Raw genomic sequence first — 41,530 nt, forward strand, 5'->3', positions numbered from 1 at the left:
CGAATGCACGAGCTTGACCGCCGTATTTTTTAGAAAGTACAGAAGTAATAGCTGCAGTTAAAGTTGTTTTACCATGGTCAACGTGACCGATTGTACCAACGTTAACGTGGGGTTTTGTACGTTCAAATTTTTCTTTAGACATCTTAATGTTCCTTTATTAAATCACTCCCCTTCTAAATAAAAGGGAAGTGTTACTTTATTTATATAAAAATTATTTCGCTTTACGAGCTTCAATAATTGCTGTAGCAATATTGGTTGGCGCTTCATTGTACTTCAAGAACTCCATAGAGTAAGAAGCACGACCTTGTGTTTGTGAACGAAGATCTGTTGCATAACCAAACATTTCTGAAAGTGGAACTTGTGCTTTAACTGTTTTACCAGTAGCGGTATCTTCCATTCCTTCGATCATACCACGACGACGGTTTAAGTCACCAATTACGTCACCCATATAATCTTCTGGAGTTTCAACTTCTACTTTCATAATCGGTTCTAAAAGCACTGGTTTAGCTTTCATGAAGCCTTCTTTAAATGCCATTGAACCGGCAATTTTAAATGCCATTTCTGATGAGTCGACATCATGGTAAGAACCATCAAAGATAGTAACTTCAACATCAACAATTGGGTAACCAGCAAGAACACCATTTTTCATTTGTTCTTGACAGCCTTTATCAACTGCAGGGATGTATTCTTTAGGAACCACACCACCAACAATTTCATTGTTGAATTTGTAGCCTTCGCCGCCAGCTTCCAATGGTTTGATTTTTAACCACACATGACCATATTGACCACGACCACCAGATTGACGAACAAATTTACCTTCTTGTTCAACTTCATTACGAATGGTTTCACGGTAAGCAACTTGTGGTTTACCAACATTCGCTTCAACTTTGAATTCACGTTTCATACGGTCAACGATGATTTCTAAGTGAAGCTCACCCATACCAGAAATGATTGTTTGACCTGATTCTTCATCTGTGTGAACACGGAATGAAGGGTCTTCTTGTGCTAGTCGACCTAAAGCAAGACCCATTTTTTCTTGGTCAGCTTTGGTTTTTGGTTCAACTGCAACTGAAATTACTGGTTCAGGGAATTCCATTCTTTCAAGAATGATTGGTGCGCTTTCAGCACAAAGAGTATCACCAGTAGTCACATCTTTTAGACCGATTGCTGCAGCAATGTCACCCGCGCGAACTTCTTTAATTTCTTCACGTTTGTTAGCGTGCATCTGAACGATACGACCAAAACGTTCTTTTTTATCTTTAACAGAGTTAAGAACAGTATCACCTGAGTTTACAACACCAGAGTAAACACGGAAGAATGTTAAGTTACCAACAAATGGGTCAGTTGCAATTTTGAATGCTAATGATGAGAATGGTTCATCATCACTTGAATGACGTTCAGCTGCTTCACCATTTGCTAATTCACCTTTAATTGCAGGTACATCAGTTGGTGCAGGTAGATATTCAATAACTGCATCAAGCATGAATTGAACACCTTTATTTTTAAAGGCACTACCACAAGTTACTAAGATGATTTCATTAGCAAGTACGCGTTCACGTAATGCAGCTTTAACTTCTTCTTCAGTTAACTCTTCACCACCAAGGTATTTTTCCATTAACTCTTCACTTGCTTCAGCCGCAGCTTCCATTAAGTAAGCACGCCATTCTTCGACTTGCTCAACCATGTCAGCAGGTACATCTTCATAAGTGAATGTTACGCCTTGATCAGCATCATTCCAGTTAATTGCTTTACGTTTAAGTAAATCAACTACACCAGTAAAGCCTTCTTCTGCACCGATAGGTAAAACTAAAGGAACTGGTACTGCTGCTAAACGAGTTTTGATTTGATCAACAACACGTAAGAAGTTAGCACCCATACGGTCCATTTTGTTTACGAAAGCGATACGTGGAACTTTATATTTGTTTGCTTGACGCCATACTGTTTCTGATTGAGGTTGAACACCACCAACCGCACAGTAAACCATTACTGCACCATCAAGAACACGCATAGAACGTTCTACTTCGATTGTGAAGTCAACGTGTCCCGGGGTGTCGATAATGTTGATACGGTGTGGTTCAAATTGTTGACCCATACCAGACCAGAATGCAGTTGTTGCAGCAGAAGTGATAGTAATACCACGTTCTTGTTCTTGTTCCATCCAGTCCATGGTAGCTGCGCCATCATGAACCTCACCAATTTTGTGACTTACACCAGTGTAAAACAAAATACGTTCAGTTGTTGTTGTTTTACCTGCGTCAATATGTGCACTAATACCAATATTGCGGTAGCGTACTATAGGGGTTGTACGAGCCATATTAATCCTCTACTTAGAATCGTTTGCTTAATAAAATATCATTTAGGTTGGCTGACAGTCGATATTTACTACCAGCCAAATCCTCAGCCATTTAATTGAATGGCTAAAATTACCAACGATAGTGTGCAAACGCTTTATTAGCTTCAGCCATACGATGAACATCTTCGCGTTTTTTCACAGCGGTACCTTTGTTTTCAAAAGCATCCATAAGTTCATTCGCTAGGCGTAAAGCCATTGATTTATCGCCACGTTTACGTGCTGCATCTACAATCCAACGCATTGCAAGTGCATTACGACGAACAGGGCGCACTTCAACAGGAACTTGGTATGTAGAACCACCAACGCGACGAGACTTAACTTCTAGAGTTGGTCTTACGTTATCTAATGCAACTTCGAAAGCTGCTAAGTGGTCTTTTCCACTACGCTCAGCTAATTTATCAAGAGCTGAATATACGATTGATTCTGCGATAGATTTTTTTCCATCTATCATTAAAATATTTACAAATTTCGCCAGCAAATCTGAACCGAATTTCGGATCAGGTAAAATTTTTCTTTGACCAGCAACATGACGACGTGGCATTGGAATACTCCGTTTATATGTTATAAATTTTTCAGGTTTACCCAAAACTCAAGTGAGTTAAATGGAATTATTTAGTTTGGCCTTACTTAACGGAGTTCCATTAAGCTTTAGGTCGTTTCACACCGTATTTAGAACGGCTTTGTTTGCGATCTTTAACACCTGCGCAGTCTAATGCACCGCGAACAGTATGATAACGAACACCAGGTAAGTCTTTAACACGACCACCGCGGATTAAAATCACGCTATGTTCTTGTAAGTTGTGACCTTCACCACCGATATATGAAGTTACTTCAAAACCGTTGGTTAAACGTACACGGCATACTTTACGTAATGCTGAGTTTGGTTTTTTCGGTGTAGTAGTGTAAACACGTGTACAAACACCGCGTTTTTGCGGGCATGCTTCAAGAGCAGGAACGTTACTTTTTACTTCCTTTAGTGCTCTCGGTTTGCGTACCAGCTGATTAATTGTTGCCATTAATAAGCTCCTGATTAATTAAAATAAATTTAAAATTGCTTTTTAGATACGTAATTAATAACTGTAGACCAAAAATTATGTATATAAGTTTTGGGTCGCAAGATTCTAGACCCCAACAGCCATAATGTCAAGTATTACCACAAGTTCTTTGCCTGTTTCAATTAAATTTTATTAGTATTAGGTAAAAATAATAAAAATGTTTTAATTTTATTTTGTTACTCTTTTTGTTGTTTAAATTATTTAATGTAATTTATGCTTATTTTGATATCACTCATGTTTAGTGATTAAGAAGATCGCCAAAAAGCTAATTAGAGTGAGTATTTTTTATAAAATTGATCGATTTCATTTTATGTCAGTTAATATTATGTGATTTTACTCAAATTTTTATACATTAAAAAACAGTAATAATATATTGATTGTGAACATATTTAACGTGTAACAATGATGAATATAAAGAATGAATCTTACAAAGTTGTTTTATTATTTAATGCAAATAATATCTACGATCGACAAATTCTTAAAGGTATTGGCGATTTTTTGAAATTAAATAATATTCACTGGAATATTTATATATCAGAAACTCTGCGTTACGATAAAAAAGCTTCTTTCCATTTAGATTGTGATGGCATTATTGCTAATTTTGATGATCCTGATATTGAAGATTTGCTTACCAAGGTTGATATTCCGATAATTGGTGTGGGTAGCTCGTATCATGATGATTTTAGTTATCCTAAAGTTCCTTATGTGGCGGCTGATAATTATGCCATCATTGAAAGTGCTTTTAATCACTTATGCGATAAAGGAATACATCAATTTGCTTTTTATAGTATACCACCAACTCGATATTGTCGTTGGGCAGGCGTAAGGGAAAAAATCTTTGAAAAAATTTTAACCCAGAAAGGTTATCAAGGCGTTATCTATCAAGGAATGATAACTTCTTTAGATAATTGGCAAGAAAGTTTAGATAAATTGTCCAAATGGTTATTATCATTACCTGTTAATACCGGTATTATCGCGGTAAATGATGCTAGAGCGCATCATATTTTACAAGCTTGTGATATGGTCGGCTTAAAAATACCAGAAGAACTATGTTTGATTGGTATTGATAATGAAGAAGTGATAAATAATTTATCAATGGTTTCTTTATCGACCGTAAAACAAGGCACAGAAGAGATGGGCTTTAACGCAGCGAGTCTATTGCATAAACGCTTAACTAAAGGGAAAGTTTCCACCTCTCCTTTATTGATTGAACCCAAAAAAATTATTGCGAGGCGTTCAACAGATTATCGTTCAATACAAGATCCGTATGTTATTCAAGCAATGCACTATATTCGAAAATATGCCTGTAAAGGCATTAAAGTTGAGCAAGTTATTTCTGATATGCAAATTTCTCGGTCTAATTTAGAAATACGTTTTAAAGAGTCATTAGGTAAAACCATTCATTCAGTGATTCATGAAGAAAAGTTTAATCGAGCTAAATATCTATTAATTGAATCATCATTGTCTATTCAGGCTATTTCTCAGCAATGTGGATATCCATCAGTACAATATTTTTATTTTTTATTTAAAAAGTTTTATGCAATGACTCCTAAAGATTTTAGAAGTAAATTTGCAACCATTAATCATCTATAGGCGTCATATTATTAAGATCATTTTTTATAAAATGAAAGGAAAACAGAATATTTATTCACATTTTCCTAACTTCTAGATGTTTATCTTTTTACTGAACGGATTGAAAGTATTGATATTCCTCCCAACATTGCAAAAACAAAGGACGTAATAAATATTGCTCCAAAACCGAATAGTGATATTACACAAGCTGCAATTATTGGTGCTAAAGCTTGAGTTGCTGTATTACCTAAATTATAAACGCCTAGAAAGAATGCAACCCTATTTTTGTCGGGAATAACTTCTAAATTTAATAAATTATCTAAAGAGTTCCAAACACCCATACCAATTCCAGCTGCGAATGCATAAATCAAAATACCAATATGATTAGGAGCAATAACTAAACTTAACGCGCCAATACCTAAAAATATTGTTGATAACCCAACTGGAATTTTGAGAATTTTCAATTTATCGGAGATTGGTCCAGCAATGAATCCCATCAAAATGCCAAATATAAGCATAACCAAATTAATTAACTGAATTGAGTTTTGAGTTTCAGATGAGTCAGTATGCATAAAGTCAGTCATAATAAATAGCAAATAACCGGTGATTGTAAAATTGCCAATTCCTTGAAAAAGTTTACCTATTAATGCTAGGTAGTAATCACGACCAATTGACCATCTCGGAAATATAGCTAACGAGCTTTTTTGTTTATTATCATCTTGTTTTACCTGATTTTGGTTTTTTTTGTCCAAATTAGAAGGTTCACGAACAATAAAGACTGATATTAATGTACCGATAAAAGTGATTATCCCAAATACAATGAAACCTAATCGGAAACTACCTAAGAACATTGCAGCAATAATTGTAAATCCATTATTACCCAGTGCCATACCCAGGCCACCATAAGCACCTGATGCGGTTCCTTTTTTATCCTCTGCCGCAAAATCAAGCCAAGCAACCATTGGCGCCACAATAAAATTTAAGGCAGTTTGCGCTAATATCCAACAAAATAATAAAAAGGGTATACTGTTGGCGGTTGATGTTAATATCATTGATAACATAAACCCAATTGCTCCAATTATAATCCATGGTGTGCGACTGCCAAATCTAGAATAAGTCCTATCAGATACATAACCTGCCAACATGTTTGATATTGTTGCAGCAACCATACCACAACTTGAAAATAGCGCTAATAATGTAATTTTATTTGTTTCATCAAGTTGTTGAATTAAAGCGGGTAAAAATAGACTGGCTGCTGCAATGTAGGGACCTAACCAAGTGGCAGGTCCAATAATAAGTCCAGGAACTAGTCGAGTTAATGGAATTGTTATTTTCATGATGTCTTCCTTAATATTATTGATTATTTTTCACGTAGTAATAATCAAAATCGGCGTAGGATTGATGTTGGTAGGTATCAACTGAGGCGATAAAATTAAATAATCCTGTAAAACCACCTATTTCTCCAGGTTCTCCATTTACTCCTTCATCAGACAAATAAGTAGCATCTATCTGATTAATGATATTATTCCACTCCTCTTTCTCAATTCGATAAAAGAGTGAAACAAATCCATCTCGATATGATAATTTGAGTTCAACTTGTTCATTAGGTATTACTATTCTATGATTAACAAATTCAATTCGAGTCCCAAGTTTTGCTTGTAAAATAGTAAGGATGGTAGCGTTTAGTTGTTCACTGTGAGTTAAATGTAAGTAGATCCAATTATTAGAATCATAATACACTCCAACTCCAGCCGTTTGTGAATAATGCTCAGGATGAAACTCTACTTTAGTTTGAATATCATAATTAAAAGATGTTGCTCTTGTTGCCATAATTGATGGGTTAAATTGGGAGAATAGTGAATTTTGTCCATATATTCGCAAATGTCCCGGTCGTTCATGGGTATTTACCCAATTAGGTGTTTGCGCTCTATATGGTGTCATAAATTCTAATTGATACTCTTTATCAAAATCATCAATAACATCATGGCTGACTTCGCTACCAATAGGTAATGAATAATCAAACTCCATTTTAGCTAAATTTGTTCCGTCGGCCATTTCTAACCAGCCATCATTGGTCCATCTCATCTTTTGTATGGACGTTTCTCGACCCAAAGGATTTAACAATGTCCCACTAAGCGGTCTAGACATTAAGTGAGCAATGTACCACTCACCATCTTGTGCCTCAAATAATGAACCATGACCGGCTTTTTGCATTATTGAATTTGGATTGTACATTTCAAAATGCCCCGCATCGGGGTCACCTAATGAAAATAAATGATTGGGTGATGACGTGACTATTGGTTCTCTTGACGGATGTGGTTCATAAGGTCCATAAATATTTTTAGAGCGACCTATTTCAATGCCATGAGCATAACCAGTTCCTCCGGCTGCAATTATTAGATAATAATAGTCGAATTTTTTATAAATTTGTGGAGCTTCAGAACATCCTCGAGTAGTAAATCCATTGGTCACTCTTGTCCATGGGCTAATGATTTTACCTGTATTTAAATCTACTTCTGCTATTACTATATTCCCAGGTGCTTGATAACCTTGGCGAGTTTCCCATTCTAAGATCGTTAAATAATGTTTGCCATCATCATCGTGAAATAATGCAGGGTCAAAACCAATGGAAGTAAAATAAATAGGATCTGACCAAGGTCCTTTTATATTATCTGCATGAATTGCATAAGCATCAGCATTAAATTCTCTTCCAGCCATGCTTACCATATGAGAATAAATTAACCAATATTTTTTATTGATCGGATCATAAGATAAATGTGGAGCCCAAATACCTGCAGGTGTATTGGTTCCAGAAAGTTTAATTTCACCATTTTTAAAAATATAATCAACTAGTTTCCAATTTGATAAATCATTAGATTGAAAAATTTGTATTGAAGGGTGCCAATGGAAAGTTGATGTAGCAATATAGTAAGTATCATTGACCCGTATAATTGATGGATCAGGTGACATGCCAGGTATAATTGGATTTTTTATTTTAGGCATTTTTTAAAACTCCTTGCATTATTTTATTGATAAGAGAAAATCTTTATATTTGTGATTGAACTATAATTTATCTGTTAAAACTTTTTTATTATCAAATTTGGTTTTCAGATTACGATATTTTGTTAATGAGAGATTGATCACATTCCTAGTGTTATGAACATAAATAGGTGGTGAGTTAATTTTAACTTATTAAATATTTTGTCAATTTTTCTAAAAATTGAACGCTGTAGTTAGAATTCTGCATGTTTTTTTCATGCCGGGTTGATGGGTTTGAATTATTGGCAATAGTGGTAATAACGTTTGACTAAATATCATTTAACTAGTGAAGATGTTTGGTTAACGGCAGAAAATCATATAAATATGAACTTCTGCTGGTTAAATATTAAGACATTAATGGTTTTAATTGTTGATAGATTTTTCTAAAAATTGAACGCTGTAGTTAGAATTATGCATGTTTTTTCATGTCGGGTTGATGGGGTTGAATTATTGGTAATAGTGGTAATAACGTTTGACTGAATATCATTTAACTGGTGAAGATGTTTGGTTAACAGCAGAAAATCATATAAATATGAACTTCTGCTGATTAAATATTAAGACATTAATGGTTTTAACTGTTGATAAATTTTTCTAAAAATTGAACGTTGTTGTTGGAATTGTGCATATTTTTTCATGTCAGGTTGATGGGTTTGAATCATCGGTAATGGCGGTAACAAGGCCTCTAACTGAGTATTTGGATTACATGCAATTTGTGCCAGCTTCGCTGCACCTAAAGCGGGTCCAACTTCGCTTCCCTCACAATATTCAATAGGGTAGCCTGAAATATCACTGATTAATTGTCGCCAATAGCCACTACGTGCCCCGCCACCAATAATCAAAATTTTATCGGGTGAAATACCTGTTTGATGAACAACATCAATACCATCGGCAAGCGCATAGCTGACACCCAATAATACTGCTTTTGCTAGATCTATCTTGTTATGTTGATAAGTTAGACCAAAAAATACGCCTTTTGCTTCAGGATTATTATGTGGCGTTCTCTCTCCTGATAGATAAGGTAAAAAATACACCGGTGGTTTATCGTTAGCTTGTTGTTCTTCAATTGAAGATAATAATGTCGCCACATCTTTAATTTCTAATAATTGGCAGGCCCAATCAAGGCATGAAGCGCAACTCAACATAACCGACATAAGATGCCACCGATTAGGTAGGGCATGGCAGAAACTATGGATTGCTTGTTCTGGCTTGCTGATAAAACGATCCGTAACGGCAAAATAAACACCTGAGGTTCCAAGTGATAACATGGCTTGACCAGATTGATACAAACCGACCCCCACTGCGCCAGCTGAATTATCTCCGCCACCAGCTATCACCGCAATGGTGTTAATTCCCCAATCATTGGCAATTTCATCTGTAACATAACCAGTGACTTGAGTGCCCTCAAACAGAGTTGGCATATGTTTTCGAGTTAAACCGCAAGCATCTAATAGTAAATCACTCCAATCGCGCTTTTCAACATCTAACCACATTGTACCGGCAGCATCAGCCATATCGGATGCAAATTGATTGGTGATTTTAAAACGTAAATAGTCTTTGGGTAATAGTACTTTGTCAATCTTGGCGAATATTTCTGGTTCATGATTTTGTACCCATTTGATTTTGGGTGCGGTGAAGCCCGCCATCATCAAGTTTCCTGTGATTTGTCTTGACGCCGGTACTTGTTGTTCTAATTGATGACACTCGGCATCACAACGTCCGTCATTCCAAAGTATTGCTGGTCTTAATATTTGTGCTTGTTGATCTAAAAGTACAGCACCATGCATTTGCCCACTTAGACCAATGGCTTTTACAGTTTTTAAATTATGTTGCTGACTAAGTTCACGCATAGCCATATCGGTTGCATGCCACCATTGTAAAGGATCTTGTTCAGACCATAATGGATGAGGGCGTGATACAGTTAGTGGTTTTGTAATAGTGGCAACGATGTGTTGTTGTTCATCCATCAAAATTACTTTGATCCCTGAAGTACCTAAATCAATACCAATGTACATAGTTTTCTCCATTGTGTTGCCATCAGAGCTATCGTTATTACCGAATAATGGTAACTATATAGTAGCTCTGACTTTATTATATTCAACAATATTGCTAGCCAAAAATAAACTTATTAACGAGATTTTCTAATTTCTCTTGTTCTCCACTGTATGGTTTTGGTTGTAAATTGTGGGAAAGACTATATTGAGCAATATCTTGTAGCGTCATATTGCCTTGTAATATCTCTTTACCTAAGTTGTTACTCCAACCTGCATAACGGTCAGTGACTTTTTGATTCAGTGCATTATCTTCAATCATTTTTGCCGCACATTTTAATGACAATGCCATGGTATCCATTGCACCAATATGTCCATAAAATGCATCATATTTATCAACACTTTGACGGCGAATTTTCGCGTCAAAATTCAATCCTCCCGTTGTAAATCCGCCATTTTTAAGAATTTCATACATGACAAGGGTATTTTCTTCCACACTGTTTGGAAATTGATCGGTATCCCAGCCTAGTTGTGGATCGCCACGGTTAGCATCAAGTGATCCAAATATATCTAAAGCAAAGGCAGAGGCTACTTCATGCTGGAATGAATGGCCGGCAAGTGTCGCATGGTTGGCTTCGATGTTCACTTTAATCTCTTTTTCTAAACCAAATTGTTTTAAAAATCCATAAATGGTTGCGACATCATAATCATATTGGTGCTTAGTCGGCTCTTGTGGTTTAGGTTCAATAAGTAGCGTGCCGTTAAAACCAATTTTATGTTTGTTTTCAACTACAAGTTGCATAAATTTACCAACTTGTTCTCGCTCTTTACGTAAATCAGTATTTAATAATGTTTCGTATCCTTCTCGTCCCCCCCATAGTACATAATTTTGTCCACCTAGTTTATGAGTTGCATTCATAGCATGTACAACTTGTGTTGCTGCACAAGCAAAAACTTCTGGGTCTGGATTTGTCGCCGCACCAGCTGCATATTTTGGATTGGTGAAACAATTAGCTGTACCCCAGAGTAAGTTAACGCCTGTTTGCTGTTGCTTTTCTAGCAATATATCGGTCATTATTGATAAATTATTGATATATTCCTGAATCGAATTGCCTTCAGGTGCAACATCCACATCATGAAATGCATAAAAAGGTACATTCATTTTATATAAAAACTCAAAGGCAACATCAGCTTTAGCTTTTGCGTTACTTAATGGATCATCATTAGATTGCCATGGATAGTTAAACGATCCTGAACCAAACATATCCGTTCCAGCCCAACAAAAAGTATGCCAGTAACAGATTGAAAAGCGTAAGTGTTCAGCCATGGTTTTACCTAAAATGATTTGACTTGGATTATAATGCCGAAAGGCGAAAGGATTATCAGTTTGTGCTCCTTCGTAATTAATGCGTTCTATTTTGTCATAGTAATGTTTCATAATGTTCTCCTTAATATTGTTTTTAAATTAGATTTTGATTTATTTATTCCAGAACTTTTCAAGTTCTTCTAAAGATTTTCCTTTTGTTTCAGGAAGCCATTTCCAGATAAAAATAGCAGCCATTATGCTAATTACACCGTATAGCCAATAGGCAAAACCGTTATTAAAATGAGATATAAGATAGGTATTTTTATCCATGATTGGAAAAGTCCAAGATACTAGGTAATTTGTGATCCACTGTGCTGCAACAGCAATGGATAAAGCTTTACTTCGGATAGAGTTGGGGAATATTTCTGATAATAATACCCAGCATACAGGCCCCCAGGAGATAGCAAAAGAAGCGATATAAAACAACATTGCAGCAAGAGCAATACTGGCTGATATCTGTAAATAAAATGTAGTGCCTAATGTGATCATGCCTATTGCCATGCCAATGGCACCAATTATTTGTAATGGTTTTCGACCAAATTTATCAACGGTAAAAATAGCAATGGTAGTAAAAGATAGATTGATAATACCAACTACAATGGTTTGTAATAATGCTGAATCAGTACTAGCACCTAATGTTTTAAACACTTCTGGTGCATAATAAAGAACAACATTAATTCCCATTAATTGTTGAAATGCAGATAATAAAATTCCAATGATAATAACCCCTATACCATATTTTAATAATGAGCTACTTTTTTTAACACAGTTGGATGATAGGGAATCGATAATGCTTTTTAATGCTTGATCGGCTTTTTGATTTCCTAAAATGTTAGAAAGAATGTGTTGAGCTTTGTTTGTTTTATTTTGTGCGGTTAACCAACGAGGGCTTTCCGGGACTGTGAATAATAATCCAAAAAATAGTAATGCTGGAATGGCTAAAGATAAAAACATATATCTCCAACCAACTATATTTAACCAAACTTGATCGCCTGAACTTGCTATACCGTAGTTAACACAATAAACTAAAAGTTGTCCAAAAATAATAGCAAATTGGTTAAACGATACTAGCTTACCCCGGATTTCTGCTGGTGCCACTTCAGCTATGTACATAGGTGATAACATAGAAGCTAAGCCAACACCGATACCACCGATGATGCGATAAAACACAAAGTGAGGGACATATTGAGCTAAATAATAAGGTATTTGTTGAGATTCTATTGTACGAAATCCTAGTTCAGGCCAAGCGGATCCAATTGCAGCAATAAAGAATAAAAATGCGGCAATTAGTAATGAATTTCGACGTCCAAAACGATTACTTAAATAACCTCCCATTAAACCGCCAATAATACAACCAATTAAAGCACTTGCTACACAGAAACCTAATAAGGAATTTGCAGCAGTCTCACTTAAATGTTGTGGTTCAACAAAAACTTTAAATATGGATTCAACTGTTCCAGAGATAACGGCTGTATCATAACCAAATAATAGACCTCCTAAAGTTGCAACTAAGGTAATTCGGAAAACATATAGAGAATTATAATGTGTACTCATATTCATACCTGCTTGTTTATCAAATTAGGTTTCAATTAGATCTGAAACTGTTTAATCAATATGCATGAATATTAAGCACAACAACAATTACTAAATTTTGTACTATTTTTATGTTTTTTAGTTTTTGTGATGCAGATCAAATTAGCTAAAGGAGTGTTTATTGAATAGGTGAGTTATTGATAATTTGCCGTTTCCAATTTAATTTAAATGATAAATTCAGATTAAATTATGAAAAACACGTTAATAAATTTTGTGTGTAGCAAGCTTGGAGAGGGCTGACTGATAGGTTTATTTCTACCGTTATAAAACGGTAGAAATAAAATTGAATTAGTGATGATCAATAAAGATAAATTTTAAAGCAAATAATAGAGCAAAAGTAATAACGCAAAGGTTGAGTTCTTTAAATTTACCTGTACAGGTTTTTAATACGACATAAGAGATAAAACCAAGCGCAACCCCTTCTGTAATCGCGAAAGCAAATGGCATCATTAATGCGGTGATAAATGCTGGTGTTGCATCAGTTAAATCTGACCAATTGACTTTAACTAAGCTTGAAACCATTAAAATTCCAACAAAAATAAGCGCACCAGAGGTAGCATATTTTGGTACAAGGTGAGCTAATGGTGATAAAAAGGTCATCATTAAAAATAATAATCCAACAACCACAGCCGTTAAGCCTGTACGACCACCAACAGAGATACCTGCAGAGCTTTCAATATAGGTTAATACAGATGATGTACCAAATAAGCCACCAAGAGATGAGCTAAAACTATCAATTAATAACGCTTGACGCATTTTTGGAAAGCGACCTTTTTCATCACAAATACCCGCTTTATCGGTTAATGCCAGAATTGTTCCAGATGAATCAAATAAGCTGACAATCATAACTGAGAAGATTACACCCATAATACCGATGTTGAATGAACCGGCAAGGTCAACGTGACCGACAACAGGAGTTACACTTGGTGGGATAGATGCAATACCTTGATAATTAATATCGGGATCTAACCAAAGCGCAAGCAGCGTTACAACAAAAATCGAAACAAGCACTGCTGCATGAAAGTTACGCGCAGCTAAAATTATAATAATAAAAAAGCCCAGTGAACCGAGTAATACTTTTAGCGATAAAATATTCCCCATGGTTAATAGTGTTGCCGGCGAAGAAACGACAATACCCATATTTTGAAAGCCCATAAAAGCAATAAATAAGCCAATCCCGGCACTAATACCGACGCGTAAACATTGTGGAATGTGTTCAATTAACCAATGGCGAACTTTCAATAATGATAATAAAAAAAATACGAGCGATCCCCAAAATATCGCTCCCATACCTATTTGCCATGAGTAACCCATTGCACCACATATTCCATAAGCAAAAAAGACGTTAAGTCCCATTGCTGGGGCTAAAGCAATGGGTAAATTGGCAAATAAACCCATTAAAATAGTGGCAAAGGCTGTAACAACGCAAGTTAACACAAATACAGCTGAAGTATCCATACCCGTTGCAGATAAAATGGAAGGATTGACGAAGATTATATAGACCATTGTAAGAAAAGTGGTACAACCAGCGATAATTTCAGTACCGACAGTTGTTTTTTTTTCTTTCAATTGAAATATTTTTTCAAATATTGAATTCATAAATTAAAGCCCAATTTTGGTTGTCAAGAATGAACGTATTTAACGTTTTGCTATTTATTTTTTACCAAAAGTAAAAAATAAAAAAGATGAGGGCTGTTACTCCACATCTTTTAAAAAAGAAATTTTACTGCATAATTATTGCTTGTTATTTATTTAGGTCAAGCGTTATTCTAGTTTGTGCAGTGCACTCGGCACAGTACTACTCAGATACAGCATCAAGTTTGTTCAAAGTAATTTTGACTTTAAGAATACGGTGGCTTTCTATCTCGGCAATTTCGAATAGATAATCACCAATTTGTATCGTCTCACCGATATTAAGCAAATGTTGAGCTTTTTCCATTAGCAATCCTGCCAGAGTATGATATTCACGTTTATCATCAATGGGTATAGGGACAAAACGAATTAATTCTTCAACAGGAATATAGCCATTAGCAATCCAACTATTATCATCTATACATTGAATATCATGTTTAGCATCAATTTCCTCTTCTTCTGTTGGAAAATCCCCCGCAATGGTTTCAATAATGTCTGTTACCGAGACAACGCCTTGCATTGAGCCAAATTCATCAACGACAAAAGCAAAGTGGGTTTTAGCCTTTTTAAATTGCTCGAGTGCAACCAATAAAGATACCGTCTCTGGGAAGATAAGAGGCTGTTTAATCAATGAATTAATATCAATCGATTTTTTGCTTTGGATCATATCTTTTAAAAGATCGTTGACTTGAATGATACCTAGCGGTTCATCAATTGAGGCATTATCCGTGACAACTAAACGTGAATGAGGATTATCAAGAATTTCTTTTAGTATGACTTGACGATCATCATTAATATTAACCATATCAACATTTAATCGTGATGTCATAACACTACTGACTGAACGCTGGGCAAGTCCAAGTACCCGTTCGACCATGCTTAATTCTTGGTGATTAAATACAGAGACTTTTTTATTTGTATCTGATACCACATCAATCGTGTGAGTTTCAGGATCTTCTTCAGCATCACCTTTAAGTAAATGCAAAACAGCTTCGGCGGTACGTTCACGTAATGGTTTTTTGTTTAATATTTTACGACGATTAAAAATAGCCAATTGATTGAAAAATTCAATCATAATTGAGAATCCAATCGCTGCATATAAATAACCTTTAGGAATAATAAACCCAAATCCTTCTGCAACTAAACTAAAGCCAATCATCAGTAAGAAGCTTAAACATAAAATGACAATAGTTGGATGTGAGTTAACAAAATGAGCTAAAGGTCCACTGGCAACCATCATAATGGCAATGGCAATACAAACAGCAATAATCATCACTGGAATATGTTCAACCATACCCACAGCGGTAATTACTGAGTCTAAAGAAAATACTGCATCAAGTACCACGATTTGAGCCACCACTGTCCAAAAATGTGAGGTTTTTTTCGGTTTTCCCTCTTCATGGGCAGAGCCTTCAAGGCGTTCATTGAGCTCCATCGTTGCTTTGAAAAGCAAAAATAGTCCTCCAATAAACATAATTAATTGGCGCGCATTGAACGTAATACCAAATTTTGAAAATAGTGGTGTATTAAGCGTAACTAACCAACCAGTTATCATTAATAATAAAACACGGGTAATTAATGCAAATGCAAGTCCGGTTATACGGGCTTTATCTCGTTGGTGAGGTGGAAGTTTCTCGGCAAGAATGGCTATAAAAACAATATTATCAATACCAAGGACGATTTCAAGTACAACCAGAGTGGATAAACCAATCCAGATTGTAGGATCCATGATCCATTCCATATGTCAGGTGATTACCTCTAATGATCACAGCACATGCTGCCGTGTAATTCTGGCTGTAATTGACCAAATAATCAATAAAATATTTATAAAAATTGTTTATTTTGTTAAAAAGTTTCAGGTTAACTATACGTTTCAGTATAAAATCAGCTTCGCCAGAAAGTTGGTGTAAATAAAACAAGTAAAGTAAATATTTCTAACCGACCAAATAACATATCAACTATCATGACCCATTTAACCATGTCACTTACACTAGCAAAATTATCACTTACACTTCCAAGGCCAACACCTAAGTTATTGAGTGATGATGCCACAATGTAGAAAGAATCAGAAGCTGTGACGCCTGTTGCCATAATGATAAATAGGCTGACTAAAAAGACTAAGGCATAGGCCGAGAAAAATCCCCAAACAGCTTCAATAATTCGTTCAGGTACGACACGATTGTTTAGTTTCAATGTATAGATAGCATTGGGGTGAATAAGGCGTTTTAGCTCTCGTGAACCTTGCATAAATAGTAATAGTACTCGAACGACTTTCAAACCCCCGCCCGTTGAACCAGCACATCCACCAATAAACGATGCACATAGTAAAAACAGGGGAAGTAATGACGGCCAGGTATTGATATCATCAATGGTAAATCCTGCTGTTGCTGCAACAGAGACAACTTGCAATATTATTTTGTCTATACTTAATTTGTGTTTTACCTGATAAAAGTAAACTCCACATGCACAAATCACAATTAAAATAAGCAAAATAAAGATAAACGTTCTAAACTCTTGGTCTCGCCAATATACCTTAATTGATAATCCGTTTAATGAGGCAAAATGTAACGCAAAATTACAACCCGATAAAATTAGAAAAATAGTGATAATATAGTTGATGGTCGCGCTGTTAAAATAAGCAAGATTATCATCGTGAGTAGAAAATCCGCCCATCGATATGGTTGAAAAACTGTGTGAAACAGCGTCAAAAATATTCATTCCGGCAGCCCATAAGCAAATTGCACAGAGCGTTGTGAGTAAAATATAAATTGACCACAGTGTTTTTGCCGTTTCGGCAATACGTGGACGCATTTTGCTGTCTTTTTGTGGACCAGGGATTTCAGCACGATAAAGCTGCATGCCCCCAACACCTAATAACGGTAAGATTGCAACCGCTAAAACGATAATACCCATACCTCCCAACCATTGTAATAATTGCCGATAAAAAAGTAGGGCTTTAGGTAGGTGATCGAGATGTACAATCGTTGTTGCACCTGTTGTCGTTAAGCTGGAAAACGATTCGAAAAATGCTGTGGTTAAATTTAAATTGATATGGGTGTCGAAAATAAAGGGAAATGCTCCAATTGTACCGAGTACAACCCAAAATAATACGACGATAAAGAAACCTTCTCGAGTACTAAGTTCATGGCGTTGGTGACGATTGGGTAACCATAGCAAACAACCTAATATTAATGCGGCGAAGAAAGAGCGAACAAATATAGCACCTGCACCATCACGATAGATGAGAGCAATCAGTGCCGGTAGTAACATAAATATCGACAAGAGTGCTATTAATAGACCTATAATTCTAAGAATTGAGCGCCAGTGCATCATATTGATCGTCTCTATTTAAAACCACGAGAGGCTTTGATTAGATCATAAGCCGCTTGAATTTCTTGTGCTCGTTTTTTAGCGGCTTCAAGCATCTCTTTTGGTAATCCTTTAGATACTAACTTGTCAGGATGATGTTCATTCATTAATTTACGATAAGCTCTTTTTATTGTCGCAATATCATCAGATGGTTCAACGCCAAGAATTTTATAGGCATTTTGTAAATTTAGTTGTGAAGAGTTATTTTGATAACCACCATAGCTATTATTACTGTGCCGATATTGATTATATTGTTCCTCTTGGTAGTTATAATTTTGTTGATGGAAATGATAACTCCCCATCATCATTTGAATGTAAATCGCCATTTGATGCCGTGGAATATTGAATTCCTCGGCAACAATAAAGAGTATTTCTGACTCTTTATCATCTAAACGACCATCGATTAATGCTGCTTGGATAAGCTGCTCACAGAAAATATTTAAAACATTACGTCTAGAACGATATTGATTATATAACTCTCTTAAACGTGCCCTGAGTGGGTAATCACTTGCCTTACCGCGATTAAAGGAGTCTTGAGCAAGTTGACGACTATTGCTATCAAGCTGCAATTGGGTCATAAATCTACGAGCCAGATTAATATCATCTTGCGTTACAACGCCTTTAGATTTACCTAAATGACCCAGTACTTCAAAAACGACGGTTAAGTAGAGTCTTGGGTTTCCTTTGGGGCTTTGGTCAGTTAATTTATTACAAAATGCATGGTAGAGTTTTGGACCAATAAATAGCCCAAGTAAAAACCCCCAATTTGATTTTAATATAATGCTTAAAACAAAGCCTGTAATTATTGCCCAAATAAAAGACATATTATTAAATTACCTCAATTCGATCTATTTTTTGTAATCCACGTGGTAAAGACGTTCCTTTACGCGCGCGTTCCGCCTTAAATTTTTCTAAATCAGCCGGATTGAGCGTAAGTTTGCGTTTACCAACATATAAGGTTAAGGATGTTTCTGGTGTGATTAATCGTATATAAGCAAGGCTGTCTTCTGCACCTGATAATGATATGATTTTATTACCTTTACCTTTTGCAAGCTCTGGTAAATCTTTTACAGGGAAGACGAGCATTCGTCCTGCTTGAGTAATGGATAATAATAAGCTATCTTCAGATAGAATTTCAATTGGCGTTAGCACTTTAGCACCGTTTGGTAAATTGATTATTGCTTTACCATTACGATTACGAGTAACTAAATCATTGAATTGACAAATAAAGCCATAACCAGCGCTAGAGGCTAACAAGAACTTTTGATTTTCATTCGCTGACATTAACATGTGCTCAATTGTGGCTCCAGCAGGAAGTGCTAGTTTCCCCGTTATTGGTTCACCTTGTCCGCGCGCTGATGGTAGTGTATTTGGCTCAATAGCATAACTTCGACCAGTTGAATCAATGAATACGACGGGTTGATTGCTTTTACCTTTGGCTGCAACTTTAAAACTATCGCCAGCTTTATAACTTAAACCAGCAGGATCAATATCATGGCCTTTTGCTGATCTCACCCAGCCCATTTCAGATAATACAACAGTGACAGGTTCTGATGGGGTGAGTTCTTGTTCTGTAATAGCTTTAGCTTCACTACGCTCAACAATCGGTGAACGACGCTCATCGCCATATTTTTCGGCATCTTGTTGAAGCTCTTTTTTAATTAAATTATTTAATTTTCGTGGCGAAGCCAATAACGCTTGTAACTGATCTCGTTCTTTAGCAAGTTCGTTTTGTTCACCTTTAATTCGCATCTCTTCCAATTTGGCTAAATGACGAAGTTTTAACTCTAAAATAGCTTCTGCTTGAATTTCGGTCAGAGCAAAGCGACGAATTAACTCAGCTTTTGGATCTTCCTCATTACGGATAATTTCAATCACTTCGTCAATATTTAAGAAAGCAATTAATAGACCGTCTAAAATATGTAGTCGCTTTAACACTTTGTCTAAACGATAATTTATGCGACGTATGACAGTTGCTCGACGGTATTCTAGCCATTCAGTAAGAATTTCAACCAAACCTTTTACTGATGGGCGATTGTCTAGCCCAATCATATTCATATTTACCCGATAGCTTTTTTCAAGATCGGTGGTGGCAAAAAGGTGATTCATTACTTGTTCTAAATCAACACGATTAGAACGAGGTACGATAACCAATCGAGTAGGATTTTCGTGATCAGACTCATCGCGTAAATCTTCAATCAATGGTAATTTTTTAGCCCGCATTTGCGATGCAATTTGCTCTAAAATTTTTGCACCAGAGACTTGATGTGGTAGATCGGTAATAACAATATCACCGTCTTCTTTTTTCCAAACTGCACGCATGCGAATTGAACCGCGACCTGTTTTATATATTTTAGCAATATCCTCTGGTGAGGTAATAATTTCGGCCTCGGTTGGAAAATCCGGCCCTTGAATGTGAGCCATCACTTCACTTAAAGTTGCATTAGGGTTATCAGCCAACATAATGGCAGCATTTGCTACTTCACGGATATTATGCGGTGGAATGTCTGTCGCCATACCAACAGCAATACCCGTAGTACCATTTAATAAAATATTTGGTAATCGAGCTGGTAGCATTTTAGGCTCTTGCAATGTACCATCAAAGTTAGGTGTATAATCAACGGTACCTTGCCCTAATTCTCCCAATAATAATTCCGCATATTTTGATAAACGTGATTCAGTGTAACGCATAGCAGCAAATGATTTAGGATCATCTGGTGCCCCCCAGTTGCCTTGACCATCAACTAGTGGGTAACGGTAAGAAAATGGCTGTGCCATTAACACCATCGCTTCATAACATGCAATATCACCATGCGGGTGATATTTACCGAGCACATCACCAACAGTACGTGCTGATTTTTTAAATTTTGCTTGAGCATTTAGCCCTAATTCGGACATGGCATAAACAATACGTCGTTGTACGGGTTTTAGACCGTCACCAATAAAAGGTAATGCCCGATCCATAATGACATACATTGAGTAGTTTAAATAAGCACTTTCTGTAAATGTACGTAGTGACTGGATTTCTACTCCGTCATGAGTTATTTCACTCATTATTGTTCCTCTAAATCATTCTTTATGTTAGACATCAAGTTCGACTTGATCACCTTTTTCTTGTAACCATTCACGGCGATCTTCTGAACGTTTTTTGGCTAGTAGCATATCCATTAATGCCATGGTTTCTTCTGTATTATCAAGTGATAACTGAACTAATCGGCGGGTATTAGGATCCATTGTTGTTTCACGTAGTTGTAATGGGTTCATTTCACCCAGTCCTTTGAAACGTTGGACATTCGGTTTACCTTTTTTACGTTTTAGTTGATCTAAAATACCTTCTTTTTCTTCTTCATCTAAAGCGTAATGTACTTCTTTGCCTAGATCGATGCGATAAAGAGGTGGCATTGCCACAAAGACATGTCCTTGTTCAACCATAACACGAAAATGACGAACAAATAGCGCACAAAGCAAAGTGGCAATATGCAATCCGTCTGAGTCAGCATCAGCTAAAATACAGATTTTACCATAACGTAATTGGCTTAGGTCATCACTATCAGGGTCGATGCCAATGGCTACTGAAATATCATGAATCTCTTGTGAACCTAAGACCTCGTCAGATGAAACTTCCCAAGTATTTAATATTTTACCTTTTAAAGGCATGATCGCTTGATATTCACGATCTCGTGCCTGTTTAGCGGATCCTCCCGCTGAATCCCCTTCGACTAAAAACAGTTCTGTACGACTTAAATCTTGTGAGGAACAATCTGCCAATTTACCTGGCAGAGCTGGGCCACTCGTGAGCTTTTTACGAATAACTTTCTTTGATGCTCTTAAACGTTTTTGTGCACTGCTAATGACCATTTCTGCCAATGATTCAGCGATCTGTACATTTTGGTTTAACCATAAACTAAATGCATCTTTAACAATCCCAGATACAAATGCTGCACTTTGTCTTGATGATAGGCGTTCTTTGGTTTGCCCAGCAAACTGTGGTTCTTGCATTTTTACTGATAATACATATGCACAACGTTCCCAAATATCATCAGCCGTAAGTTTTAAACCGCGCGGTAATAAATTTCGAAATTCACAAAATTCCCGCATGGCATCAAGCAATCCTTGGCGCAAACCATTAACATGCGTGCCACCTTGTATGGTTGGAATTAAGTTAACATAACTTTCTGTTAAAAGTTCGCCACCTTCTGGTAACCAAAGTAAAGCCCATTCGACAGCTTCAGTTTCACCCGTGTGGCTACCTGTAAATGGCTCTTCAGGTAATAGTGTGTAACCACTAACAGACTCCATTAAATAATCTTTTAAGCCATCTTGATAACACCAGCGTTGTTCCGTATTGTTAATTTTGTCTTTGAAAATAATTTCCAGACCTGGACAGAGTACCGCTTTCGCTTTAAGCAAATGAGTTAAGCGGGGCACTGAAAATCGAGGTGAATCAAAATACTTTTCATCTGGCCAAAAACGTACTTTAGTACCCGTGTTACGACGACCACATGTACCTATTACATGTAAATCTTCAACTTTATCACCATTTTCAAAAGCGATTTGATACACTTGACCATCGCGATTAACAGTAACTTCTACCCGTTTGGATAAAGCATTAACCACGGAAATACCTACACCATGCAAACCACCAGAGAACTGATAATTTTTGTTCGAAAATTTACCTCCGGCATGTAAACGGCAAAGTAGTAGCTCAATGGCTGGCACCCCTTCTTCAGGATGAATATCAACCGGCATTCCTCGTCCATCATCAATGACCTCAAGAGAATTATCTTCATAAAGGGTGACTTTCACTTGACGAGCATGTCCCGCAATAGCTTCATCGACACTGTTATCAATGACTTCTTGCCCTAAATGATTCGGGCGAGCCGTGTCAGTATACATTCCAGGGCGATGTCGAACTGGATCGAGCCCCTTTAAGACTTCAATATCAACGGCATTATAAGTAGATTGTGACATAGCGTTTCTATTTCATTTAAATAAATGGGGTGTATTATACCAATCTTTCTTTAAGATGCATGATATTAAATTTATAATGAAATACAAATAGCGTTTTAAGATAGTGCATTAGTTGATAATAATTATTATTTAGTTAATTTATTTGAAATTAATCATGCTTTATACTGCTTTTTTAGTTTTAATATTCCATTAATAGTAATATGATAAATAAATCCCATATAAAAAGTAAGGGAATGCAATGAGTAAGTCAAAAAACAATAAAATTAGTCGACGTGATTTTTTACAAAAATCGATAGCAATCGGGAGTATTGCAGCATTAACAAGTAATATGCAAATGCCTTTTGCTTATGCGGAATCGGATAAAAATACCAGTAGTAATGAAATTCCTAATCCTACTAACCAAGAAAAAATCTTTTATAGCGCCTGTTTAGTCAACTGTGGAAGCCGTTGCCCACTAAAAGTTCATGTTAAAAACGATATCATTACTAAAATTTCTGCTGAAGATGGTATTAATGATCCTGTTTTTGGACTGCATCAAATTCGCCCTTGTTTGCGTGGCCGATCTGTCCGCTGGCGAACTTATGATCCTGATCGTTTAAAATATCCAATGCTGCGAGTTGGTAAACGGGGTGAAGGTAAATTTAAGCGAATTTCATGGGATGAGGCGATTAATTTATTAGCTGATAAACTCAAATATACTATTGATAAGTATGGTAATGAGGCTATTTATTATCAATATGGTACAGGTACTACTGGCGCAAATATCCCCGGACGTAATGCCTGTAAGCGGTTTTTAAATACGATTGGTGGTTTTTTGAATTATCATGGTGATTATTCAAGTGGGCAAATAACAGCGATTCAACCCTATATTTATGGTAATGCCAAAGAATCTTTGTTAGACCAAATAAAACATTCTGATTTGGTTGTGATGTTTGGTCAAAATATTGCCGAAACTCGAATGTCAGGTGGTGGACAAGTTACGGAGTTATTTAATGCTTTATCACAAAGTAAGGCAAGGGTCATCATTATCGATCCTCGACGTAGTGAAAGCGTAGTTGGTTATGATGCTGAATGGATCCCCATCATTCCCGGTACTGATGCCGCTTTGGTTGCCGCAATTGGATATGCTTTACTTGAAGAAGATCGCATTGATGATGAAATGCTCAATCGATACTGCGTGGGTTGGAATGCTGACTCACTGCCTGATACTGCACCGCCTTTTAGCGATTTTAAATCTTATATTCTTGGTTTGGGGGATGATAGAACCCCAAAAACACCTGAATGGGCAGCTCAAAAAACTGGCATTCCAGCAAATCAAATTCGAAAATTGGCGATCGACATAGTCAATGCTAAGGCTGCATGGATTTCCCAAGGTTGGGGACCTCAACGTTGGCAAAATGGTGAACATACCACAAGAGCGATCATGATATTACCAATCATCACAGGTCAGTTTGGTAAGCGTGGAACCAATATAGGAACTTGGGGGGGCAGTGTGACTTATTCTGTTCCAAGTTTAAGTCTAGTTAACCCAATTAAAACCAGTATTCCTTTCTTTTTATGGACTAAAGCCATTGATGAACCATTTAGCATGACTGCCAAAAATTCTTATATAAAAGGTAAAGATAAATTAGATGTTGGTATTAAATTTATCTGGAGTTATGCAAGTAATGTTATTGGTAATCAGCATGCAGATCTCAATCGAACTCACCAAATTTTACAAGATGAATCAAAATGCGAATTTATTTTAGTTTGGGACACTCATATGACCGCGTCGGCTAAATATGCCGATTTATTATTACCAGATGTATCATCGGTGGAAAGTAATGATCTGATTAACAATTCTTATGCATCAGGTGCTTATCATTATATTATTCGTATGCAACGAGCAATTAAGCCTCTTTGGGAAAATCGTTCGTCATACGATGTGTTGACTGATTTATCAGAAAAGATGGGAGTAAAAGATAAATTCACGCAAGGTCGCACTCAAGATGAGTGGATAGAGTATTGCTATGAAAAACTCCGCAAACAAGAGCCTAATTTACCAAGCTTTGATGAAACTGATGGTATGGGAGTCATTGATCGTAAGTTAGCTAATAGTGATAACCACATTGCTTTACAAACCTTCAGAGATGATCCTCTTAAAAATCCATTAAATACGCCATCAGGAAAAATTGAACTTTATTCTGAAGCATTGGCTAAAATTGCCAATGAATGGGAGTTTGATGAAGATGATAAACTTTATCCTATTCCAGCTTATTTACCTGCTATTGAAGGCAGTGAAGATAAACAACAGAAACAAAAATATCCATTACAATTAATTGGTTTTCATATTAAAGGTCATTGTCATTCAAGTTACAGTAATCTACCGCAATTACGAGAAGCTGTGGCGAGCAGTATCTGGATTAATCCATTTGATGCAGAGCCGAGACAGATTAAGCATGGACAGTTAGTTGAGGTTTATAACGATCGTGGTCGATTGTATATACCTGCTAAAGTCACACCACGTATATTGCCTGGTGTTATTGCAATTCCTCAAGGTTTGTGGGCAAAAATTAATGAAGCAGGGATTGATATTGGTGGTTGTGTCAATCGCCTAACTTCAATGCGCCCATCTGTTCTGGCTAAATCCAATCCACAACATACAAATTTGGTTGAAATTAAACCATTGTCAGCTATGTCAACGGCATCGTAATTACAGGGAGATGATAAAAATGCAATATGGATTCTATATTAACTCTTCTAAATGTACGGGCTGTAAAACTTGCCAATTGAGTTGCAAAGATGAGAAAGATAACTCTTTAGGTATCCATTTTCGTCGTGTTTATGAATATGGCGGTGGTGATTGGCAACAAGTTGATGGTCTTTGGCAAAATAATACTTTTACTTACTATTTGTCGATTTCTTGCAATCATTGTGAACAACCGACTTGCGTTCAAGGATGTCCAACTGGTGCAATGCATAAACGTGAGCAAGATGGCTTAGTTGTGGTGAATCAAGATGTTTGTATTGGTTGCCGATACTGCGAAATGCGTTGTCCTTATGGCGCACCACAATATGATCAGCAAAAAAAAGTTATGTCTAAATGTGATGGATGTTATGAGCGTGTAGCAGAAGGATTAAAGCCTGTATGTGTGGAATCATGCCCGCAACACGCTTTAGATTTTGATGAGATTGGTAAGTTACGTGAGCAATATGGTGATGAACGCAATATTGCACCATTACCAAATTCACAATTGACTAAACCCAATATTGTTATAAAACCACATGCACAGGCCAAAGCATCTGGTGATACACTTGGTAAAGTGCTTAATCCGGAGGAGGTCTAAAATGCATGAATTACCACTGGTATTTTTTACTGTATTTGGGCAACTATCTGCGGGGATGGTGCTTTTAGGCAGTCTAAATTATTTATTTAATCGATCAACTCATAATACGCTGATTATCGAAAAAATTAATTTGGTTGCTTTAATTTTCATGGCATTAGGTATGTTACTGGCTTCATTTCACTTAGGTAAACCTTTCCGTGCTTTGAATGTGATTTTCGGTATTGGCCGTTCACCAATGAGTAATGAGATTTTTACCTTTGGGGTATTATTTGGTGTGACATTTGGTTGTGTCATACTTGCTTACTTTTCGCACCTTAACAATTCAAATCGATGGGGCTTTATTAACACTTTATGCCAGCGCATTAATCAAATTCCACATATCGGTAAAATGCTTGCTCTATTGTTGGTGATCTTAAGTTTAGTTTTTGTGTGGACAATTGTATTAACTTACATGTTACCGACGGTTAAAACTTGGGGTACTTACTACACGGCAATTCAAATGTACACCACAATGTTGGTATTGGGTGGGGTTATGGTTGCAATGTTAGGATTCTATCGGACGGGTAGTATTGCCTTTTTTATTGGTGCTTTATTGATACTGTTATTAAAGTTCCCCTATATTAACTTAATGATCGAAATTGCTCCCCAGTTGGCTTATGATCAGTATCATTGGGTTGCAATACAGTGTGGGTTATTGCTGGTAGCATTGATTTTGATTGCCTTAAATAGTTGGCTTAGCAAAAAAATAATGATGATTTATTTGTTTGGTTTTGTATGCACTTTAGTCGCTGAACTTTGTGGACGCATTGCCTTTTATAATTTATGGACGATACCGTTATAATAATCGTAAATATTACTAATTAGCGATAATATATAAATAAGAGATTAAGTAATTTGGATAACTTAACTTCAGTCACATTAGCAAAATTATTGGGTGCATTTTTCTATTATTCACCCAATAGCGAAACAGTTAAACCATTGATTGATGGGCTTCTGCATATCGATGAGTTAGCAAGCTGGACAGATAATAAATTAATTAATAAGCAGTGCCAAATATTAGCCGATCAAATACAAAACCCTGATCTTGATTTTCAGTTTTCATTGTTATTTGAAGGGCAAGGTAGTATGCCAGTCCCTCCTTGGGGTTCGGTATATCTTGATCAAGAAAAGTTATTAATGGGAGAATCACAAGAGCGTTACCGTCAATTTTTACAACAAAATGGTTTAATGCTTAATAGTGGTATGAATGAACCAGAGGATCAGTTCGGGTTAATGCTAATGGCTTTTGCTCTATTAGCAGAAAAAAAACAGTTAGGGGCAGCAAAGCAACTCATTACTGATCATCTATCAATTTGGAGTTCGACCTATTTAAATTGCTTAAAACACAATGAGATTAGTTTTTTTTACCAAGCTTTAGCTGTGATTACGGAACAATATTTACAGATATTATTAACCAATATTGAATTAGATCTGTTATAACTATTAAAAAAATTAAATTCTTGTTCAAACAGATATTTTTATACCTTATACCTAGCATTGCAGCTTTTAAGATAAACGGTATAATTCTCCAATAATTTATCAGGATAAATTCTATTTATGCTAGCTTATTTACAACTAATGCGACTCGATCGTCCAATTGGCTCATTGCTATTATTATGGCCAACATTTTGGGCTATTTGGCTTGCGACCCATTATCCTCCGGTTTATATCATTGTTGTATTTACTTTAGGGGTACTGGTCATGCGTTCAGCTGGATGTGTTGTGAATGATTACGCTGATAGGCATTTGGATGGTCATGTTGATCGTACTAAGGATCGTCCATTGGCACGCGGGGCATTAACTGAAAAAAATGCATTGTGGACGCTATTAATACTGTTAGTTGTGGCATTAGGTCTTTTGTTAATCTTAAACAAATTATCATGGTTTATAGCCTGCTTAGCATTGTTAACGGCAATGGTTTATCCTTTTATGAAACGTTACACCCATTTTCCTCAAGTTATCTTAGGTATCGCCTTTAGTTGGAGCATTCCGATGGCGTATGCAGCAACAATAGAACAATTCCCATTAACGTGTTGGTTACTTTGTGTTGCAAATATTTGTTGGACAGTTGCTTATGATACGGAGTATGCCATGGTTGATCGTAATGACGATGTAAAAATTGGTATTAAGTCGACAGCCATTTTATTTGGTCAATATGACAAGTTAATTATTGGAGTGCTACAGGCAATTATGCTTATTAGCTTATTGGCTATTGGTAAAATCAATCAGTTATCTGCTTTTTATTATTTTGGTCTATTATTGACGGTATTGCTGTTTATTTATCAACAATGGTTAATTAAAGATCGTGACAGAACAAATTGTTTTAAAGCTTTTATGAATAATAATTATGTCGGTTTGGTTGTATTTATTGGGATATTTGCGGCATAAATATTTATTAAAAGTAATATTGTTATCGATTTTTACTTCAAAATGAGTAGTAAAATAAATAATTCCAATAAGATAAGACGTTAGTGAAAGTAATGATCTATCTAACGTCGTTTATCCAACTATTTTTCATTGTTTATTGATTTATTTATTAAAAAGACCAGAATTAATTTCAATCCTGTTTCTTTTTTAATAAGTTTGTTTCAAATGGTATACAATATTGGCAGATAGAATAAGTAGTATGAACAAATCCTAATATAGGCATAAATATTTTAGATTGAATAATATTAGCCATTCTAAACTTGAGTATAGTTAATCATAAAAACTATTATGATATAACAATAAAATTTTAATTTATCGAACTTGATAGAAATTAAAAAAAGATATCAATAGGTAATATTATTCACTTTTCAATTCATTTTGGTTTTAATTTAATCTTGTTCAGCTAAGGTTGCTTGCACAATTCGCAGTGCATCAAAAGTTTCTTTAACATCATGAACACGAATAATTTGTGCCCCTTGCATAGCTGCAATTACGGCACAAGATACACTACCAATCATACGTTCTTGAGGGGCAACATTTAAGACTTGTCCTATCATTGATTTCCGTGACATACCGACTAATAACGGTAAACCAAAATGGTGAAAGTTGTTTAATTTAGCTAATAATCGATAGTTGTGTTGTAGAGTTTTACCAAAACCAAATCCCGGATCGAGTATGATTTTTTCACGCTCTATTCCTGCATTTACACAACGGTTAATATGTTGAGTAAAAAATTGATCCACTTCTTGATATATGTCTTGTTGATAATGTGGCGCATTTTGCATGGTTTTTGGATCACCTTGCATATGCATAATACAAACCGGTAATTGTGTCTTTGCTGCGGCTTCAATGGCATCAGGCTCGGTTAGTGCTCGAATATCATTAATTAAGTGAGCCCCGGCTTTTGCCGACTCAGTCATTACTTGTGGTTTAGAGGTATCGACTGAAATCCAAACATCGAAATAACGTGCAATTTTTTCAACCAAAGGTATAACACGATCCAACTCTTCTTCAACCGATACTTCAGCCGCACCTGGACGAGTTGATTCACCACCCACATCAATGAATGTTGCACCTGATTGAATCATACTGTCAACTCGGCGCATAGCATCATCAAGATTATTGTAATTACCTCCATCAGAAAATGAATCGGGTGTCATATTAACAATACCCATTACTTGTGGAAATGAAAGATCCATTATCTGATTTTTAAATCGAATTTCCATAATTGTGCCTTATTTAATTGAATCTTGATAATTATTTTTTAATCTATAGCGTTATAAAATCTTTAACTATGAAAAACGCGCCGTAGCGCGTTATGTTTATATCTTATGAGCAAATTAACTTTCTGGTTGAGGTGGGGTTGTACTACCCTCATTTGGAATTTTGTTTGCTGCTTTTTCATCACCTTCTGTCCAATCATCTGGGACAGAAACTGGACGGCGTGCAATTAAATCTGCAACTTGTTTTGAACCAATAGTTTCATATTTCATTAATGCATCTTTCATTGCATGAAGTACATCAATATTATCCGTTAATATTTGGCGGGCTCGTTGGTAATTACGATCGATTATCGCTTTGACTTCTTCATCAATGATTCGAGCTGTTTCATCTGAAATATCTTTAGGACGCCCATAGGCTGAATTTTCATCCATTTCATAAAATAATGGTCCTAAACGCTCAGAAAAGCCCCATTGTGTGACCATTGCCCTCGCATACTGAGTTGCAACTTTAATATCATTTGATGCGCCTGTCGATACTTTATCTGTACCGTAGATTAACTCTTCTGCAAGTCGACCACCATAAAGTGTTGCAATATCGCCCTCTAATTTTTCTCGACTTTCACTTACTCGGTCACCTTCTGGTAAAAAGAAAGTCACACCTAAGGCGCGTCCACGAGGAATAATGGTCACTTTGTGGATTGGATCGTGATCAGGCATTAAATAGCCAATAATCGCATGTCCAGCTTCGTGATAAGCCGTTGAGACAAGTTGTTCTTGGGTCATGGTTAATGAACGTCTTTCTGTACCCATATTGATTTTGTCTTTGGCTTCTTCAAATTCATCCATGGTGACAAGACGTTTATTACGTCGAGCAGCAAATAAAGCAGCTTCATTAACTAAATTGGCTAGTTCTGCACCTGAATAACCTGGTGTACCTCGTGCTAATACCGATAAATCAACATCAGACCCTAGTGGAATTTTACGCACATGTACGGCTAAAATTTGTTCGCGTCCTTTCATGTCAGGTAAACCAATTTGTACTTGTCGGTCAAAACGACCAGGACGGAGTAAAGCAGGATCAAGTATATCCACTCGGTTAGTTGCAGCGATAATGATAATGCCACTATTGGTTTCAAACCCATCCATTTCAACCAACATTTGGTTTAATGTTTGTTCTCGTTCATCGTGGCCACCCATTGAACCTGCACCACGTTTGCGTCCAACGGCATCGATTTCGTCGATAAAAATAATACAAGGAGCGTGTTTACGAGCTTGATCAAAGAGATCTCTTACACGGGATGCTCCTACACCGACAAACATTTCAACAAAATCAGAACCTGAAATACTGAAGAATGGTACATTGGCTTCGCCAGCTATCGCTTTTGCCAGTAAGGTTTTACCTGTACCTGGAGGCCCAACCATTAGAATTCCTTTTGGAATTCGCCCCCCTAATTTTTGATATTTACCAGGATCACGTAAGAAATCAACGACCTCAGTTACCTCTTGCTTAGCTTCTTCGCTGCCAGCAACATCAGTGAATTTGGTTTTGACCTGATCGGGAGTTAACATGCGGGCTTTACTTTTGCCGATCGCCATTGGCCCGCCTTTACCGCCCCCATTCATTTGGCGAATGACAAAGAACCAAAGACCAATAAATACTGCCATTGGAAACCAAGAAATTAATACATTGGCTAATAAGCTTGGTCTTTCATCAGGTTGGCCATATACAGCAACTTTATTGAGCACCAAATCATCCATTAATTTATCATCATAATAAGGGATATAGGTAACATAATTTTCATTACCGTTGGTTGTAGCAGTAATCTCACGTCCATTGATATGCACTTCTTTGAGCTTTTTGTTGGCAATATCAGAATTAAATTGAGTATAATTAACTTGAGGGAGACCATTAGATATAGCGCTAAATTGGTTAAATACAGCGATTAACACTATAGCAATTACTCCCCAAATCAGTAAATTCTTTACCATGTCGTTCAAAAGAAAAACCTCTCATAAAAATAATAGTTACGACCAAAATTAACGAAGTATGGTACTACAAATTTATTAAACTGGCTACTTCATACCCATTGCAACAATATAAACTTCTCGAGATCTTGCACGAGAAGCTTCAGGTTTACGAATTTTGACTGTTTTAAACATAGCGCGTACTTGTTTTAAATATTCTTCAAATCCTTCTCCTTGAAAGACTTTCACGATGAAATTGCCATTATGTGCAAGCACATCTCTACACATATCAAGTGCAAGTTCAACTAAGTACATTGCTCTAGGTATATCAACAGCTGGTTGACCACTCATATTTGGTGCCATATCAGACATAACAACTTGGACTTTTTCTTCTCCAACTCGTTCTAATAATGCTTTCAAAACGTGTTCATCTCTAAAGTCACCCTGTAAAAAGTCAACACCAACGATAGGATCCATAGGAAGTAGATCACATGCAATAATGCGCCCTTTATTACCAATCAATGAGGCAACATATTGTGACCAACCACCGGGCGCTGCACCTAAATCAACTACAGTAATACCTGGTTTGAATAATTTATCACTTTTTTGAATTTCTTCTAATTTAAACCATGCTCTTGAGCGTAGTCCTTTTTTTTGTGCCTGTTGCACAAAGCGGTCATTAAAATGTTCATTGAGCCAACGCGTTGAACTTGCTGAGCGTTTTTTGTTACTCACAGATAATAAATCCTTAGTATAAGATGGTTACTTCAATTGATTACTCATATATATAAGGGTAAAATAGCCAAATTACAACTTAATGTGATAAAAAATTAATGAATTTATCGAATAAACAAAAACAGTATTTAAAAAGTGAAGCTCATCACCTTAAACCAATTGTGATGATTGGTGCTAATGGATTTACCGAGGGCGTTTTAGCCGAAATTGAAAATGCCTTGAATTTCCATGAATTAATCAAAATTAAGATATCCGCAGAAGACCGTGAAACTAAAAAGTTAATTTGTGAAGCCATTATTCGCGAAACAGATGCGCTAGCTGTTCAACAAGTTGGATCGATTTTTACTATTTTTAGACCAAGTGAAGAGAAGAAAATCGCATTACCTAAATAATTGTAACAGGGCGTATAAGCCCTGTACATTTTTTAATTTAAATATATTCAACTTTAACAATATCAAATTCGACATCACCGCCAGGTGTTTTTATTTGTACTGTATCACCATCTTCTTTGCCTATTAGTCCTCTTGCAATCGGAGAGTTGACCGAAATAAGATTTTGTCTATAATCAGCTTCATCATCACCAACGATTCGATAGGTGGTTTCTTCATCCGTATCTACATTTATTACTGTAACCGTTGCACCGAAAATTATTCTTCCAGTATTTTTCACTTTAGTAATGTCGATAATTTGCGCTTGTGATAATTTACCTTCGATTTCTTGAATACGCCCTTCGCAAAAACCTTGTTGTTCTCTTGCTGCATGATATTCGGCATTTTCTTTTAAATCCCCGTGTGCTCTAGCTTCGGCAATGGCTGCTGTAATTTGCGGTCGTTTAACGTTTTTCAGCTCTTCCAATTCCGCACGTAATAATTCTGCTCCCTTTACCGTCATTGGGATTTGTTTCATCTCTGTTTCTCCCGTTTTACTTTTTAACAAATAAAAAATAGCAAGCCTACCTTTATATACAGTAGAAAAGTTATTTATTTTATTTTAAATACACTTATTTTTATATATTAACTTTAAAACTGACTTAATCACAAATCATTTGTATCGAAATCAGATGCTATTTTAATTAAAATGAGGTATCGTAATGTAATTATTAAATAATTTATTTTAGTGATTAGTCTATTTATGCGACGATTAAAACTTTTTATAATTATTTTATCGACAATTGTTTGTTTTTTGATTTTTTTACCTTATTTTTTTCTACAGACTTCATTTGGCGCAAAATTAGCCAGTCAACAATTGTCAAAATTAAGTTCTTATACTATATCAATTGATAATATTCATCATTCATTTGCAAATTTATATGAATTATCATTTGATAATGTAATTATTAGTAATGAAAAACAGGAAATAGTTAGAATTCCTAAATTAGTTATTGGATTAGATAAAAATAATCTTTGGCAATTGAACCATTTTAAGTATATTACTGTTATAAATGGTGTAATTAATTATGATCCAGATATTAAGCATGATAATTTTACAGCAGATACGTTAAAACTCGTTGACTCTACCGTTAATACTTCCTTTAATAATGGGCCAATAAATTTATCTTTACAACAATTAAATGGTGGTATTAAACCATTTAGTTCATCCGGTGATGGAAATTATCAGTTTGATCTGACTTCACAATATGTTTCCCTTAACCAGCTACCAATGAATAAAGTTCTTATTCAAGGATTTCATCGCGATAATATTACATCTATCACTAATTTAGGTGGGAATTTTGATGAAGGTTTCTTTGTGAGTAAATTAAAAATATTATCAGATAATAGTTTGGATATTGAACAATTGAAAGTAAGCAATATTCATTTCCAAACAACGGATGATAATTATTTTGATAAATATTTATCTGCATTACCAAAACTAACGCTTCATCAGTTGTCTATTTTTGAAAGCAGTATACAGTTGCCGTCTTTAATTATTGATAAAGGAAATTTTGAAACAGCTAACCTACGATATGATGATCGATGGCATGTTGAGGATGGTTCTATTATTTTTAATGCTGATAGCGTTGTTTGGCATAATAATACGTTTTCATCGGTATTGCTTCAATTAGCATTAGATGATCAACAAGTCGATATCCAAAAAGCAATGGCAACTTGGAATAATGGCAATGTGAATTTTTCGGGTATATGGAAGAATAACTCATTATATTTAAGTAAGTTATTATTAGCGGGTGTTGATTGCAAAATAACCGAAAAATTGGGGCAATTTTTATTGCCAGACATCTTTAGTCAAGTTGTAATCAATGAATTAACAGTGTTACCAAGCATGTTAATTAATACTAATCGAACTTATCCATTTACTTTAATTAATTTCGAAGTTTCTGGTTCCGATGTAATTTTAGTTAAAGATAAAAAATTTGGCTTATATTTTGGAACTTTATTTTTAAAAGCCGAAAAAGGTTCGATTAATGGGATTGATGTTAACTATCCTGATCTGGTAGTAAAATTTGATTCACAGTATAATACCTTATTGAATTTTAGTTCATTAGTAAGTAATGGAATGGTTGAGGCTGTTGCCAAAGTTAATCCATTGCAAACTGAGTTTTTATCATTGCACATCTCAGCATACGGTATAAGCAGTTTACTTCTTGACGAATGGAAGTTAGTTAAAGAACCTCCTAACACTTTCAATTATAATGCCGATTTACATGGTGATATTTCACCATTTGGTTTATCCGGTACATTTTTAACAAATGGTAATGAGTTTATTGTTAACCCCCAACATTGATTTTAAAAAAAGCAATCTTATATAATTTGTAACAAACTATTTTATTGGTTGTATCAATTTTAATATCAAACTGGCTTTGATAATAAAATTACATGAGGTGGTGATGGAGTTAGTAAGATTAGATAAATGGCTGTGGGCTGCAAGGTTTTATAAAACCCGTTCTCTAGCCAGAGAAATGATTGATGGTGGTAAAGTTCACTACAATGGGCAACGTGCTAAACCAAGTAAAATTGTTGAAGTTGGGGCAATGTTGACCCTTCGTCAGGGTTCTGAACAAAAAACGATTCAAATTTTGGCTATTAGCAGTCAAAGAAGAACTGCCACTGAAGCCCAATTTCTTTATCGAGAAACCCTCGATAGTATTGCTAAGCGCGATAAAATGGCAGAAGCGCGCAAGCTTAATGCATTAACTATGCCGCATCCTAATAGAAAACCCGATAAAAAAGAGCGACGAAATTTGCTTAAATTTAAATATGATAGACAAAAAGGTGACAACAACTAATATGGATACTCTAAATCGATTTTTATTTGATAATCATCCTATTCGCGGTGAAATTACCCGTCTTGAACAGACATACCAAGCTATTTTAGATAATCATAACTATCCAATAGCAGTACAAAAGTTATTAGGCGAATTATTAGTTGCAACCAGCTTATTAACTGCCACTTTAAAATTTGAAGGTGATATTGCTGTACAATTACAGGGTGATGGACCACTCACTTTAGCTGTAGTTAATGGTAATAATCAGCAAGAGTTGCGTGGTGTTGCTCGAATTAATAGTAGTATCGCTGATAATGCTTCACTTAAAGATATGGTAGGTAATGGCTATATAGTTATCACAATTACACCTAAAAATGGCGAACGCTATCAAGGTATAGTTGGTTTGGAAAAAGATTCCTTAATAGGCTGTATAGAAAACTATTTTATGCAGTCAGAACAGTTACCAACGAGGCTGTTTGTTAAAACAGGTTTATTTGAAGGTAAGTTAATGGCTTCAGGAATTTTACTGCAAGTTTTACCTAGCAATGAAAATGCAACCGATTCATTTGAGCATCTTAGCGCTTTGACTGAAACAATTACTAGTGATGAGTTATTCAGGCTATCAACTGAAGAAATTTTATATCGTCTTTACAATCAAGAAGAAGTTAGGCTTTTTGAAACTCATAATATTATTTTTAAATGTGGATGCTCTCGTCAACGCTGTGAAGATAGTTTAATGACTTTACCCGCTAACGAAATTGATGAAATTCTAAATGAAGATGATGGAAAGATTGATATTCATTGTGATTATTGTGGAAAGCATTACATCTTTGATGCGATTGATATCGCTCAAATGAGAAATAAACAAAATCCTCAATACCATTAATATTTCGTTTAAAAGAACCACTAAAATTTATGAAATTTTAGTGGTTAAGGGAAATATAGGGAAATTAAACCCGTATTTAATGTATCAAAGTTATGTAAATATACCAGTCTTTTTTATTTATTTAGATGATATTTTTGTAAATCATCTTTACAAATGAATTTTTAGTTAAGTATCTTAAAACAAGGTATTAATTTGAAAATTTTTGATAAAAGTTAATGCTTTATTATTTAATAGGCTATTAGATTTATCGCCAATTATTAAAAATTATTCAAAGCTGATACCTTTGTTCTTTATCAATAAAAAGTGACAAGTTTTATCTATTTCTTCTTATCTATAGTAATATCTTCAACAATTGCGTGTTGGTTACTGATTTTGCATTTTATATTAAATTGATAAAGTGTCAGTCCATATTCTTGTTGCTCAATATTATTTTGTTTATATGCAGGTCTTGGATCTTGAGAAATAACCTGCGTAATTAATTCTGTAAGGTGTGGGTAAGTTGATAGGTATGAAGTTAGAATCAATTGTGCTTGCGGTGAAAATTCAACTGTGATTTTTCTCTCTGGCTCTGCTTGAGCATAACCAGCAATAGCTGTAGGGTAACTATCACAATAGGGTATGTAAGGTTTAATATCGATAATTGGCGTGCCATCAACTAAATCAATACTGCCTAATTTCAAAATAATTTGCTTATTTTTAATGACAATATCTTTTAATTCGACAGCTGAAAGTCCAATATGATTGGGGCGAAAAGGTGATCTGGTAGCAAATACACCTAATGTTTTATTACCGCCTAAGCGCGGTGGACGCACAGCTAAACGCCACTTTTCTGGCTCAATATGATGAAACTGAAATAATAGCCATAAATGTGAAAATTGTTCTAATCCTTTAACACTAACAGGATTATTATATGGTGCTAATAGATGAAGTTCGCCTTGACCTGCGGTAACTAAATTGGGTTGTCGAGGGACAGCAAATTTTTCGCTGTAGGGGGAGTGAATAATACCGATAGGTTTGATTTGATATGTCATTATTTAAGATTTTTATTCATTGATGGCAAAATTTAAATAGTTTTATTGATTCTTTCTATATTATCTTTCCGCTGATTTATTGGTCAGCGGAAAGATATTTATAGTTGATAATTGATAAATCATTACCAACCGCGAATTGCACCGCCATTGAAAATTTGATCGGCTTTTTGTGCTACTGCATCGGTTTGATAGGCTTTAACAAAGTTTTTGACGTTCTCATTATCTTTGTCAGCTTCTCGGGCTACAATAATATTAACATAAGGTGATTCTTTATCTTCAACAAATATACCATCTTTGCTTGGTGTTAAATTTGCTTGTCCTGCAAAGGCATTATTGATAATAGCAAGATCAATTTGTGCATCATCTAATGAACGCGGTAGCATTGGAGCTTCAAGCTCAACAATTTTGTAATTATAAGGATTATTTGTGATATCAAGAACGGTTGGTAGTAAACCTTTGGTTTTATCAACAGTAATCATTCCCTCGTGTTGTAGTAAGAGTAATGCACGACCTAAATTGGTTGGATCATTTGGAATAGCAATAGTTGAATTAGCTGCAATAAAGAAAGTTTCACCACGAGGTGAAGTTACTTTTACACCTTCACCTGTTTCAGTTGTGTTATCAATTGGTTTTAATTTATGGGAATAGCTAGCAATAGGGTAAACAAATGAGTTACCGACAACAGAGAGTTTATAGTCGCGTTCTTTTATTTGTTCATCTAAATAAGGTTTATGTTGAAAAGCATTAATATCGATTAAGCCATCATTTAATGCTTGGTTTGGTGTAACATAATCATTAAAAATAACCAGTTCAACATCTAGGTTATAAAGATCTTTGGCTTGTTGCTTAACAACTTCTGCAACTTCTTGTTCAGGACCAGAAATAACGCCTACTTTAACCATACTAACTTTAGTCGGTTCTTCTGATTTATTATCTGAAACTGTTGATTGCTTATCATCGCAACCAGTTAAAAAAAATGAACTTACCAATGTGGTAATGAGTGCTAACTTTTTAATAGACATAAATTCCTCCAAAATTAGTGATGCGTAACGCGTTTGACAATCCTATTGCCGATAAATTGTATAATAAAAACAATAACAATTAATATAATTAAAACTGTATTCATTATAGCAGGCTTGTAGCCGTTGTAACCATATTGAATCGCAAGTTGACCTAAACCACCGGCACCAACGGCTCCAGCCATAGCAATATATCCAGTAAGAGTAATTAATGTGATCGTCATGCTGTTGACTATTACCGGTAATGATTCAGGTAATAGAACTTTATATATAATTTGTAATGGGGTTGCGCCCATTGAGCGAGCCGCCTCAATTAGTCCTTTAGGTACATCCAATAACGCATTTTCAATCATACGTGCAATTAATGGCGATACACCAATACTTAATGGAACCACCGCTGCTTGTTTACCGATAAAAGTTCCCATTAAAATTGTAGTAAATGGAATAATCCAAACAATTAATATAATAAAAGGTATGGAACGAAACACATTAGTAATAAATGAAAGCGTGCTATTGGCTGTATAACAATCTAAAATTTGTCCTTTACGGGTGGTATAAAGTAATATACCAATGGGTAAACCTATTACTGTCCCCCAAAAACCGGACAGGATAACCATATATAATGTTTCATCCGTTGCTTGTGCCATTTTGAATAGCATAGCTTCATTAAATCCATTAAATGAAGAACAAAATGCTACAAAATTTGCCCAAAAGTCGTGTCCTGCTAAATATCTAAATAATGACTCAAAAGGCTTAAATGATGGAATAAAATTAAACATAGCCAAGCACCTCTACTTTAGTGTTATTTTTTTCTAAAAACTGAATTGCTGATGCTGTGCTTTTGGGGTTTCCTCTTATTTCAGCTAACATTAATCCGAATTTAACACCTCCTGCATAATCCATTTGTGCACTAATAATATTGCTATCAATATCAAACTCTTTAGAAATTTGTGATAATAACGGTAAATCAACTGAAACACCGGTAAACTCAAAACTAACCAAAGGATTAAGTCCTTCTTTATATTCAGGCGATAGTTTTACTAAATAATCTTCAGGAATATTAAGGTGTAAAGTTGATTGAATAAATTGACGCGCAATATCTGTTTTTGCATGTGAAAACATTTCCCCGACCGATGATTGCTCAACTAATTCTCCATTACTAATAACAGCAACTTGATCACAAATTTGTTTAACAACATCCATCTCGTGGGTAATTAATAAAATGGTTAAACCTAATTTTTGGTTGATATCTTTTAATAATGCCAAAATAGAACGCGTTGTTTCGGGGTCAAGTGCACTGGTTGCCTCATCACACAATAAAACTTTTGGATCACTGGCTAACGCTCTTGCTATAGCAACACGTTGCTTTTGACCACCCGATAAATTAGCTGGATAGGCATTAGCCTTTTCAGTTAATCCAACTAAATCAATAAGTTCACTAACTTTTTGTTTAATTATGGCTTTAGGTGTTTTATTCAGCTCAAGGGGAAATGCAATATTATCAAATACTGTGCGTGAAGAAAGCAGATTGAAATGCTGAAAAATCATGCTAATTTTTCGACGTACTTCTATAAGCTTACGATTTGATAAATGAGTTATCTCTTGGTTATCAAAAAATATTTTACCACTCGTGGGTCTTTCTAAAAGATTGACACAGCGAATAAGCGTGCTTTTTCCTGCACCCGACTTACCAATAACACCATAAATTTTGCCTTTGGGTACATGAATTGTAATGTCCTTTAATGCATGAATTGGCGAATTATTATGTTCAAATATTTTCGAAATATGTTGTAGTTGTATCATAATATATAAAGACAATGTGTGAATAGGTGAATATTAAGACGTCTAGACATCTAAGTCAATCAATAATATGCTATGTAAATTCGCGGAATATCTAAGCAAAAGGGAAAAAAGTTAACATGAAACCAGCTATTTTTTTAGATCGAGATGGAACCATTAATATTGATTATAATTATGTGCATACAATTGATAAATTTCATTTTATTGATGGTGTCATTGATGCAATGCAAGAACTGAAAAAAATGGGCTTTTTATTGGTTATTACAACTAACCAATCTGGGATTGCAAGAAATAAATTCACAGAAGAACAATTTAATGTCCTAACAGAATGGATGGATTGGTCATTACAAGATCGAGGTGTAGATTTAGACGGTATCTATTACTGTCCGCATGATCCTTTAGTCGATACATGCGAATGTCGAAAACCAAGTCCTGGTATGATTCAAACTGCAGCTAAAGAGCTAAATATAGATATCGCTAATTCATATATGGTTGGTGATAGAATTTCTGACTTATTATCAGGTAAACATGCTGGTGTTAAAAAAACAGTGCTAGTAAAGACTGGGGATATAGTTACGGATGAAGCATTAGCTCAAGCTGATTGGGTCATTGACAGCTTAGCGGATTTACCAAAAAAGATAAAAGCAGAATCTTAGATTAGTGATTATTTGAATGCAGCATTTAGAATGAATGCTGCATACTTTATATATTAATTTAATCATTACTGATTCTTTTAGTGATAGGCAATATAGTTTATACAAGTAAATAAAAACGGCAATTTGATATAAAACGTCTAATTTTAGTATGCTTTGAATGCATTTAGACCAAAAAAAACACAAACAGAAAAAAAATAGCAATAAACACTTGCAGTAAAATTTAAAGTGCCTATAATGCGCATCCACTGACACGGCGTCAGCGACA

At 35.4% G+C, this 41,530-nt stretch carries 34 protein-coding genes; 11 read left to right on the plus strand and 23 right to left on the minus strand.

Features of this window, described 5'->3' with window-relative positions; translation table 11 throughout:
* The 4 genes from H3T96_RS13605 to rpsL all read right to left on the minus strand — a co-directional run.
* Positions 1-142, minus strand: a 142-nt coding sequence (locus H3T96_RS13605) for a GTP-binding protein (RefSeq protein WP_232356468.1), incomplete at its 3' end; no start/stop codon positions are given.
* A gap of 69 nt (positions 143-211) precedes the next feature.
* The gene (gene fusA, locus H3T96_RS13610; protein WP_065737966.1) at positions 212-2,314 is read right to left on the minus strand and encodes an elongation factor G; all 2,103 of its coding nucleotides are present in this window, start codon (positions 2,312-2,314) and stop codon (positions 212-214) included.
* Positions 2,315-2,423: 109 nt separating this feature from the next.
* Entirely contained in the window at positions 2,424-2,894 is a 471-nt protein-coding gene (gene rpsG / locus H3T96_RS13615) for a 30S ribosomal protein S7 (RefSeq protein ID WP_065737965.1), read from the minus strand.
* Between the two features lie 100 nt (positions 2,895-2,994).
* Entirely contained in the window at positions 2,995-3,369 is a 375-nt protein-coding gene (rpsL, locus tag H3T96_RS13620) for a 30S ribosomal protein S12 (RefSeq protein ID WP_025316630.1), read from the minus strand.
* Positions 3,370-3,810: 441 nt separating this feature from the next.
* On the opposite strand from rpsL, the gene H3T96_RS13625 reads away from it, so the two are divergent.
* A complete protein-coding gene (locus tag H3T96_RS13625) occupies positions 3,811-5,001 on the plus strand; it encodes a DNA-binding transcriptional regulator (RefSeq protein ID WP_232356470.1) in 1,191 nt (396 codons plus the stop codon).
* An 80-nt stretch (positions 5,002-5,081) separates the two neighbouring features.
* Here H3T96_RS13625 and H3T96_RS13630 read toward each other — a convergent pair whose 3' ends face one another.
* From H3T96_RS13630 to parE, 11 genes are all read right to left on the minus strand, one after another.
* Positions 5,082-6,317 carry an MFS transporter gene (locus tag H3T96_RS13630; protein WP_086289348.1) on the minus strand — a complete coding sequence of 412 codons (1,236 nt, stop codon included), beginning with the start codon at positions 6,315-6,317 and terminating at the stop codon, positions 5,082-5,084.
* 16 nt (positions 6,318-6,333) lie between these two features.
* On the minus strand, positions 6,334-7,983 hold the full coding sequence (locus H3T96_RS13635; RefSeq protein WP_144093359.1) for a family 43 glycosylhydrolase: 1,650 nt from the start codon (positions 7,981-7,983) through the stop codon (positions 6,334-6,336).
* Positions 7,984-8,573: 590 nt separating this feature from the next.
* Positions 8,574-10,031, minus strand: coding sequence for a xylulokinase (gene xylB / locus H3T96_RS13640; protein WP_144093357.1), 1,458 nt, complete (start codon positions 10,029-10,031; stop codon positions 8,574-8,576).
* A gap of 94 nt (positions 10,032-10,125) precedes the next feature.
* Positions 10,126-11,445 carry a xylose isomerase gene (gene xylA / locus H3T96_RS13645; RefSeq protein ID WP_144093355.1) on the minus strand — a complete coding sequence of 440 codons (1,320 nt, stop codon included), beginning with the start codon at positions 11,443-11,445 and terminating at the stop codon, positions 10,126-10,128.
* A gap of 39 nt (positions 11,446-11,484) precedes the next feature.
* On the minus strand, positions 11,485-12,927 hold the full coding sequence (gene xylE, locus H3T96_RS13650; RefSeq protein ID WP_144093353.1) for a D-xylose transporter XylE: 1,443 nt from the start codon (positions 12,925-12,927) through the stop codon (positions 11,485-11,487).
* A gap of 327 nt (positions 12,928-13,254) precedes the next feature.
* Positions 13,255-14,565, minus strand: coding sequence for an NCS2 family permease (locus H3T96_RS13655; RefSeq protein WP_039128408.1), 1,311 nt, complete (start codon positions 14,563-14,565; stop codon positions 13,255-13,257).
* A gap of 199 nt (positions 14,566-14,764) precedes the next feature.
* Positions 14,765-16,339, minus strand: coding sequence for a TerC family protein (locus H3T96_RS13660; protein WP_039128411.1), 1,575 nt, complete (start codon positions 16,337-16,339; stop codon positions 14,765-14,767).
* 143 nt (positions 16,340-16,482) lie between these two features.
* On the minus strand, positions 16,483-17,928 hold the full coding sequence (locus H3T96_RS13665; RefSeq protein ID WP_039129292.1) for a TrkH family potassium uptake protein: 1,446 nt from the start codon (positions 17,926-17,928) through the stop codon (positions 16,483-16,485).
* A 14-nt stretch (positions 17,929-17,942) separates the two neighbouring features.
* A complete protein-coding gene (gene djlA / locus H3T96_RS13670; RefSeq protein ID WP_144093351.1) occupies positions 17,943-18,791 on the minus strand; it encodes a co-chaperone DjlA in 849 nt (282 codons plus the stop codon).
* 4 nt (positions 18,792-18,795) lie between these two features.
* Positions 18,796-21,021 (minus strand): DNA topoisomerase IV subunit A, encoded by a 2,226-nt coding sequence (gene parC, locus H3T96_RS13675; protein ID WP_144093350.1) that lies wholly within the window; start codon positions 21,019-21,021, stop codon positions 18,796-18,798.
* Between the two features lie 27 nt (positions 21,022-21,048).
* Positions 21,049-22,938, minus strand: coding sequence for a DNA topoisomerase IV subunit B (gene parE / locus H3T96_RS13680; RefSeq protein ID WP_086326329.1), 1,890 nt, complete (start codon positions 22,936-22,938; stop codon positions 21,049-21,051).
* A gap of 238 nt (positions 22,939-23,176) precedes the next feature.
* Here parE and H3T96_RS13685 point away from each other — a divergent pair, with 238 nt between their 5' ends.
* From H3T96_RS13685 to ubiA, 5 genes are all read left to right on the plus strand, one after another.
* Positions 23,177-25,630 (plus strand): DMSO/selenate family reductase complex A subunit, encoded by a 2,454-nt coding sequence (locus H3T96_RS13685; RefSeq protein WP_144093348.1) that lies wholly within the window; start codon positions 23,177-23,179, stop codon positions 25,628-25,630.
* Positions 25,631-25,649: 19 nt separating this feature from the next.
* Positions 25,650-26,264, plus strand: coding sequence for a DMSO/selenate family reductase complex B subunit (locus tag H3T96_RS13690; RefSeq protein WP_216355799.1), 615 nt, complete (start codon positions 25,650-25,652; stop codon positions 26,262-26,264).
* Position 26,265: 1 nt separating this feature from the next.
* A complete protein-coding gene (locus H3T96_RS13695; protein WP_186279292.1) occupies positions 26,266-27,105 on the plus strand; it encodes a DmsC/YnfH family molybdoenzyme membrane anchor subunit in 840 nt (279 codons plus the stop codon).
* A gap of 53 nt (positions 27,106-27,158) precedes the next feature.
* Complete coding sequence (locus H3T96_RS13700; RefSeq protein WP_144093344.1) at positions 27,159-27,743, plus strand: molecular chaperone; 585 nt, start codon at positions 27,159-27,161, stop codon at positions 27,741-27,743.
* 117 nt (positions 27,744-27,860) lie between these two features.
* A complete protein-coding gene (gene ubiA / locus H3T96_RS13705) occupies positions 27,861-28,691 on the plus strand; it encodes a 4-hydroxybenzoate octaprenyltransferase (RefSeq protein WP_086326324.1) in 831 nt (276 codons plus the stop codon).
* A 428-nt stretch (positions 28,692-29,119) separates the two neighbouring features.
* Here ubiA and folP read toward each other — a convergent pair whose 3' ends face one another.
* The 3 genes from folP to rlmE all read right to left on the minus strand — a co-directional run bounded on the left by folP (position 29,120) and on the right by rlmE (position 32,653).
* Positions 29,120-29,956, minus strand: a complete 837-nt coding sequence (folP, locus tag H3T96_RS13710) for a dihydropteroate synthase (protein ID WP_086327272.1) — start codon at positions 29,954-29,956, stop codon at positions 29,120-29,122.
* 114 nt (positions 29,957-30,070) lie between these two features.
* The gene (gene ftsH, locus H3T96_RS13715) at positions 30,071-31,951 is read right to left on the minus strand and encodes an ATP-dependent zinc metalloprotease FtsH (protein ID WP_216355798.1); all 1,881 of its coding nucleotides are present in this window, start codon (positions 31,949-31,951) and stop codon (positions 30,071-30,073) included.
* Positions 31,952-32,026: 75 nt separating this feature from the next.
* A complete protein-coding gene (rlmE, locus tag H3T96_RS13720; protein WP_144093342.1) occupies positions 32,027-32,653 on the minus strand; it encodes a 23S rRNA (uridine(2552)-2'-O)-methyltransferase RlmE in 627 nt (208 codons plus the stop codon).
* Positions 32,654-32,751: 98 nt separating this feature from the next.
* Between rlmE and yhbY the strand changes: the two genes are divergently transcribed.
* On the plus strand, positions 32,752-33,045 hold the full coding sequence (yhbY, locus tag H3T96_RS13725; protein ID WP_086327269.1) for a ribosome assembly RNA-binding protein YhbY: 294 nt from the start codon (positions 32,752-32,754) through the stop codon (positions 33,043-33,045).
* 37 nt (positions 33,046-33,082) lie between these two features.
* On the opposite strand, the gene greA is transcribed toward yhbY, so the two are convergent.
* Complete coding sequence (gene greA / locus H3T96_RS13730; RefSeq protein WP_065559646.1) at positions 33,083-33,559, minus strand: transcription elongation factor GreA; 477 nt, start codon at positions 33,557-33,559, stop codon at positions 33,083-33,085.
* Positions 33,560-33,784: 225 nt separating this feature from the next.
* On the opposite strand from greA, the gene H3T96_RS13735 reads away from it, so the two are divergent.
* The 3 genes from H3T96_RS13735 (at position 33,785) to hslO (ending at position 36,759) form a co-directional block, all read left to right on the plus strand.
* Positions 33,785-35,392, plus strand: a complete 1,608-nt coding sequence (locus H3T96_RS13735; RefSeq protein ID WP_144093340.1) for a hypothetical protein — start codon at positions 33,785-33,787, stop codon at positions 35,390-35,392.
* Positions 35,393-35,495: 103 nt separating this feature from the next.
* Complete coding sequence (gene hslR, locus H3T96_RS13740) at positions 35,496-35,894, plus strand: ribosome-associated heat shock protein Hsp15 (RefSeq protein ID WP_144093338.1); 399 nt, start codon at positions 35,496-35,498, stop codon at positions 35,892-35,894.
* Between the two features lies 1 nt (position 35,895).
* Positions 35,896-36,759, plus strand: a complete 864-nt coding sequence (gene hslO, locus H3T96_RS13745) for an Hsp33 family molecular chaperone HslO (protein ID WP_198248671.1) — start codon at positions 35,896-35,898, stop codon at positions 36,757-36,759.
* A 317-nt stretch (positions 36,760-37,076) separates the two neighbouring features.
* Here hslO and tsaA read toward each other — a convergent pair whose 3' ends face one another.
* The 4 genes from tsaA to metN form a co-directional block, all read right to left on the minus strand.
* Positions 37,077-37,793, minus strand: coding sequence for a tRNA (N6-threonylcarbamoyladenosine(37)-N6)-methyltransferase TrmO (tsaA, locus tag H3T96_RS13750; protein ID WP_198248672.1), 717 nt, complete (start codon positions 37,791-37,793; stop codon positions 37,077-37,079).
* A 119-nt stretch (positions 37,794-37,912) separates the two neighbouring features.
* On the minus strand, positions 37,913-38,812 hold the full coding sequence (locus tag H3T96_RS13755) for a MetQ/NlpA family ABC transporter substrate-binding protein (protein ID WP_144093333.1): 900 nt from the start codon (positions 38,810-38,812) through the stop codon (positions 37,913-37,915).
* 14 nt (positions 38,813-38,826) lie between these two features.
* Complete coding sequence (locus H3T96_RS13760; protein WP_086326874.1) at positions 38,827-39,468, minus strand: methionine ABC transporter permease; 642 nt, start codon at positions 39,466-39,468, stop codon at positions 38,827-38,829.
* 112 nt (positions 39,469-39,580) lie between these two features.
* Positions 39,581-40,612 carry a methionine ABC transporter ATP-binding protein MetN gene (gene metN / locus H3T96_RS13765; protein ID WP_039129940.1) on the minus strand — a complete coding sequence of 344 codons (1,032 nt, stop codon included), beginning with the start codon at positions 40,610-40,612 and terminating at the stop codon, positions 39,581-39,583.
* Between the two features lie 116 nt (positions 40,613-40,728).
* Between metN and gmhB the strand changes: the two genes are divergently transcribed.
* On the plus strand, positions 40,729-41,265 hold the full coding sequence (gene gmhB / locus H3T96_RS13770) for a D-glycero-beta-D-manno-heptose 1,7-bisphosphate 7-phosphatase (RefSeq protein WP_144093331.1): 537 nt from the start codon (positions 40,729-40,731) through the stop codon (positions 41,263-41,265).
* Positions 41,266-41,530 lie beyond the last annotated feature (265 nt).

The sequence above is a fragment of the Gilliamella sp. W8136 genome (assembly GCF_016101285.1).
GTDB lineage: Bacteria > Pseudomonadota > Gammaproteobacteria > Enterobacterales > Orbaceae > Gilliamella > Gilliamella apicola_N.

What these genes read in the sequence shown, in the direction of transcription:
- fusA (WP_065737966.1), bottom strand. Translation starts at nt 2,314, where the DNA reads ATGGCTCGTACAACCCCTATAGTACGCTACCGCAATATTGGTATTAGT.
- rpsG (WP_065737965.1), bottom strand. Translation starts at nt 2,894, where the DNA reads ATGCCACGTCGTCATGTTGCTGGTCAAAGAAAAATTTTACCTGATCCG.
- rpsL (WP_025316630.1), bottom strand. Translation starts at nt 3,369, where the DNA reads ATGGCAACAATTAATCAGCTGGTACGCAAACCGAGAGCACTAAAGGAA.
- H3T96_RS13625 (WP_232356470.1), top strand. Translation starts at nt 3,811, where the DNA reads ATGATGAATATAAAGAATGAATCTTACAAAGTTGTTTTATTATTTAAT.
- H3T96_RS13630 (WP_086289348.1), bottom strand. Translation starts at nt 6,317, where the DNA reads ATGAAAATAACAATTCCATTAACTCGACTAGTTCCTGGACTTATTATT.
- H3T96_RS13635 (WP_144093359.1), bottom strand. Translation starts at nt 7,983, where the DNA reads ATGCCTAAAATAAAAAATCCAATTATACCTGGCATGTCACCTGATCCA.
- xylB (WP_144093357.1), bottom strand. Translation starts at nt 10,031, where the DNA reads ATGTACATTGGTATTGATTTAGGTACTTCAGGGATCAAAGTAATTTTG.
- xylA (WP_144093355.1), bottom strand. Translation starts at nt 11,445, where the DNA reads ATGAAACATTACTATGACAAAATAGAACGCATTAATTACGAAGGAGCA.
- xylE (WP_144093353.1), bottom strand. Translation starts at nt 12,927, where the DNA reads ATGAGTACACATTATAATTCTCTATATGTTTTCCGAATTACCTTAGTT.
- H3T96_RS13655 (WP_039128408.1), bottom strand. Translation starts at nt 14,565, where the DNA reads ATGAATTCAATATTTGAAAAAATATTTCAATTGAAAGAAAAAAAAACA.
- H3T96_RS13660 (WP_039128411.1), bottom strand. Translation starts at nt 16,339, where the DNA reads ATGGAATGGATCATGGATCCTACAATCTGGATTGGTTTATCCACTCTG.
- H3T96_RS13665 (WP_039129292.1), bottom strand. Translation starts at nt 17,928, where the DNA reads ATGCACTGGCGCTCAATTCTTAGAATTATAGGTCTATTAATAGCACTC.
- djlA (WP_144093351.1), bottom strand. Translation starts at nt 18,791, where the DNA reads ATGTCTTTTATTTGGGCAATAATTACAGGCTTTGTTTTAAGCATTATA.
- parC (WP_144093350.1), bottom strand. Translation starts at nt 21,021, where the DNA reads ATGAGTGAAATAACTCATGACGGAGTAGAAATCCAGTCACTACGTACA.
- parE (WP_086326329.1), bottom strand. Translation starts at nt 22,938, where the DNA reads ATGTCACAATCTACTTATAATGCCGTTGATATTGAAGTCTTAAAGGGG.
- H3T96_RS13685 (WP_144093348.1), top strand. Translation starts at nt 23,177, where the DNA reads ATGAGTAAGTCAAAAAACAATAAAATTAGTCGACGTGATTTTTTACAA.
- H3T96_RS13690 (WP_216355799.1), top strand. Translation starts at nt 25,650, where the DNA reads ATGCAATATGGATTCTATATTAACTCTTCTAAATGTACGGGCTGTAAA.
- H3T96_RS13695 (WP_186279292.1), top strand. Translation starts at nt 26,266, where the DNA reads ATGCATGAATTACCACTGGTATTTTTTACTGTATTTGGGCAACTATCT.
- ubiA (WP_086326324.1), top strand. Translation starts at nt 27,861, where the DNA reads ATGCTAGCTTATTTACAACTAATGCGACTCGATCGTCCAATTGGCTCA.
- folP (WP_086327272.1), bottom strand. Translation starts at nt 29,956, where the DNA reads ATGGAAATTCGATTTAAAAATCAGATAATGGATCTTTCATTTCCACAA.
- yhbY (WP_086327269.1), top strand. Translation starts at nt 32,752, where the DNA reads ATGAATTTATCGAATAAACAAAAACAGTATTTAAAAAGTGAAGCTCAT.
- greA (WP_065559646.1), bottom strand. Translation starts at nt 33,559, where the DNA reads ATGAAACAAATCCCAATGACGGTAAAGGGAGCAGAATTATTACGTGCG.
- H3T96_RS13735 (WP_144093340.1), top strand. Translation starts at nt 33,785, where the DNA reads ATGCGACGATTAAAACTTTTTATAATTATTTTATCGACAATTGTTTGT.
- hslR (WP_144093338.1), top strand. Translation starts at nt 35,496, where the DNA reads ATGGAGTTAGTAAGATTAGATAAATGGCTGTGGGCTGCAAGGTTTTAT.
- hslO (WP_198248671.1), top strand. Translation starts at nt 35,896, where the DNA reads ATGGATACTCTAAATCGATTTTTATTTGATAATCATCCTATTCGCGGT.
- H3T96_RS13755 (WP_144093333.1), bottom strand. Translation starts at nt 38,812, where the DNA reads ATGTCTATTAAAAAGTTAGCACTCATTACCACATTGGTAAGTTCATTT.
- H3T96_RS13760 (WP_086326874.1), bottom strand. Translation starts at nt 39,468, where the DNA reads ATGCTATTCAAAATGGCACAAGCAACGGATGAAACATTATATATGGTT.
- metN (WP_039129940.1), bottom strand. Translation starts at nt 40,612, where the DNA reads ATGATACAACTACAACATATTTCGAAAATATTTGAACATAATAATTCG.
- gmhB (WP_144093331.1), top strand. Translation starts at nt 40,729, where the DNA reads ATGAAACCAGCTATTTTTTTAGATCGAGATGGAACCATTAATATTGAT.